This is a genomic window from Pseudomonas sp. BW16M2 (genome assembly GCF_014268865.1).
GTDB lineage: Bacteria > Pseudomonadota > Gammaproteobacteria > Pseudomonadales > Pseudomonadaceae > Aquipseudomonas > Aquipseudomonas peradeniyensis.
The window spans coordinates 57,312-114,982 of the sequence record NZ_JABWRI010000008.1 but is presented as its reverse complement, the minus strand read 5'-3'; the positions used below and the strand labels follow the sequence as shown (position 1 = coordinate 114,982).

The following is a 57,671-nucleotide window of genomic DNA, read 5'->3' as shown; positions in this document are numbered from 1 at the left end:
TCGAGAAGTCACAGCATCCCAAGACCTTCCTTGCGCATCATGGTATATCGGGCACCACCCCAATCCGTTGCATGACTATCACAGTCTACTGTATCGATAGGGCGCAACTGCGCGCATTGGACACAGTCCTTAGCGAGGCAGGTCAGCCTGACCCCGATTCATCCCTGCACAGTTTCAGGAAGCGCATCCTCGCGTTTTTCCGGATCATCCTTGCGCACATAATCCAACTTCAAGCCCGTGCTCTTCGGGCTGTACTCACTGTTCCTCTCTTCCTTGATGGCCCAGAGATGAGCGGTTTCAAGCATCGCCTCCGCTAAGCCCTTTCGAATATCTGCGAACAAAAAATTTTCGTCGAAACCACATCGAAAGGCATCAGTATGCCCATCAAAAAGCCCTGCACCTGCGGTGCGCGCTCGAATAAGCGCTGCCCTATACATCCGTCTCTACCTCGCCTACGCTTCTATCATCGCCTCGGACACCCCCTTCAACCGCTCAAGATCGAGAAATGGTGGGTGCGTCTAAAAACCATTCTAGGGATTCTGAATGTGGGAAGCAGGCTTCTTCAGATAGTACACTCCATCATTAGTTGGTGGGATTGAGCCCCCTCGACCTGTACCTGTTGCAGCGGTCTTCGCTGCAGCGGGTGCATCTGCCGGCGCGGCTTTACTGAAGTAGATCAAACCGTTTGAGCGCAGAGGGGCCAACTTGACCCCACTGAAAACACGCGCAAACCCGCTTCCTGACTGGGAGGGCCAATAGAGCCCAAATCCACCACATCCTTACTTAGGCAAACACGTCGCACAGTGATGGCGTTGAGCCGTTATTCATGCGAGACAGTGTCACGACTACCCGCTAGAATCACGCCAATCATGCTGATAGCGGCTGACACCATAAGCTGAGCAAAGCTAAGGGGAAATACATGGAGTTTGTGGTTCCACGTTCGCGGCACCTGCCGGATCTGTTGGCGAACGCCTCATCCGCTGACTTGAACGTCCTGGCTGATCTTATCACCGATAATGGGAACGGTAGGGTGGCTCTGGACAGTAAAGTCAAAACTACAATCCTCGCTCGCCAGGCAAAGGGAACGCTGCAGTCCATCCCTGATGTCCTAGACGCGGAGATCCGCGCATTCGGAAGCAACAGCATCGCGACTCTGTTCAGATCTGAGGGCGTGAGCTATCTCGAATTGGCGACTGATGCTGCCAAGAAGCTCGATGGTAAATTGTCCGAGAGCTTAGACATTTTCGAGATCGAGAAAGTAGTGGTCTGCCAGGCTGTAGAAAAATACGCAGGAGTGAAAGGAATCGGGGACTATGCCACTGCATTGGGTTATGTCGCGCAGGTGGTCAAAGGTTTGATTTCAGTCGCTGGTACCGCATCTGGCATTGCGGCTACAGGAGGCGCGGCAGGCATCGCAGGCGCTATTGGTGGTCGTTTGTTGTCGATGGCAGTACCACCGCTCGCTGTGGCTGCCGCTGGCGCAACGATCTTCCAGGCGGCATCTCCCGCGTTTCGCATCACCGTTCCGGCGGTTCTTCAGATCGCTAAAATTCGTCAGGCTAGGTACGAGTACGATTTCGCTATCTACACGGAGAAACTGCGCGCATGTATGTAAATACTGATGCACTGCTGCGTTCGCTACCCGATATCCCCGATGTCATGGAAAAGCTCCAAAGTGGAGCTTATCGGCTATGGGGTGGGGTTGTTCGGCACGCCGCAGGTACCGAGAAGGCTGGTCAAATTGTCGGGCACCTTCTGTTCCCTGGTGATAGCCAGCAAACTCAACAGCGCCTCCAGCAGCTGCAGTCCACCCTCGAAAAAGGGCTCGGCACGCTCCAGGACGGCATGGGGCAATTGCAGCAAAGCATGGGCGTTCTGCAGGGCCTGCAGTCGGCTAACCTTGTTATGTCAGGGCTTAATCTCGCGGTTACAGCCGCAGGATTCGTAATTGTCTGCAACAAGCTCAACAGGATCAGCGACCAGATACAGTCTCAATCTGAGAAGATCGAGCAGACCTATGCGCTGGCCAAAGAGGTGCACGATCACAACATTCTGAATGATGAGGCTCAGTTCCGTTCGCTCATCCTCGCTGCGAAGCAGTTCTGTGAGCAGGGGGATGTCCAACACCTCGGAGGACTCATCGCACCGTTCCATAAGGAGTATCAGCTCACCAAGCTGGTGCTTGAGAAACACGCGTCATTTGCTGCGAGCAGTGTGGTGCGCCTACCACAAATTTCGCTGCTACAAGATCGCCTGGTCAACTTGGGGCTAACCCTTTCGTACGTCCAGATGCGCACAGGTGCGGTCAAGTACAGCCGGGAATCTATGGTGCAGCTTGAGTCCGACATCAAGGGGCTGAATGCCCAGCGCATCGAGAACCTGACCAGCGACCGCAGTACCGCCTCGACGATCAAGCACGATCAGTTCACGCACATAACCAATTTTCTGCAGCAGGGGAAGCAGATGCTACCCGCGCTGAGTTATCAGGCTGATGTGATCGAACTTGAAGCTCGCCATCCAGGCCTGCTTCAGCAAGCGTCCGAGTCCAAGGAAATTCTGTTGCTGGCTGCTTGAGAACTCATCGTCCGGGATGCCATTTGTAGGTTCGCACGCTCAGCTCACACACTCGAATCGCCTCATGCTTGCCAGGCGATTCGAGGGTAGCGCTCCATCGAGCTTTATGCGCGCATCAGTCAGATGCTGTACAGACTTGGAACTGCGAGTACAGGAGAAAGACCAGCAGATTCGCTCACTGGAATAGAAGCACGCGCTCACTCGTGATGCCCTGGAGCATTACCGCGGCGCCATTAAGGAGCAGCGCGAGCAAGACCCGCTGCGCCACAAAACTCACCAGATTCAGAATACTTTGAAGCGGCTGCAAGGGGATCTGAGTCTGGCGAACATGACTGCCGCCAGGGCAGAGGGCGCGAAAGAGATGCTCCAGGAGCATCTGACACTATTTCGTGTACACATCAAGTTCTGAGCGCTACAGGTGATCGACTCAGGAGGTCACCTCCCATAATACTTAATTTAACAAGTGGGCGATGTCAAATGTTCATAAGCCACTCACGGGCCGGAGATTACTGACTCAAAGTCCTCGAAACGAATGCGGCCGTTCATCGATTGATGTTTATAAAAGTAGCTTTATTGGCCTCAGTGCAAGACAAAGAGGTGCCTACGAAGCTCAGGGCGATTCAGAACCTGTTCCGCAAGTATCTCGGTATCGCCGATTGATGCATTCAAATTGAAGGGCGAGTCCTTGATCAGCAACCTGGCTGATCGAGGAGATTTTGTCACCAGCACGATTTAACCAAGCCGCAGAGTGTGGCTATAAAATCGCTACTGAGCCTGATCGAACAGCGCCGCGGTGGCCTTGAGCACTAACGCTGTTGAGGCGATGAAGCGGTGCTACGAAGCGTAGGTCTTCCACAGGAGGTCATTTTTATGCTAATGATGGCACTGCGCCACTGTTCGATGTGCAAGCTGCGCCTCAAAATGTCTATTTGCAGCCAAGCTAGGCCAGCCTCCAACCACTTTGCGCAGAACTTACCAGACCGTTTCCTCTGCTTTGAAAAGGAGTTTTTATGAGTACTGAAAATATTGAGATGCTTCTGGAGCGACTTGTCGCTATCAATGAAGAGGTTTCACAAAAGCTAGATGATATAAAATATGATTTATCAGAAATAAAAAATGAGCTGAACTGGGTTGGTGAACATTCCTATGCAAAAGTTGTGTATGACGGCTTGAATAACATTGAGATGAGATTGATGGGTATTGAATCCAATACATCTAGCTAATAGTTCGCTGGAATGTTTTAGGTGGCTGGCCTTCCTTGAACTAGTCAGTCTTGATGTGGCTTTTTGCAGTTTTGTGCCACTTTTGAAAAACCTTTGATACTAATTTTTTACCCCCGATAGAGCTGATAGGTCTGTGGCAAGTCAGGATGCATCTGCGCTTTGCTGCAGATCGCTGCTTAGCTGAACAGATTAAGCATCAGCGAACGACCAAAGGATCATTACGTCTGAAGCAGGAAGCGCTATCATCCCGCCATCAGCTCAAGAGGATCCCTTCGCGGCCGGTCAGTCCGGCACTCCCTTGAGCATCACAACAAGGAAGGTTGCGCATGGACGACATCGTTCAGCCCCCCGCTGCTCAAGAAGAAATCCCACCTAAAGAAGTCAAGATCCTTGCCACTCTTGTGGCGAAGCTGAACCTTGCCGACTTCCAGAACGCCATTCCCGTAATTCGCGAACTTCGTATAGCGAACGAGACCGAAGACCGTTTCGTTAATGCGACCCTGACATTGACCTCAGAACCTGAGGTGTTCAAGGCCAAGGTGTGGCGGATCGACGAGATTGGGGCAGATAGCTTCCGGATCATTCCTGGTCTTGATCTGGTCTTGGACGGCCCGTTGCTTAGTCGTCTGACCGAAGCTGAGCTGTCGACATTCACCTTCGTGCTTGAGGCGGACGACAAGGAAGCCGAGAGCGGCAGAAAGGAGGTCTCCCGTTTTGAGCAAGTCGTAGACCTTCTGCCCCGAAATCAGTGGGGTGGGTTGCGGCATATTCCTGACATGACGGCTGCCTTCGTGCAGCCGAATGATCCGGCAGTTGAACGACTCTTGAAGCAGACGGCTGAGTTGCTTCGCCAAAGTGAACTGTGCTCATCGCTGGATGGTTACGAGGGTGGCGCGAAGCGAGCTTGGCAGCTGGCGTCTGCGGTCTGGAGCGCCGTCGCACGGATGAAGCTCGACTATGCATTGCCGCCGGCAAGTTTTGAACAGTCAGGTCAAAAGGTGCGAAGCCCAAGCCAGATTGCCGATACTGGTTTGGCAACCTGCATGGATCTTACCCTGCTATTCTGCGCTGCCCTGGAGCAAATCGGGCTGAACCCAGTCATCGTGTTCACCCGCGGTCACGCTTTCGCGGGGTTGTGGATGAAGCCTGAGGAGTTCACTACTGCCCTTGTCGATGATGTGACGGCGGTACGCAAGCGGGTGAAGCTGCGGGAACTGGTTCTATTTGAAACGACGCTCAGTACGCAGAATCCTGTCCCAACCTTCTCTTACGCAGTCGAGAGAGGTGAGAAGCAGATTGCCGAAGACGCGGACAGCGAATTTGAAATGCTGCTCGACATTCGCCGGGCTCGACTGCAACGGATCAAGCCACTCGCAAGTGCTGAGGCTCAGATCGCACGGATTGCTGATGAGGTTCCGGTGGGCTCTCCGACGCTCCTGGTCGAGGACGGGGCTGGAATCCCTGATGAGATCCACGAGGTAGTGGTCGAAGACCTTTCCAAGCTCGACCCAGCAGACCGACTTGGCCGGTGGCAGCGCAAACTCCTGGATCTCTCGCTTCGAAACAACCTCTTGAACTTCAAGACAGGCAAGCGGGCGCTGAAGCTGGAGTCCCTAGATCCAGGAGCCCTCGAGGACGTATTGGCCAGTGGTCAGTCGCTGAAGCTGCTCACCCGCCCAGACCTCATGGATGGTGCTGATCCGCGGGAGCGCGCTCTGTATGAGCAACGTGAGCGTGAGGATGTTCGTCGCCGGCATGCCGAGGATGCCCTCAATCGCAGAGAGGTCTTTGTTGCGCTGACATCCAACGAGATGGACGTTCGACTCACCGAACTGTACCGAGGTGCTCGCACAGCGCTGCAGGAAGGCGGCTCCAATACGCTCTTCTTGGCCATTGGCTTCCTGAGTTGGACACGCGAGGACAGAGCAGGGCAGAAGTACAAGGCGCCATTGGTTTTGATACCGGTTACGCTGGAGCGCAAGAGCGCTCGCTCCGGATTTACCATGGTGCTTCACGATGATGAGCCGCGCTTCAACCCCACCCTGATTGAGATGCTTCGACAGGATTTCGAATTGGGCTTGGGGTCGCTGGAGCACGAATTGCCTCGGGACGATTCTGGCCTTGATATCGCCGGTATTTGGAACAAGGTTGGCCATGCCATCAAGGACATCCCAGGTTGGGAGTTGAGCGAAGACGTCGTGCTGTCGATGTTCTCGTTTGCCAAATACCTCATGTGGAAGGATCTGGCCGAGAACGCTGAGCACCTGCGGCAGAGCCCAGTCGTTCAGCACCTTCTGGATACCCCACGCGATTCGTTCGTTTCGGATACACCGTTCCCAGAGGCGCAATCGCTGGATCGCGACTACGGCCCGACAGACGTTTTCTGCCCGCTGCCGTCTGACTCATCTCAGTTGGCTGCAGTGATGGCTGCAGCCAAGGGCAAAGACTTTGTGCTCATCGGCCCACCCGGTACTGGCAAGAGCCAGACGATTTCCAACATGATCGCCCAGTCGATTGCCCAAGGGCGTCGCGTGCTGTTCGTCTCGGAGAAGATCGCCGCGCTGGATGTCGTGTACCGTCGCTTGCGTGAGATTGGCTTGGGTGAGTTCTGCCTCGAGTTGCACTCAAGCAAGGCTCGGAAAACTGATGTGCTGGCCCAGCTGCAGTCCGCTTGGGAGGCAAAAGGGCAGGTCGATTCCGCTGCATGGGAGGTTGAGGCTCAGCGTCTCGCAACGCTGCGCGACAGCCTGAACATTTACGTCGAGCGACTGCACCGGCGCCATCGCAACGGTTACACCATCTACGATGCGATTGGCACGGTCACTTCGGGTGTCGATGAAGCTGTTGCCCCTGTTGGCTGGGCGTCACCTGACACGCATGACCACAAGGCCATGCTTGAGCTTCGTGAATTGGGCGATCGCCTCGAAGTGAACGCGCAGGCTGTGGGCTACAGCCTGCTTGCTGGTAATGCGTTGTCCGCAGTTGGTCAAGCGGAATGGTCACCTCATTGGCAACAACAGTTCGTGCAGGCGGCTCGTGATGTGTTGCCTGCCGTCTTGGATGTCCAGTGTGCGGCTGATCGGTTCGTTGAGTTGGCTGGGCTCCCAGTTTCGGAATACACCCCGGGTGCACTGGAGGGGCTGTCAGTCCTTTCCCAGGCACTACCCGCGGCAGCAGGACAGGATTGGCGCTTCGCGTTGCGGCCTGAAGCCCGCTCCATTTCTCAACGGCTGAGCGATGGCTGTGCGTGGGTTGAACAACATCGAGAGCTAAACGCTAAGCTTTCGCCGCTCTGGACCTCTCGCGTTGTGGCGGATGCTAAGCAGGGTATTGACCTGCTGCAGCAACGTCGCACCATATTCGGTGAGCTCAGCCCGGCCTGGCCGGAAAGTGTCACCGATGTGCTTGCTCAGGCGGTGGCACTGCTTAGCCAAATAGTAGAGCTCAAGCAGCAGCTCAGTGCGACCTATGGCGATACGATCGAATCGCTCGACATCGATCTGTTGCTGAGAGAGTGGAAGGAGGCTGAGGAATCGTTCTGGCCAAAGTCCTGGTTCGGTAAGCGTCGTATCGCAGGTTTGCTAGCCCCGACTCAAACCACTGCAGGCGAGGCCGATCACGGTAAGGATTTAGCCACCTGGGCAGAAATACGTGCCGTGCGCCGCGCTATTGGTGAGCTTGAGCCAGGGCACGAGTGCGTTGCCGTTTGGCAAGGTTCTAAGTCTGACGCTGAGAAGCTTTCGACGTCGATCAAACTTCAAGAGGCCATTCGGCTCCAGCAATCAGACTCGGACTGGATCGATGATGGGCTCCAGTTGGTCGAGCAAGGCCAGCTGGGTGATGCATTGAAGGAAGAACTGCGACGGCTTCGCACGCTGACTCGCCTTGATAGCGATATGGCTGCCTTGTCCGACCTTGGCTCGAGCACTCAGCAGCTTTGGTGCGGCAAGGACACTAACATTGAACTCCTTACTGCAGCGCTGCGCTTCCAGGCTGAGCGTCGGGATATCGAAGAACGTGGTCGCCTTGTTGATGATCACCCAGAAGTGCAGGAGGGCCGCTGTGGAGCCTTGCTGAAAGGTGACTTCGATCTGTTGAAGGAGCGGGCAGCGGTTGAACGTGATTTGTCCGACCTGGCTGACCTGCGAGAACTGGTAGCGGTCTGGAGTGACCTGAAGACCAAGCTTGAGATTGCACGTCAGGCTGTGGTGTTCCAAGGGCAGGTAGCAACTGCTGTTGCGAAGCTCGCGCTGAACCCGGAGCAGATTGCAGCTTACAAGGCTCCCCTTCAAACGCTCTTGGGCGATGGCAACGCTTTGCTAGAGCCTGAAGGTGCGATAGCTCTCGCAGGCGTTGGCCTGCGTGAAAAGCTTGCGTTGTTGCAGGAGCGTTCATCGCATCTGACTTCGATCGGTCACTTCACCGAGGCCGGTGCTGATGAGACCTCACACCTTTCGTTGAATGACCTCAAGAAAAATTGCGAAACCGTAGTTTCGTCCGAGGCGCGACTCAAGGCATGGTGTGCCTGGAGGAAGGTGCGCGATGAGGCCTTCGCCGTTGGCCTCGCCCCAATTGTCCAGACCATGGAAAGCGGAGCCATCACCTCCGGAAAAGTCCGCCGCGTCTTCGAGGTGAATTATGCTCGCTGGTGGCTGAATACCACTGTCGATAACGAGGAAGTGATCCGGACATTTGTCAGCGTTGAGCATGAACAGCGTATTCGCGATTTCCGAGCGCTGGATGACAAGTTCACCGAGCTGACGAAGGACTGGCTCCGTGCTCGGCTGTGTGCTGACCTGCCAAGTCAGGACAGCGTGAGCCGCTCTTCAGAGTGGGGCTTGCTGCGTCATGAGATGGGCAAGAAAACCAAGCATATTCCATTGCGTGAGTTGATGACCCGGGCACCAGAAGCCCTCACCAAGCTGACGCCTTGCTTGCTGATGAGCCCGCTCTCGATTGCCCAATACCTGCCGCCAGCCTCAACCCCGTTCGACCTCGTCATCTTCGATGAGGCCTCTCAGATTCCGGTCTGGGATGCAATTGGTGCGATGGCGCGAGGAAAGCAGGTCGTGATGGTAGGTGACCCGAAACAGCTGCCGCCGACCTCTTTCTTTGACCGGGCTGAGTCCACTGCTGATGATGAGGATGTCGAAGCGGATCTCGAGAGCATCCTGGATGAATGCATCAGCGCGAACCTGCCGATGCGCAACCTGAACTGGCATTATCGCAGCCGTCACGAGAGCCTGATCGCGTTCTCCAACCAGCGTTACTACGGCTCGAAGTTGGTGACGTTCCCTTCGCCATTCACGGCTGATAAGGCTGTGAGGCTGTGTCCAGTTGCTGGTGTTTACGACAAGGGCGGCTCACGTACCAACCTGATTGAAGCAAGAGCCCTAGTTGCTGACCTTGTTGCTCGCCTTCAGTCGCCGGCCTTCCGTGAGAGCCGTCATACTGTGGGAGTGGTCACGTTCAACGGTGAGCAGCAGAAGCTCATCATGGACATGCTCGATGAGGCATGCCGGAGGGATCCGTCGCTCGACTCTTACTTCGCTGAGTCTGAGCTCGAACCTGTGTTCGTGAAGAACCTGGAAAGTGTCCAGGGCGACGAGCGGGACATCATCTATTTCTCGACCACCTACGGAAAAGACGCTGCCGGCGTGATGTCTATGAACTTCGGCCCGATGAACCGTCCGGGTGGCGAGCGCCGACTGAACGTTGCAATTACGCGTGCTCGCCAAGAACTGGTGCTGTTCTCGACCCTCCGCCCAGAGCACATTGACCTTGCTCGGACGCAAGCCGTCGGGGTGCGTGACCTGAAGCATTTCCTCGAATTTGCTGAACGTGGGCCGCAGGCCTTGGCTGAAGCTAATTTCGGTAGTGTGGGTGGATTCGATAGCCCATTTGAAGAGGCAGTCGCTGCTGCCTTGGCCAAGAAGGGTTGGCAGATCCATGCCCAGATTGGTGTCTCTTCCTTCCGAGTAGACTTGGGGGTTGTGCACCCTGATGCTCCAGGGCGCTTCCTAGCCGGTGTCGAGTGCGATGGGGCTACCTATCACCGCAGTGCGACTGCGCGTGATCGCGACAAGCTGCGTGAGTTTGTGCTGCGTGGACTTGGCTGGGAGATCGTTAGGATCTGGTCGACCGACTGGTGGGTTGATGCCGTGGGAACCGCAGAAAAGGTGCATCAACGTCTCACCGAACTGCTTGCCGAATCGAGGGCCAAGCAGGCGGTCATCGATGCTGCCCATGAGGCTGAGCGCCTAAAAGTCGATGCTGCCATGGCTGAAGTCATTGAGGTTGTGGATCAGGTTGCTGTTGTAGCTTCGACTTCAGCTGCCGGAGCCAATGATCCGTCTGGCGCAATGCCAGAGTTGAAATACGCCAGAGCTGCCGCGGCTCAAACAGCAGAAGATACCGTGATTCCTTATGTGCCAGTAGAGCACCTGGTTTACAAGGAAGCAGACCCTGCCGAGGCTGTGAAGGCGGTTGATCCAGACAGATTCTTCGAAGCGAGCTACACGGCTACCTTGGAACAGATGATTGCCCATGTGGTGGCAGAGGAGGGGCCTGTGCTCGATATGGCGCTTGCGCGGCGTATCGCGCGTGCTCATGGCTGGGTCAGAACGGGCTCGCGCATTCGTGATCGCGTCGATCAAATAGCGCGGGCACGATTCCGATCTCATGAAGAGGAGCAGGCAGGAACATTCTTCTGGCCGACTCATCTCGAGTCGGATATGAACGTTGTCTTTCGTAGGCCGGGTGATGACGATGCCATTCGGCCACTTGCTGAAATCTGCTTGCCCGAACTAGGTGCCTTAGTAGATGAAATGACCAAGCATGGTCACGTAGGAGAGGGGCTGGTTTACGCAGTAGCCAAGGAAGCCGGGGTCGGTAAGCTTGCCCACGCGGGCCGTCAGCGTATCGAAAAAGCGATAAAGCGGATCGCAGAGTGATACTCGATAGGGCGCATACCAGCGCCCCTTATCGATTCAGGGTGTAGCACTGTTGCTTCGAATTGTGCCGCGCCTGTGTACACACGAAGGCTAATTTGCAGTGGCAGAACAGGTCAGCAGCGAGATCGTATGCTGCTGACCTGTAAACCGTCATTTGCCGCGCGGTTTGCCAGCATCGCTCCGTTTATCGCGGACTTGACCGTCCTTGTTGCGAGACCGTGGTTGTTCACCACCGCCAGGCTTTGGAACGTTCACGTTGGGGTTGAGAGGGCGACGATCTGTCATACGGAATCTCCTTCATCCAGCAATGTGAGATACAAGAGGTTTTCAGTAAATCGCGAGCCACGCAGAAAGGTTTTCACACATCATATGGTGGTTTTCCTTGCTGCAAGACACAACATAATGCGCTCAGCTGGTGTTCGCAAGTGTTTTGGATCCCTTTTAATGTCTAAATTTTTACGCCCGTGCAGTGTGCCGACTGTTCGACGGCATATGCTAATGTGCCATCACGCATTCGGTATGGAGCATCGTGATGGGTTGGAAAGGGACTGTAAGATCGCTGCAGGCATCAGCCAGACGAGCTGAGCGCAACGCTCATCGTCGGCAGCGTGTAGTGGTCAACTCATCCCGGACACGGTTTTGAGTTTTTCTTCAGCTTTCGCCGGAGCCAGTCCATCGTTGAACTGATGAGGTCGGATCCAGTTGTAGTGGCCCATCAGGTATTGGCCAATGTCTCGTTGAGCTTGCTGCCCGGTCAATATGCCTGGTGCCATCGCGCTGGTGGCCCAAGGGGCCAAGCAGATGTGGGCGGGCGGCGAGGGTTTCCCCTACGACACGGGGCGTTTTCTGGTGACGTCGCTGGACCTGCCGGCCAACGCCGAAGTCACCCTGTCCAGCCCGGAGCAGCCTTGCCTGGGCCTGCGCGCGACATCAGGGCCTTGCGGGAGCGGGCGCTGGCGTCCTGACGCCGGGCGAGGGCGCCGCTACCTCACTGAACACCACCCCCATCTCGGTCAGCAACTCGGCGCGGGTGGCGGCCGAAGAGTCGCGGTAACCGCTCAGGTCACGGTATGCCGTCAGCGCCTGGGTTGTGGCCAGGTCCCTTGTCCCTTGGCGCCATAGCCACGGCAGCAACTGCAACCGTGCCTTGATCCGGTCAGAGGGGCGGTCGGCCGGCAGATGGTCGATCATGGCCACCGCTTGGGGCAGCAGTGCTGGCTCGGGCTGTTTCAGGCCCGCTTGCTGGGCCAGGTCCAGAAGCTTGACCAGGGTGCTGATGTCTTCAAGGCTGCGCGGCGTGCCGGCGGCGGGCTCCAGGGCCTGGAATGCCTGCCGGTAGCTGGCGCTGAAGTCCTGGTGGGCTTGCCACTGCAGTTGAGCCACCTGCTGCCAGGCGCTGGCCTGTTCCAGCGCAGATTGCTTGATCGGGCGTTCGGCGAAATAGCGCGCGGTGGGCAGGTCATTACGCTCGCTGGCATCCTTGATGAGCTTTGGCCACAGGCGGGCGCCGTAATGGATGTTGCCGTCCTGGGGCGCGGCGGAGAGCAGCGCATAGGCTTGGTTCGGGGCGCCAGTGATAGCCAGGCGGGTCATGTTCAGATAGGGCGTCAAGGGCTCTGGCAGCGAGGCTCTGCCGGCCTTGAGCGCCAGCAGGTTGAGCTGGCTGAGGACGTAGCCTTTGCGCGAGTCGCGCAGTTGACCGGTGGCCTCGATCCCTTGGTCGACAAAACCCAAAGTCTGGGTCTTGTCGCCCATTTTCAAGGCCAGCTCGGCCAGGCCGAGCCAGTTGAAGGCGGCATTTTCCCGCTCGCGCGCAAGGGCCTGGGTCACCGGGCTGATCATCCAACTGCGGGTATGTTGCGGGCTGCGCTGCATCGCGTAGATCATCCGGTCGTAACTGTCGAGTTTGTGCGCATACTCCAGCGCCAAAGCAAGCAACGCACGGGCCTGAGTCTCGTCGCCCGCGCCGCAGTAGTGCAGTGCCAGCCACATGAAGGCCCCGGTGCTGGCAGTGTTGTCGCGCTCGGCCTGTTGCCGGGCAATGTCCAGCGCCTGACCCAGCAACGCTTCACGGCGCGCCGCGCTTACCTGTGGCAGCTCTGCCACTTCCACCAGCCGATAGGGCTGCGAGCCAGCATAAAGACCGGCGATGGTCTTGAGGGCGTCATCGACAAAACCGGCCCTGGCCTGGACCAGCGGTAGTGATGAATCGATATTTTTCTCCTGGCCGGCCTCAAGCAGGACGGCACGGGCCGCCTGATGCCAGTCGTGGCGGGCGATAAGGGTCTCGGCATTGCTGGCATGGGCAAGCAGTGGCAGGCAGGTGAGCAGCAGGGTGGTCAGCGTCCGTGCGAGGGTGTTCAACAGCGGGTCTCCGAAGGTTTAACGAGTAGGGTGGCAGGCTAGGTTTCGTACGTAAAGTGCCTGCGCTAGGCCATGCTGCGTTACATCACCAATACCCACGTAGTCGTACCAGGTGATCGTTCGGGGACGCGATCAGAGCATCCCTAAAAAATTATTCTTTTTAAGGTTTTACTTTTTTAGGGAGAGGCAATACGGCGTTTATGGCGCTGGAATGGCAGACGGCCTACAGCGCCTGGAAAGATCGTCCGGTGGGCGAGCTGATCGATTTCTTCGGGGTGCCCAGGCAGATCATGGTGGTGCCGGAAGAAGATCTGGTGGTGCTCAGATACGTGCGCGACAGCAGCTATGTCACGCGTGAAGCCGCGGGTACTTACAAAGGGCCGCAGAACGGGCAGATTGTGCACACGGAATACTGGGAAGATGTGCAGCACTCAGGCAGCTGTCAGATCGATGTGTTCATCAACAGAGCGCGGCTGGTGCAGAAGGTACGCACGAAAGGACGCTGTGCAGTTGTCGAGATGGCGCCGGCAGCTCGAGCGTGATGGCAGGCATGAACCACAGGTGATCGACTCAGCAGGCCACCTCCCGTAATACGCAATTTAACATAATATACATTATGCGTAGATTCGTATTGAGCCTCATGCCCAGAGGGAGGCCAGATTTCAGCCTCCATCAAAGCCTCGTCTCCAATCCAGCTCACTGGAACGTCAATTCCTTCGGCACCCCATAGCGACTGCCGTCGTAATCCAGGTTGAACGTCTTCGTCGTTGAACTGCTCTCGATCTCTTCACAGTCATCAACGCCTTTCACAACGCTCTGGCTTCCGGTCGTGATCTCGGTAACCCGCAACCTGCTGAAACCATCCTTGCCAGGTTTGCCAATCGCCAGTGTGCGTTTTGTCTCGCCGAACTCACCGGCGCAGGCACCATCCCATTCGCCGTTGCCTTTGCTTACAACCAGGTCTCCCATGACCTGGCGCAATTGCGAACCGTCGTTCACATAGAGACTCAGGGTCTCGCTGCTGAACGGATTGACCCGCGACGAGCCTGTGTGACGAATGCGCACGCCAAATGCCCGCACCCCAGGCGCAACCTGATAACGCGCCGTGTCCAGTGTCAGGCCTGAAAACTGCACCGCATCGGAGACGATCGCAGCCTCCTGGTAGCTGTGGGCAATGACCTTGCCGCTGGCGGCATCAGCCACCAAAACATCCAGGCCGTAATCGCCTTGCCCGTATTCATCGACGTTCACCATCAACGGCAAGGCTGCCAGGACCTGGCTGGCGTCTGCTGGATTGACCTTGCAGACGGCAAATTCGCTTGCGAGCTTCAATGCTGGGTGCAGGTCCTGCGCCCAGGTTTGCAGGTGCTGCGTGCAGTCGCCCCAGGCGATCAAGGGCGCAAACAACAGCGGTATTACAGTGAGTCCACGCATGGAGATGTCTCATTCCTTTGATGGTTTTTCAGAGTATGTGAACTGGGCGCAAACTTCACATGATCGGCAGGCTCCTGCAACACGTCTGTGTGCCCTGCCCGACTACTGATAACCAATAATTATAACTCAACTAAATATTCATTTAGTTGAGTTATATAAACAGCCCGCCCTCGGTACGCCTGCACTAGCAAGCTTCGCCAAGCTCTCCACTATTGGTTCTGCCTGCCCACACCTCCCCCAGTGCACTTCTGTCCTCTTGCAGGCGGGTCTCGGCTGAATTAGCACAACTACCGTTATAATAACAATACCGAGACCAAACCCATGAAAAGACTCCTCCCGGCATTCCTCCTCCTGGCGCTCGCTCCCCTCGGCCACGCCGCACAGGATCCCCAGGCGGTATTCGCGCGCAGTTGCCAGATGTGCCACAACGGACAGTTGCCGATGGCCCCCAAGAAAGGCGATCCGCAGGCGTGGAAGCCCCGCCTGGCCCAAGGCAAGGAGGTATTGGTCAAACATGTCACCGAGGGTTTCAACGCCATGCCGCCCCGCGGACTGTGCATGGATTGCAGCGCCGAAGACTACGCGGCGGTGATCGACTGGATGTCCAGGTAAACCGACTCGTCCATAACGCCAATCAACACCGGGCCTACCCGGTGCTGGAGCCTGCCATGCGTCAAATACTGCTCCTTGGCCTGGTCGCCTGCATGGTGGTCGGAATTGTCTGCGCGCTGGATGCAACCACGCTGATCGGGCCTCTGCATCCCTGGCCAGTTGGATTGATTTCCGGGGTCGGCGAGTTGTTTCAATCGCCTTGAGCTGGGCCTCATGACACGGTTTAAAATAATGATAACGGTAGTTGTGTTAAATTGGTTCACGCACTAGCCTTACCCAGACCTGCACACCCCACATCAGGAGCACACTGATGCAAGACTCGCTGAGCAAGGCGTTTCATCAAGATGGTGCGGTACTGGTCAAAGGCCTGCTGACCCCAGAGCAGCTGGCTCGCTGCCGCGAAGCCTTCGACTGGGCGGTGGCCAATCACGGCCCCCACGCCACCCGCATGTTCGCCGGCACCACCCAGCAATCCCATGTCGACAACGCCAACCCCAAGGCCAAGGACAAACTGGAAGCGCTGGTGGCCTCGCTGCCGTTCGGCGAGCTGTTCGCGCGAGTCTGGGGCTCGCGCCAGGTCTGGTACTTTGCCGAAGAAGTGTTCCTCAAGGCCGGTGGCCATGGCGCGCGCACGCTGTGGCACCAGGACACCTCCTACCTGCCCTGGGCTGGCAACCACTGGGGCAATGCCTGGGTGAGCTTCGACGCGGTGCCCAAGCAGAACGCGCTGGAAATCATCCGTGGCTCGCACCGTGGGCCACGTTATGACGGCACCACCTTCGCCGCCCCTGACGACCCTACCCAGCCGCTGCATGGCAACGGTGCCCTGCCCCGCCTACCGGATATCGAGGCCGAGCGCATGCGCAACCCACAGGCCTACGACATCCTGTCCTGGGCCACCGAACCCGGCGACGTGGTGCTGCTGCACCCCGGCTCCCTGCACGGTGGCGCAGCAGTGGATCCGGCGTTTCCCAGCCGGCGCACCTTCGTGTTCCGCTTTTTCGGCGACGACGCCACCTTCAGTCCACTGCCGGCAAAAAGCGCTGCGCGTTACCCCCGGCAAGGCGTGCTGTTCACCGAGGAGCTCGGGCACCTGGTGGCGGGCGATGCGTTTCGTCATCCGACCTTTCGCCAACTGATCTGAGAGGCAGCGCCCATGAATACGCATAATCTGAAGCGTCAGCCGATCAATCCGCCGCACACCCAGGTGTTCTACGACACCTTCCATTTTGCCCAGGCCACCCGCGTCGGTGACCTGATCTGGGTCTCCGGCCAGGTGGGCCTGGACAGCGACATGCAGCCTGCTAACGGCATCGAGGCCCAATCAAGGTCGGCGTTCCAGGCACTGGAGCGGGTGCTCGAGCATGCCGGGGCCCGGCTCTCGGACGTCGTCGAACTGACCACCTACCATACTCGGCTGCAGGCCGAAATCGCGGCGTTTGCACAGGTCAAGGACACCTACTTCCCCGCACCCTACCCTTCCTGGACTGCCGTCGGCGTGACCGAGCTGGCCCTCCCCGGGCTGTGTGTCGAGATCCGTGCGGTTGCCGTGGCGGGGTGCGGCGCAAGCTGACCAGCCCCTGCCCTTAGCGGTCAGGATGATGTATTTTCGCAACATGCCTCTGCCGCGCCGTTGACGCCGGCAGGGGCCGCCGAGCGACGATCCCGACCGAACCAGACAACTTCACGAGCGCCCATGCCTGACTCCCAGATCCGCACCGCCAATGCCTCGAACAGTTCGCCCGCCACTGCAGCCCGCCGTGGGCGACCAGTGGGTGACCGCGACGCGAAACGGGCCGAATTGCTGGCGGCGGCGATCTCGGTTATAGCCAAGGAGGGGTATTCGGGTGCCTCCATGCGCCGTGTCGCGCAGCAGGCCGGCTGCACCACCGGGGCCGTGACCTATTACTTCGCCAACAAGGAAGAAATGGTCTGCGCCGTGGCCCAGAGCCTGTTCGACCAGTTCGACGCCTTGCTGGAAAACCATCATGAAGTGGCGGATATCACCGCAGTCATCCAGCAATGGCTGCAGGGCTTCAGCAGTGACGAGTCGTATGGCTGGCTGGCCTGGCTGCAGCTGCTCAACCATGCCCAGCATGAGCCGGCCTTCGCCGGGATCATCAGGCACCGCTACGCCCGCTTCCGCCAGGTGTTCACCGCCGTGCTGGAAAACGGCCAGCGCCAGGGCAAGATCCGCGACGACATTGCCGCCGATCTGCTGGCTGACCAGATCAGCGCCATCAGCGACGGCTGGATGATGATGTGGCCCATCGAGCCTGAGCGCTTCAGCGGTGAGCGCATGCAGGCCCTGCTCGACGCGCTGATGGCCCTGATTTCGCCCCCTGCCGGCAAACGCAAGTAACCCCGCATTACTCCCGACCATGGCCCGCAATGGGTCATGGCGTGCCTTCACCGCGCCTCTTACCGCCCTTCTCCGATCGCCGTTCACCGGTGTACGGAAACTTCGCTTTGCATCGTGACGACGCTGGGTTAATTTACATAACTACGGTTATCTAAATTAAAACAACAGCGTTGACCGAGGCACTATGGACCCTGAAAACAAAGTGTTGTCGTCGCAACGGCGGCGCCTGCTGGTGCAGGCGCTCGCTGGCGCGACCCTGATGGGCGGTGTGGCACTCAGCGGGCGGGTGGTGGCGCAGGCCTTGCGCGGCGTGCCGGAAAACATCCTGGACGTGGCGATCATCGGCGCCGGGCTGGCCGGGCTCACTGCTGCCCGGGACCTTCAGCGCGCGGGCTGCGAAGCCTTCGTGGTGCTGGAGGCGCGGGACCGGGTGGGCGGTCGTACCTATAACCACGACCTGGGCAACGGCGTGGTCTCCGAGGCCGGCGGCCAATGGATCGGGCCCAGCCAGACGGCCATCTTCGACCTGCTGCGCGAGCTTGGCATCGATACCTTCCCCACCTATTACCAGGGCAGGACGGTCTACCAGGTTAAGGATGCCCTCTATGCGCAGGACCTGAGCAGCGGCCAAAATCCCGGTTCACCGATCGTACACAAACTCGACGCGCTGGCCCGCGCCGTGCCCAGCAAGGAGCCCTGGACCGCGGCGGACGCCGAGCGGCTCGACCAGCTCTCGGTCGGCCAGTGGCTGGCGCAGCAAGGCGTCGACAATGTGGAACGGCTCAGCTTCGACACCTCCATCGGCCTGACCACCGGTACACCGCCCGCCAACCTGTCACTGCTGCACTACCTGTCCATCGTCAACTCCGCCGACAGCAGCATGGAAAAGCTCGAGGGCTTCAAGGGCGGTGCCCAGGAAACCCGTATCGTCGGCGGTTCCCAGGTGGTCAGCCGGCAAATGGCCCAGGCCATGGGCGAGCGGGTGCGACTGGCCTGCCCAGTGCGCAGGATCGTCGGTTGGGATCGCGACATCGTTGAGTTGCATACCGACCAGGGTGTGTTCCGTGCGCGCCAGGTCATCGCCGCGCTGCACCCGGGCCTGTGTCAGCAGATCGAGTTCGACCCGCCGCTGCCCGAAGGCCGCGCCCAATTGCAACGGCTCTGGCCCTGCCACGCGCCGATGCGCAAGACCGTGCATGTGTACGAACGGCCGTTCTGGCGCGACAAGGGCCTCAATGGCCAAGTCTCCCAGGCCGATGGGCCGCTGATTCTGTCCTACGACAACTCGCCACCGGATGGCAGCGTCGGCGTGCTGGCGGCGTTCGTGCGTACCGCGCAGTTGCCCCAGGATGCGGACCGCGCGCGCGACACACTGTCGGCCATCTATGCCGAGGCCCTGGGCCGGGAGGGCCTGCACCCCACCCAGTTCCACGACCACGACTGGGGCAAGGTCGATGGCTGGAGCCTCACCTGCGTCGGTTCCATCCCGCCGGGCTTTCTCACCCGCTGGGGGCGTTACCTGAAGCCCGCAGTCGGCCGGCTGATCTGGTCCGGCACCGAAACCGCCGATATCTGGGCCAGCGGCATGGACGGCGCGGTGCGCTCCGGCCATCGCGCGGCACTGGAAGCGCTGCAGGCGCTCAGTCGGAGGCCGGCATGATGAAACGACTCCTGTTGGGTGGATCCGCACTGCTGGCGGCGGCCCTTGCCACTGCGGCCTTCACCCTTGGCCCAGAGCTGTGGGCCGGCTACCGCTTCATGACGGCGCTGGACCAGCACTATGCCGAGTCCACAGCCAAGGTCGGGCCGTGGCCGCAGATCCAGGAAGCCTGCACCGTCTGCCATGGCGTCGGCGGCCAGCCCCGGGACGGGCAGTACGCCGCCCTTGCCGGGTTGCCGGCCGCCTACATCAGCGCGCAGTTGCAGGCCTTCGCCAGCGGGCAGCGCACCAGCGCCCAGATGGGTCCCCTGGCCGCCAGCCTGAGTGCGGCGCAGATCGACATGCTGGCGAGGTACTTCGCCAGCCAGCCCGCGACCACCAGCGAAATGCCTAACCCGGACGAGGCACTGGCCAGGCGTGGACAAGCGGCGATTGCCGCCCACAGCTGTGCCAGTTGCCATGGTGAAGCCCTGGCCGGCGGCGCCCTCGGCCCGCGTATCGCCGGTCAGGGCAAGGCCTACCTGCTCGACCAACTGCAGGCCTTCCGCCAAGGCCATCGCCAGGATCCGACCCAAGGCATGAATGCCATTGCAGCAACGCTGGCGGACGATGACCTGCAGGCCATTGCCCACTACCTGGCCAGTCAGGCACCCGCCAGCCGCTAGGTTTCACAGGCTTTCCGATCAGGCAAGGAGGCCTGGTCGAAAGCCTGCGCGGCGTCGCGCCATTCACCGGATGCATATTACAATAACAACTGTTGTGTTTAATTGTCCGACGATCTACAGTCGAGCAAAACAACAACAGCTTCAGGAGATCAGCGCATGAAAGACTCCATGAGCCATCCTGCCTCGGACACGGTCGATGCGCCTGTCCCCGCTGCCCGGCTTGGCCACTCTCAACCCACCAGCCACCTGCATTTCGACACCCTGGTCATCGGCGCGGGGCTTTCCGGCATCGGCACTGCCTGCCATCTGACGGAAGCCTTCCCCCACCGCAGCCTGGCCATTCTCGAGCGCCGCGAGCGTATCGGCGGCACCTGGGACCTGTTCCGCTACCCGGGCATCCGCTCCGATTCCGACATGCTCAGTTACGGTTACCAGTTCCGCCTGTGGGACAGCCCGAAAGTGCTGGCCGATGGCGCTTCCATCCGCCGCTATATCCAGGACACCGCCAAGCAGTACGGGATCGCCGACAAGGTCCAGTACGGCCTCAAGGTCAGCAGCGCCAACTGGAACAGCCAGCAGCGCCTGTGGCACTTGACTGCAGTGCACGAGGCCAGTGGCGGCGTGCGTCATTTCAGCTGCAAGTTCCTGCTGTGCTGCACCGGGTTCTTCAACCATGACGAAGGCTTCCTGCCCAGCTTTCCCGGCGAGGAGGACTTCCAGGGCGTGCGCGTGCATCCACAGCACTGGCCCGAGGACCTGGACTACAAGGGCAAGCGCGTGGTCGTCATCGGCAGTGGCGCCACGGCCGCCACGCTGATCCCGGCCATGGCCGACGACACCCGGCACATCACCATGCTGCAGCGCTCGCCCTCGTACATCTACTCGATTCCCTCGGCCGACAAGATCACTCAGGTGTTGTCGCACTTGATGCCCCGGCGCTGGGCCAACCAGCTGGCACGCAAGCGCAACATCGTGCTCTATCGCGCCGTGTACCTGGCTTGCCGGCGCTGGCCGAAGCTGATGCGCCGGGTGATTCTTGGCCATGTACGCCGGCAGATCGGCCCGCAGGCCGACATGCGCCACTTCACCCCCAGCTACATGCCCTGGGACGAACGGCTGTGCGCGGTGCCCGACGGTGACCTGTTCAAAGCCATCCGCAGCGGCAAGGCCTCGGTCGAGACCGGGCATATCGAGCGCTTCATCCACAACGGCATCCTGTTGAAGTCCGGCCAGGTGCTGAGTGCCGACATCATCGTCACCGCCACTGGCTTGCGCCTGCAGACACTGGGCGGGATGAGCCTGTCGGTGGATGGCGTGCCCTACCAGCTCGGTGAACACCTGACCTACAAGGGCGTGCTGCTGGAAAACCTGCCCAACCTGGGCTGGATCTTCGGTTACACCAACATCTCCTGGACCTTGAAACTGCACCTCACCGGGCAGTACCTGTGCCGCCTGTTCAGGCACATGGAGCAGCACGGTTTCGATGTGGTGACGCCCAGCGACAGCGACGGCAACGCGCTGGATGCCAGCATCATGAACACGCTCAAGTCCGGCTACCTCACCCGCGACCAGCACTTCCTCCCGCGCCAGGGCAAGGCCTATCCCTGGCATGTGCCCATGCACTACGGCCGTGACCGCAAGATGCTGCTGGAAGACGCCGTCGAGGATGGCCGCCTGGAGTTCCTCCGTGCCCGCCAGGGCGGCGCCGAGGCGCAGGTTTCGCGAGCCGCCGGCTGAACCGCCGACGAACAACAACACAGATCAAAGGCGAGACACACGATGCAAGGTCAAATGATGACACTGCCGCTGACCATTCCGTCATTGCTCGAGCATGCGACCCGCTATCACGGCGACACCGAGATCGTTTCCTGCACCCATGACGTTCCCGTGCACCGCTACACCTACGCCGATGCGCACCGGCGCGTCGGACAGGCCGCTGGCGCCCTGGCGCGCCTCGGGGTGCGACCGGGCGACCGGGTGGGCACCCTGGCGTGGAACGACCATCGGCATTTCGAACTCTACTACGCGGTCTCGGGCATGGGGGCCGTGCTGCATACCGTCAATCCACGCCTGTTCCAGGAGCAGGTCGCCTGGATCATCAGGGATGCCGAGGATGCCGTGGTGTGCTTCGACCCGGGCTTTGCCCCGCTGGTCGAGGCGCTCGCCCTGGAGTGCCCCGGGGTCCGCTACTGGGTGGCGCTGACCGATCGCGCACACCTGCCGACACGACGCATTCCCAACCTGCTGTGCTACGAGGACCTGCTGGCCGCGCAGCGCGAGGATTTCGCCTGGCCGGCGCTGGACGAAGGCTCTGCGGCTACCCTGTGCTACACCTCCGGAACCACCGGCAATCCCAAAGGGGTGTTGTATTCGCACCGTTCGACCCTGGTGCACGCGCTGTGCTGCGCCTTGCCGGACGCCCTGGCGCTGTCCTGCCGCGACGTCGTCGCGCCGGTGGTGCCGATGTTTCATGTCAACGCGTGGGGTCTGCCCTACTCGTCGACACTGGTGGGCGCCAAGTTGGTGTTGCCCGGTTCCGCGCTGGACGGCAAGAGCCTGCATGAGCTGTTCGAACGAGAGCAGGTGACCTTCTGCGCGGGCGTGCCGACCGTGTGGTCGAGCCTGCTGCAGCACATGCGCCAGGTTGGTCGCAGCCTGCCGAGCATACAGCGCATGGTGGTCGGGGGCGCCGCCTGCCCGCCAGCGCTGATGCGCAGCTACGAGGAGGAATTCGGTATCCATGTCGTGCACGCCTGGGGCATGACCGAGCTGTCCTCGATGGGCACCGCCAACACGCCGAAAGCCGCGCACCAGGCGCTTGACGACGAGGCCCGCTTCGCCCTCGCCGCCAAGCAGGGGCGGCCACCGTTCGGCATCGAGCTCAAGACCGTCGACGACCAGGGCAACACCCTGCCCCGAGACGGACGCAGCACCGGTGCGCTGCTGGCCAGGGGGCACTGGGTGCTCGAGCGCTACTACCGTGGCAACGCCAGCCCGCTGCAGGATGGTTGGTTCCCCACTGGCGACGTGGCCACCCTCGACGCCGATGGCTTCATGCAGATCACCGACCGGGCCAAGGATGTGATCAAGTCCGGCGGCGAATGGATCAGCTCAATCGAACTGGAGAACCTCGCCATGGGCCACCCCGCCGTGGCCGAAGCCGCCGCCCTGGGCATCGCCCACCCGAAGTGGGATGAGCGCCCGTTGCTGGTAGTGGTCGCCCGGCCCGGTCACAGCACCAGCCGCGAGGAGCTGCTGGCCTGCTACACCGGCAAGGTGGCGCGCTTCTGCATCCCCGATGACGTGGTGTTCCTCGACGCCCTGCCCTACACCGCCACTGGCAAGGTCAGCAAGGTGCAGTTGCGTGAACAGCTGCGCGACTACCGTTGGCCGGGCGTGCCCGCCGAAGCGCAGGTGGCGCCATGACCGCCTTCGACCGCGTCGAGGCGGCCCGCCAGATGATCGACCCACGCCAGGGCCGTTGGCGTAATCGCCTGCTGACCCTGCTGCTGCGCCTGACAGTGAAGTCGCGTCACGGCCTGCACATCGAGATCGAGGAACTGCGCAGGAAATTCGCCCTGCTCGATCGCCCGGCCGCCAAGGACATCCCCGCCGATGTCCAGCGCCAGGCCGTGTCGTGCAACGGCGTCGCCGCGCAATGGCTGATCCCCAGGCACCACCGCCAGGAGCGCGTGCTGCTGTACCTCCATGGCGGCGCCTTCGTCGCCTATACGCCGGACGCCTATGCCGCCATGGTCGCCAGCTGGTGTCGCCCGCTGAAGGCCCGGGCGCTGATGGTCGACTATCCACTGGCACCGGAGCATCCCTTCCCCGCCGCCCTGGACCAATGCCTGGAGGCCTATCGCTGGCTGCTCGAACAGGGTGTCCGGGCCCAGGATATCGTACTCGTCGGCGATTCCGCCGGGGGCAACCTGGCCATGGCCCTGTTGCAACGGTTGCGGGACGCCGAGGAGCCCCTGCCGGCCTGTGCGGCACTGCTCTCGCCGTTCCTGGACCTGACCCTCAGTGGCGCCAGCGCCCTGGGCAATGCCCGCCACGACCCGATCTTCACCCTGCCCTTCGCCGTTGGCATCCGCCGCTTCTATGCAGCCCCCGAGCAGTTTGCGGATGCCTCGGTATCACCGCTGTTCGGCCGTTTCGAAGGCCTGCCGCCATTGCTGCTGCAGGTGGGCAGCAGCGAGATGCTGCTGGACGACGCGGTGCGTGCCGCGGACAAGGCCGTGGCCGCCGGCGTGCCGGTGCGCCTGGAGGTCTGGCGCAACCTGCCCCACGTGTTCCAGCTGATCCTCGCCCTGCCCCAGGCCCGCGCGGCGGCCGGCAACCTCCAGCGCTTCATCATCGAGCACACCACCTGGGGCGGCTGAGCCCGCCCCAGGCCCGTCTGTCTCCTTCTCTACAGCCTCTTCGAGAACACTACGATGGAATTCGACTACCTGATCGTCGGCGCCGGCTCGGCCGGCTGCGTGCTTGCCAACCGCCTGAGCGCCGATCCGAACACCCGCGTCTGCCTGCTGGAAGCCGGGCCCGAAGATACCTCGCCGTTGATCCACACCCCGGTGGGCGTGGCGGCGATCCTGCCGACCCGGCATGTCAACTGGGCGTTCAACACCGTCGCCCAGCCCGGCCTCGGCGGGCGCGTGGGCTACCAGCCACGGGGCAAGGTGCTCGGTGGCAGCAGCTCGATCAATGGCATGGTCTACATCCGTGGCCACCACGACGACTACAACGACTGGCAGGCGCTGGGCAACGATGGCTGGTCGTTCGCCGATGTGCTGCCGTACTTTCGCAAGAGCGAGATGCACCACCGTGGCACTGGCGACTATCACGGCGGCGACGGTGAACTGTACGTTGGCCAGGGTCATCGCCACGCGGCCACCAAGGCCTTCGTCGAGGCGGCTGTCCGCGCCGGCCATGCCTACAACGCGGACTTCAATGGCGAGCGCCAGGAAGGCGTGGGCTATTACGATGTGACCATCCGCGACGGCCGCCGCTGGAGCACCGCCACCGCGTTTCTCAAGCCCGTGCGCCAGCGCGACAACCTCAAGGTGGTGACCAGGGCCCATGCCGAGCGGATCCTGTTCGAAGGCAAGCGGGCTGTCGGGGTGCAAGCCCTGGTGGCGGGGCACCGAGTGACGTTCAAGGCGCGCAAGGAAGTGCTGCTGGCCGCCGGGGCCTTCGGCAGCCCGCAACTGCTGATGCTCTCCGGTATCGGCCCGGAAGCCGAGCTGCGGCCACAGGGCATCGCCGTGCGCCATGAGCTGCCGGGCGTCGGTCGCAACCTGCAGGATCATCCTGACGTGGTGGCGTGCTACCGGAGCAGCGATACTTCGCTGCTGGGCGTGTCGCTCGGTGGCAGTGTGAAAATGGGCAGGTCCCTGGTCGACTACCTGCGCCATCGCCGTGGCCTGTTGTCCAGCAACGGCGCCGAGGCTGGTGGTTTCCTCAGGACCGATCCTCACCTGGCGCGCCCCGATATCCAGCTGCACGCGGTGGTCGGCACGGTCGACGACCACAACCGCAAGCTGCACTGGGGCCATGGCTACAGCTGCCACGTGTGCGTGCTGCGGCCCAAGAGCGTCGGCAGTGTCGGCCTGGCCTCGGCGGACCCGAGCGCCGCGCCGCGCATCGATCCGAACTTCCTGAGCCACGAGGACGATGTGCGCACCTTGCTCAAGGGCTACCGCATGACCCGCGAGATCCTCGGCCAGTCGCCCATGGCGCGCTATGAGCTGGAAGACCTGTACAGCAAGGGCCTGGAGAGCGACGAGCAACTGATCGAGCTGCTGCGCCAGCGCACCGACACCATCTACCACCCCGTGGGCACCTGCAAGATGGGCCGCGATGAGCTGGCGGTGGTCGACAACCAATTGCGCGTACAGGGTATCGAAGGCCTGCGGGTAATCGATGCCTCGGTAATGCCCACCCTGGTCGGCGGCAACACCAACGCGGCCTCGATCATGATTGCCGAGCGTGGCGCCGAGTGGGTGGCGTCAGCTTGAAGCCGAGCCTTTGCAATTGACCCAGGGGCGCTCAGCGCCCCTTTTTCTTTCCCGCACCTACAACGGTACGCGTAGATCCCAGAAGCAAAAAAAAGCGCCCCGCAGGGCGCAAAGGGCGTCGATTCTGTTGCCGCTTCAGCGCGCCAGCGCCCTCCTGGCCTTGGCGCGCTCCAAGGCGAAGTAGGCGTAGTACATCTGCGCCATCATGTACGACCAGGTGGCCAGGGCCAGGGTCAGGAACACCACCTTGGTCTCGTCACCCGGGATCGGGAAGAAGTCGTAGATGACCGCCACCGCCATCCCCAGCACCCCGGCCAGTGCCATGCCCAAGGCGTGGCCGTGCTCGCCCAGGCCCACCAGGCGGGCGATGAAGTAGACGACATACACCGTGTACCCGGCCCACATAACCACGTAGAAGTACGGTAACGGCGCGATCATGAAGTCGGCCTTGATCAGCACGAAGGTCGCCGCGAAGGTGACCGCGAAGATCAGCGCGTCCTTCAACGCCGAAGGCTTGTAATCGTGGGTTACCGCCATCAGCCCGAGCACCGCGACGATGGGGATGCCAAAGCCGCGGGAGAAGGCGTCGCAGAAGAACGAGATGCTGTACGGGACTTTCCACTGCGTCAGCAGGTAAAGCAGGAAGTTGCTGGCCGAGAAGGCCACGATCAGGCACTCCAGGCCCAGCAGGTAGTTGCCTCGGCGCAGGAACTTCACGCCATAAATGCCACCCGAGGCGATCAGCAGGACGCACGACAGCAGCGCAAGGACATCTGTGATTTCCATGACTAGGGTCTCTCTGGTTGTTGTTGGAAAGCGCGCCGGCTCACTTGGCCGGCGGCGCGAGTGTCGCGAGGTAATGGGACAGTGCCTGGCGGTCCTGCGTCGTGAGGTTGGCGACGATGGCGGTCATCGCGCCGCTCGGGTCCACCCGCCGCCCTTCGGCGAAGGCATCGAGCTGCGCCTGCAGGTAGTCGACCCCCTGCCCGGCCAGGCGCGGGAAGTTGCCCTGCCCCATCAGCTGCGCGCCATGGCAGGCCGTGCAGGCACCGCCCGTTGCCAACTGCTCGCCCCGCGCACGCAAGGCGGGATCGGGCTTGACCCCGAGGTTGACCACGACGGGTTGCCGGGCGTAGTAATCCGCGAGGAGCGTGATCTCGTCCGCGCTCAGGATCTGCGCCATGGGCTGCATGTTCGGGTAGGCACGCTGGCCGTTGGCAAAGCTGTGCAGCTGGGCCGTGACATAGGCCGCCGGCTGTCCCGCCAGGCTCGGGTAGCGCTGGTGCAGCGAGCTGCCGTTGGCGCCATGGCAGCCGTTGCAGCCGTCGAACACCTGGGGCCATGGCCCGTTCGCATCGTGGGCCTCGGTGACCGAGTCGACATAGCTGACCAACTGGTACAGGCCGACCAACTCGCGTCCGTAAAAGCCAAGCCCAGTGACGATCAACAGGGAGAACAGCAGCAGTAGTTTCTTCTTCATGGCCATTCCCCTAAACCTTGCGCAACGCGTTGAGCGCCTGCAACGCGCCCTGGTGGCCCGAGCGCACCGCGCCATCCATGTAGCCGGCCCAGATCTCGGCGGTTTCGGTGCCCGACCAGATAAGGCTGCCGCACGGCGGACGCAGGGATTCGCCGTGGGTGGTCCAGAACCCCGGCGGGATCGCCGAGACGCAGGTAAGGCTCCAGGGGTCGGCCAATCCCCAGTCATGGTCGTAATAGGCCACCGGGGTCAGCGCCTCGTCACCCAGCGACCTGGCGTAGATGCGGGCCAACGCGCGCTGGGCATCATCGTGCCCGGAGGGCAACTGGGCGTTGAGGACGAAAGCGTTGATGACCCCGATCTCCCCCCCAGGCGGCGAGTTGTCCCAAGCCCAGAGCACCGGGCCGTTGACTTCATGGGTGTGCCCGTTCAAGCCCTTTTCCCGCCAGAACGGCTTCGGGTAGACCATGGCCGTCTTGCGCGCCGGGCTGTGGGCTGGCCAGGCCCGTTGCAGGGCCGCACGACCCTCCGGCAGCGGCGGATCGAAGCTGACCTGGTTGCACAGCGCCGGGTGGATGGCGACGATCACCCGCCGGGCGCGGATCGGCCCCTGCTCGGTGTGCAGCGTGGTGACCTCGCTGTTCCAGCCGGATATCCGCTGCACCGGACACCCCAGGCGCACCTTGTCGCCCAGCTGCTGCGCCATGCGTGTCGAAAGGATCTGCGAACCGCCCACCAGGCGCGTGCCCTGGGCGCTGTCCTTGATCGAATCGAGCTGCTGGTAGTCGCAGTTCGCCGAGTTGACCATGGACAGGAAATGCAAGAAGCCCATTTTCGAAGGTGTCACCCCACAGGTGAGGGCGAAGCTGGTGTCCCAGCCCTGGCGATCCTCCGGCTTGATGCCCTGTTGCGAAAGCCAGTCGCCCGCCGAAAGCTTGTCCAGCTCCGCAGCCCTGGCGGACGTCCAGGGGGCGCCGGACGGCACCTCGCGGGACAGTTCGCTGATCCGCGCGCCGATTTCTTCATTAGTACCGAACGTGCCCTTGAGGTCGATGGCCAGGCGGCCCTGATCGCCCCCCAGGATCACGGTCTTGCCTTCGTGGTAGGTGGGAAAGGTGCCGACCTCCAGCTCGCGGCACAGGTCGGCCACCGCCGTCTGGCCGGGGCCGATCCACTGACCGCCGACTTCCGAAATGAAGCCGGAACCCAGGTCATGGTTGAGCGTTCGGCCGCCAACTCGGTCCCGCGCCTCCAGGACCACGAAGGAATTGCAGCCGGCATGCTGCAGATCGCGAGCGGCTGTAAGCCCAGCGATACCCGCGCCTATGATGGCGATATCGAGGATGCCGTCGTTGCCGGACACTGCCTTGTCCGCGCTTTCATCGGCGCCCGCCAGCCCGACATGCAGGCCTAGGCCGCCGACAGCCGCCGAGGCCCCGGCGAACTTCAGGAGTTGCCGCCGTTTCAGTTCGAACGGCGACGCAGAGGGGGGCTTTTCAGCCATACAGGTAGCCTCACAGTGTTGTTTTTGTAGGTATCACTCAGGCCCGGGCGCCCATCGCCAGGGTCTTCATACGGCGACGCAGCTGCAGGCCGAACATCAGCATCCACAAGGGGAAGACCACCACCGCCAGCACCAGGCACAGATAGGTGACCGGCTCCAGGGCCGCGAAGAAGCCGCTCAGGAAGAACAGGCCGAAGCACCAGCCCACCAGCGCCAGCGGCCAGCGGATCGAAGGCCCCCAACCGGCCTGCTTGAGGTGTTTTCCGACGACCATCCCCCAGAACAGCACCACGGGCCCTTCACACCACCACAGGCCGCGCTGGCTGCCGACTGCGATGGTGGTCCAGGCGGTTTCGGCAGCCGCCTTGGCGGCCTCGCCGCCGGCGCCGTGAAGCTGCGCCAGCGGGTTGAGTACCGCCAGTTGCAGGCCGGCGCCGATCACGCCGAGCGCCACGTACAAGGTGATGGCCAGCACCGCGATGTCGCCCAGGGCACCGGCTTCGTCGCGAAAGCGCCGCCACAGGTAACCGCCGATCGCCAGCAACGGCAGGTAGAAGCCGAGGATGTCGGCGAACATCGACAGCCTGAACAGCTCCCGTTGTTCGTCCGCCAGGGTCAGCATCGTCGCGCCGCGCAAGGTCACCGCCATGTCGGCGTCGGTGAGCAGGACCATGCTGGCCACGTTGAGGTAGGCGAACAGCCCGCCCAGGATTGCCGCCCAGGCGGTCAACCGGGCGGCTTCGTTGCAATCGCTCTTCATGTTTTCTCCGTCAGTGAGGTGCAGGCGGCCGACGCCAGGCCACAGGGCCTGACGGCAAACCACGGTGTTCGAGTCAGTTCGTCGCGTGGGCGCGGACCTTGCGGTTCAGGTGGCGGTCAAGCCCGTTGGCGCCACACAGCGCCGCCTTGACCGCGCACCATTGCAGGGGCTCGGGCAGCGTGGTCGGCGTCTTGTGGCGCAGCGCGGTCAACAAAGGGTGCTCGATGCCGGCGATCCGTTCGGCCAGCAGATGGCCGATCAGCGACTGGGTGCCGACGCCATGCCCCGAGCAGCCGGCGGTGTAGTGAATGTTGCGTTGGGCACCGGTCTCGCCCACCACCGGCAAGGCGTCGTAGGCCAGGCTGATGTAGCCGCTCCAGCAGGCGCGAATGGCCGTGCCGCGCAAGGTCGGGAAGCGCTCGTCCAGCGCCTGGGCCAGGGCGGCATAGGCTGCGGCGTCCGGGACGTTGGGAGTGCGCGAGCCATAGGCGTAGCCCAGCTGCTTGGTGGTGATCAGCAGCGAGTTGCGGGCTGTCAGGCGGTGGCTCTCCATGGTCCAGTGCGGCGTGACCAGGCCCTCGCGGTGCGGCCAGCCGAGGGACGCCAGCTGCGCCGCGGACAACGGCATGGTTTCGAGGGCCGAGACCCGCATCGGCACCACCTTGTCGCGCAACAGGCCGAGCTGCGGGGTGTAGGCGTTGGTGGCAAAGACCAGGGTGGGCGCACGGGCGCTGCCGCGCTCGCTGCGGCAGGTGATGGTCGTGCCCTCGCTGTACGACAGCAGCGCGGTCTGCTCGAACAGCTTGACGCCGCTGCGCAAGGCGGCGCGGCGCAGGCCCAGCACGTACTTGCCCGGATCCAGGGTGCCGCCGTGCTGGGTACAACCGAACAGGAACGCCGCCGGGATACCCCGTGCGCGCATCTCGTCGGCGTCGACCAGGCGCGTGACCGAGCCCAGTTTCAGACCGAGCTCCATGCTCTTGCGCAGCCTGCCGGCCTGGGACGGGTGCACGGCGGCGCGGATGATCCCGGAGGGGGTGTAGTCGCAGTCGATGGCCAGTTCGCCCAGGCGCCTTTCCACATAGGCGACGCCCTCGTCGTAGAACGCCACGACCTTGCGCGCCTGCTCCAGTCCCAGCCGTTTGTGGAACAGCTCGAACTCCACGCCCATGCTGCCGGCCAGGTAACCGGCGTTGCGCCCGCTGGCGCCGAAACCTGCGAACTCGCGCTCCAGCACCACGACGTTTGCCCCCAGCGCCCGCAGCTCCAGCGCGGTGGAGAGACCGGCGAAGCCGGCGCCGATGACGATCACGTCGGCGCTGACATCGCCCTCCAAGGGCGGCTGCAGGTCGTCCGGTTGCTCCACCCAGCTACCGAGCAGGCGAAAGCCTTCGCTGGTTGTTGGGTGACGGTCGATTAGCTTGGAGACTTGCATGGCTACCTCCGCAATTCTGTTGTTGTTTTTCTCGACTTTACTGCTGGCAAAAATTAAACACAACAATTGTTATGTTTATATTTTGAATTTAGCGCGTCCCCCTGTAGAAGCGTGTAAACTCAGGGCTTCGGCGGCACCACACCCCGCCGCGAAAACAACACCGGTTCACCCTGCTCGCCGATCAACGCCGTCGTCAGCGACACACCATCGGCACCGCGCTGTTCCTCGAATGTGTCGCCCCCGTCCTGGCTTTCGACCCGCAAACCATCCAGCCCCACCACCAGCACCTGCTGCCCCTGCACCTGGATACCGGTCACCGAACTGCGACTGCGCAGCGGTATGCGCTCCCAGGCCGTGCCATCCGCCGCCCCCCGCAGCAAGGTGCCGCGCTGCCCGCCCACCAGCAGACGGCCATCGGGCAGCACCGCGCCGGCCCACAGCGAGCCCTCGTAGCCGGAGTCCAGGTAACGCCAGGTCAGCCCCTGGTCGTCGGAGCGCAGCAGCTGGCCACGCTCGGCAGTGGCATAGAGGCGGCCATGACCGTCGGCGAACAGCCCGATCAGGTTGAGGTCGGCACGCTTTGCCCCTGGCGGCGCCGGCAGCGTCTGTTCGGTCCAGGTCGCCCCGCCGTCAGCGGTGGTCAGCACCAGCGACCAGAGCCCGACGGCAACGCCGTGCCGCGCATCGAAAAAGTGCACGGCAAATAACGGTCGGTCCTGTTCGCTGGCCAGGCGCTGCAGCGACCAGTGCTCACCGCCATCGGTCGTCGCCAGGATCGCGCCCCACTGCCCCACCGCCCAGCCATGCCGGGCATCGACAAAGCTCACCCCGGTCAGCGCGGTGGACAGCGGCACCGCGCTGGCCTGGCGAAAGCTGCGGCCCTGGTCGTCCGACAGCAGCACCATGCCGTGGTCACCCACGGCGACCAGCCGGGCCTGGGCCCGGGTCGCAGCAAGCATCATCGCCTGGGGCGCATTGGCAGCCACAGCGGCGGGTTCGGCCTGCAAGGTGCCGCCCTGCGCCAGGCACAGCGGCAGCCAGGCGAGCAGCGCGGCGCTCAGGCATGTCTTCAGGTAGTCCATCTCGATCTCCTCAATGCGCCAGGGCGCCGATGATGCGCGCCGGGCGCTTACGCGGGAACATGCGCTCCAGCCACACGGCGAACGCCGGCAGCACGGTCATGGCCATGACCATGTTGACCATGAACATGAAGGCCAGCAGCTTGCCCATGTCGGCCTGGAACTTGAGCGCGGAAAACGCCCAGGTAGCCACGCCCACCGCCAGGGTGATGGCGGTGAAGATCGTTGCCATGCCCACCTCCTGCAGCGCCTGCTGCACGGCGGTCTCGATGTCCCGGCCATGGGCCAGGTGCAGCTGGATGCGGTTGTAGATGTAGAAGGCGTAATCGACGCCGATGCCCACCGCCAGCACCATCACCGGCAAGGTGGCGATGGTCAGGCCGATCTGCAGTTCCTTCATGAACCCATAGCCGATGAAGGTGCCGATGGTCAGCGGCAGGCAGCACACCAGCACCGCCCGCATGTCGCGATAGACCGCCAGCACCAGCAAGGCGATGGCCGCGTAGACGTAGAGCAGCATCGGCGTCTCGCTGCGCTCCACCTCCTCGTTGATCGCCGCCAGCACCCCGGCGTTGCCCGAGGCCAGGCGCACCGTGATGCCCGCCTGCGGGTAGCTGGCACGGAACGCCTTGGCCGCCGCGATCACCTGGTGCAAGGTGGTGGCCTTGTGGTCGGCCAGGTACAGGTGCACCGCGGTCATGCTGCAGTCGGAACGCATCAGTCCCGGGGTGCGTGCCACCTCGGCGGCCAGCGAGGCGTAGTTGACCGGATCGATCGGCACCGCGCTCATCTTCGGATTGCCTTCGTTGTAGCCCTCGTTGAACTGGCGCATGGCCGTGGAGAACGCGGCCACCGACAACACCCCGGGTACTGCCTCCATGGCCCAGACGAAGCGGTCCTGGTACTGGCCGAGGGCGACATCCTCGCAAGCGTTGCCGGCTGCCTGGGTCGGGTCGACCTCGAAGACCACGCTGAGCCAGTCCAGGCCGATGTCGTAGTTGCCGGCGATGGCCACCGCGTCGCGGTTGAAGCGCGAGTCCTCGCGCAATTCCGGCGCGCCGGCCTGCAGCGAGCCGACCACGCGGTCGCGGCTTTGCCAGGCGGCCGTGGCGAACACCAGCAGCGCGAGCCCCAGCACCCAGCGTGCGTTGCGCCATTGCGCCAGCCGGGCCAGGCCCTGCAGCCAGCGGGCGCGGCGCCGGCGTGATGCCTCCTCGGCAACCGCGTAGCGTGCATCGACTTTCAGCATCGAGGCGACCAGGGGCAGCATCACCAGGTTGGTGACGATCTTGAAGGCCACGCCCAGGGACGCGGTGATCGCCAGTTCGCGGACCATGGGAATCGGGATCAGCAGCAGCGTGACGAAGGAGACGAAGGCCGTCACCAGCGCCAGTGTCCCCGGTACCAGCAGGCCGCTGAAGCTGGCCCGCGCGGCCTGTTCGACGCTGCGCCCGTCGGCGATCTCGCGCACGATGTAGTTGATCTGCTGCACGCCATGGGACACGCCGATGGCGAACACCAGGAACGGCACCAGCACCGCCAGCGGATCGAGGCCATAGCCCAGCAGGCGCAGGCTGCCGAACTGCCAGGCCAGCGAGGTCAGCGAGCAGCCCAAGGCCAGCAAGGTGAAGCGCAGCGAATGGCAGTACCAGTACACCGCGATCGCCGTCAGCAGCAGCGCCAGCAGGCAGAACTCCAGCACCGCCGCCGCGCCGTCGGCGATATCGCCGATCTGCTTGGCGAAGCCGATGATCTGGATCTCGAAATCCTGGTCCTCAAAACGCTGGCGGACCTGCTGCTCCAGTACCTGGTTGTAGGCCACGTAGTCCAGGCGCTGGCCCTGGGCGTCGAACTCGTCGAGCTCGGCGGTGACCATCGCGCTGCCCTGGTCGCGGGAAACCAGGGTGCCGATGAAGCCGCCCTGGGCGGTGGAGTCGGCGATGCGGGCGATGGCCTGGGCATCGAGGCGTTCGGGGGTCACCGTCCCCGGCACCAGCGGATCGGCGCGAAAGCCCTCTTCGGTGATTTCGTTGACGAAAGCGTTGGGCGTCCACAGCGACCGCACGCTGCTGCGCGACACATTGGGCAGGAAGGTGACCGCCTGGGTGACATCGGCCAGCCGGCGCAGGCCGGCCTCGGTCCAGATGCCGCCCTGGCGGGCCTTGACCACGATCGTCAGGCGGTTGGCTCCCAGCAGGTCCTTGCGGTACTGCTCGAAGGTGCGCACGTATTCATGGCCGATGGGCAGCTGCTTCTCGAACCCGGCCTCCATGCGCAGCTGCACGGCGAACCAGGCCATGCCCAGGGTGAACAACGCCAGCAGCGTCAGGATCAGGCGTCGATGGTCGAACAGCCGGCCCTCGATGCGTGCCAGCAGACCGCGCAGCGGTGTTTGCGAAAAGTGTACAGGACTATTCACGGCAGGCCTCACAAGGTGCGCGACAGCACGAAACCGACGTAGTCGCGGTCACGCAGCAACTGGTCATAGGGCGTGTCGCCGCCCATGAACTTCGCGTAGTTGACCGAGATCTGCCAGCTGGCCGGGTTGCGTACGAAATTCAGGTACAGGTTCATGCTGCTGGCGTCCTCGGTGAAGGTCGCCGCCAGGTTCGGCGTGCGCCCGCCCAGCGAGCGGGAGTAGAAGATCCCCGGGGTGACCTGCCAGCCCGGCAGCAGGGTGCCGTCGTAGGTCAGGCTGAAGTCCAGGTTGATTCCCGAGGAGGTCTTGTCGCCCCGCGCCCTGGGCGCGCTCGCCGGGTCCAGCTGCCAGGTGTTGGCCCCGGCGGCGATGACCTCGCCGTCGTAGCTGTCGTGCAGCCCCGGGTACTTGATGACCACCAGCTCGGTCAGCAGGCTCCCGGTGCTGGCCCCGGTGAGTTCGAGCAGCCCGGGTGAGTTGGACGGCGTCATGCTGTACAGCCCGGTCAGGTGCCACTGGAACTTCTTCTCGTCCTTCCAGCATTTGCCGCGGTTGTTGCCGCACAGGTCGAGCACCGGGTTGAGCGGTACCGCGTCCCGCGGACGGTAGGACAGCTCGGTGCCCACCGCCCAGTCGCCGATCGGCAGGTTGGCGCTGATGCCGTAGAGCATGCGGTCTTCGGGGTATTCCCATTGCTGCGCCACGGCAAAGGTGTCCGGATCGAGCAGCCGCGTGGTCAGCGAAGGCAGCTTGTCGTGGTAGCGCATCACGTAGAGGCCGAGGTTGAGGTCGGTGTCCTGCGGCTGCCAGCGCAGCGACACACCCCATTGACCGCTGTCGCGGGCATCCTTGTCGTCGAAACCGTAGGTCTTCATGCCGCTGCCCAAGGCTGAGCTGGTGGACCAGTAGCTGCCCACGGGCGGGATCTCGCTCTTGTTCCAGGCGAACTGGTAGTAGGCCTCGATGTTGAAGCCGCTGCCCAGGCCTGAGGCGAGGCTGAGCATGGGCGCCGGCAGCACCGCTTCCTTGAGCTGCACGCCGGGGCGGGCCAGGGCCTGGAGGTCGTAGGCGTTGGTGTTGTTGATGCCGCCCTGCACGAACAGGCTCTCGCCCCAGTTGATGACCTGGTTGCCCAGGCGCGCCCGCACCCGCTGGTCGCCGAGATCGAAGCCCTTGCTCACCCACAGGTCGAGCAGGCGGGCGCGGAAATCCAGGTCGTCACGGGCCGAGCGGGTCAGACCGTCGTTGCCCACCTCGGCCGGGGTATTGAAGGACAGCGCGCCGCTGGTGTCGCTGGCGGCGAAGTCGCGGATCCAGCTGCCGCGGGCCATGAAGGTGAAGTCCTCGGGCAGTTTCAGCAGCAGCTCGTGGGTGCCCTTGAGGTAGTGGGTGAACAGGTCGCCCTTGTCGTAGTTGAGGTCGCCCTGGTCACCGATGCCTGAGGTCTGCGCCAGGCAGCCGGCGGGCGGATGGTGGCCAGCGGTGCCCTGGTTGATCAGGTTGCAGCCCTGAGACTCGGTACGCAGGCCCAGGCCATAGGAAATGGTCGAGTCGAACGAGCCGCGGATCGACTCGGTTTCGAAGGTGAAGCCCATTGCCAGAGGGGTCATGCACGCAACAGCAAGGCCAGAAACTTTTGTGATTGTTCTTTTCATGTCGGCGCTCGTGGTCGGAGGTGGGTCAACGTTCGCTGATGGCTCGCAGGTTGTCGGAGGTATAGAAATCACGCTTCAGACGCGGGTTTCCGGCGTCCTCGGCGAGCCAGCGGTGGTCCTTCTTGCCCGCCCCGATCGAGGTCATGTCGTAGAGGTAGCGGCCATCGACCAGGTTGTACTGGACCTGGGCTTCCATATCGCAGGCGCCGGTTTCGTACACGGGGATGGTGAAGCCCTCGCGGACCTTCCAGATCTGCCCCTGCCTGTCGTAGTCCACCGCCATCAGGCCGTTCCAGCTGTCCTCGTCGATGTAGAACACCCGCTTGGGCGCCTGGTGGCGCATGCCCTGGCGCACGTTGGCCTCGACCACCCAGACCCGGTGCAGCTCGTAGCGGCGGGACTCGGGGGCGATGAAGTCCTGCTTGGCGACGTCCTCTATCCGCGCCGAGCCGTCGTAGGCGCCGAAAGCGTTGTAGGGCACCAGCAGTTCCTGCTTGCCGACCAGCTTCCAGTCGAAGCGGTCCATGGGGCCGAAGAACACATTCGATTCGTCGATGGTGTACTGGTTGTCCAGGCCGATCTGCGGCGCGTCGTAGGAATACGACGGCATGCGCCGTACTCGGCGCTGGCCGGGGAAGTAGTAGAAGGTGGTGGCCTGTTCACCGGCCTTGGTGGTGACCACGCCGGCCTGCCCGGCCAGGGCGGCGGGCTCGTTGTAGGAGAAGTAGGTGGCCATCTCCAGGTGGTCGAAGGATGAGAACAGCGCACTGCCCTTCGCGCCCCAGGGGGTGTAGGCGAACCAGTCGGTGGAGGTGCGCAGCCATTCGCCGCCGCCCTTGCGCGGCGAGATACCGGAGATGGTCTTGGCCATATCGAAGCCCACGCCGCGATAGCGCATCTTCATGTTCCACATGACCTCGGCACCGCTCTTGGGCATGGGGAACGGAATACCGGGGACATGGGCCTCCTGCAGGGCCAGGCCATCGCCGTCGAGCTGGGCGAAGCCGACGTTGCTGCGGGTGTTGGTGGCGACGAAGTCCGGCACGCCACAACTGCGCCGGGTCGGGTAGACATCCATCCGGTAGCCCGGGATCTTCTTGAACAGTTCCAGCTGGCCGGGCGAGAGCTTGCTCGCATACTGGGCGACATTGGCCGCGCTGATGCTGTACAGCGGTTTGTCATCCTTGAACTTCCAGCGCTGGCCACGTACCTCGCCATAGCTCCAGCCCGCGTCCTGCCGACCCGGCGGCGTCCAGGCCGGGATCGCGCCATCCGCGCTGGCGGCAACCTCCCCACCCAGCGGCGTCAGCGTGGTACCGAGTTGCGCGGCGTCCTGCTGCGCCGCCTGGGCCGAACACAAAGCCAGCGATGCGGCCAGTGCCGTCAACCACTGCCTGACTTCGCCAACCGCCGGGCGGCTGGCATCGGGGCGCGCAAACACGTGTTTCATTGCAAGGTCCTCATGGGCTCTGACCGCTCGCCACCGCCTGGCCACACCAGGTGGATCGGACAGCGTCGGTCACGGTTCGACGAACTTGGTCAACTGACCAAGTCAATCGACCAGAGCAAGCCACATGCCAACCTGGACTTGATGAATATTTACTTTGTATATCATTCTCTTACATATTTCATAACAATTGATACGTGATACCTGGCGACACGCTCGCACCAGCTTGTGCCAGGGCGCGCACCAATATTGTGAATTTACGAAACGACTGTTACCTATTTGTTTCCGGCACGCCTGCCTGCCCCCTGACGTTGCGCTGGCACCTGCGCTAGTATTCGCCGCGTGATGACAGCAAGGAGAAGGTTCATGGCCAGACTGGGCGCAGAATTGCGCAGGCAGGAGTTCGTCAAGGCGGCGGTCAAGGTGATCGCCGAACATGGCGCGGCCAACGCCACCACGCGGCGGATCGCGGCGGCCGCCGGGTATCCGCTCGCCTCGCTGCACTATGTGTTCAAGACCAAGGACGAGCTGTTCTACGCGGTCTATGACTCGCTGTTCCAGCTGCCTCAACAGTCGCTGGACCTGGTGCCTTCAGATAGCGACCCGGCGCAGACCGTCGCCGGCATGCTGCGCCAGGTGGTGGCCTGGATCACCGGCAACCCGGACCTGGCCCGGGCGCAATCGGAATTGTTTTTCTGGACCATCCGCAATCAGCCGCAGATGGCCACGCGGATCTACGGCGTGGGTGTCGAGGCCACCGAGCAGGCCCTCGCCCAGGTAGTCGGCGAACGCCTCGACAGCGACGCCTTGAAGGCCGCCAGCCGCATGCTCATCCTGCTGTTCGACGGCCTGCTGGTGGCCTGGTGCGCCCACGGTGACCTGGAGCGCCTGCAGGCGGAGACCGAAACGGCCTGCAAGGCGCTGACACTGATGGTGGCTAACGCCTAGTGCCAGGGATAGAACGCCGGCAACCGTGACGCCCGCCCGGTAAAGTCCGGCTCGCGCTTTTCTAGAAAGGCCCGTACACCTTCCTTGCCATCGGCCTGGCTGGTGTGGAACATCGCCAGTGACTCGATATCGTTGGCGGCCATTGGATCGTCCAGGGCACTGTTGCGGTAAAGCATCTGCCGAATCAGCGCGATCGACACCGCCGAGCGCCCGGCCACCAGGGACAGGGCGAAAGCCCGCGCCTGTTCCACCAGGGTCTCGGCCGGCAGCAGTTCACGGACCAGCCCTTTGTCGAGGGCCTCTTCGGCGTCGAAGATCTCGGCCCGGTACAACCACTCCAGCGCCTGTGGCAGGCCGACGATGCGCGGCAGGAACCAGGTGGAGCAGCCCTCCGGGGTAACCCCCAGCTTGCCGAACACGAAACCGAACCGGGCCTGGACGCAGGCCAGGCGCACATCCATGGGCAGCAGCATGGTCGAGCCCACACCGATCGCCGGGCCATTGATCGCGCCGACAATTGGCTTGAGGCAGGCCAGCATCGCCTGCGCCACGCGTCCGGCGGTATCCCGCACGCCGCGCAGGATATGCGGCAGGTGCCCGCGCTCGCGCAGGTCTTCGAGGGTTGGCGCCTGGCTCTCGTCCAGGCCGAAGACATTCCCCTCCACCGCCAGGTCCATGCCGGCGCAAAAGCTGCGTCCCTCCCCGGTCACCACGATGGCCCTGACCGCATCGTCCCGGCTGGCACGGCCATAGGCATCGACCAGTTCGTCGCACATCTCGACGGTAAAGGCGTTCAGCCGCTCGGGCCGGGCCAGGGTCAGCAGCAGGATGCCGTCTTCGCCCAGTTGGTAACGGATGCTGTGGTACATCAGTTGCCCTCCCCGACCAGGCCTGCGCCCCGGCGGATCGCCTGGCGACAGTCCGCGACGATCCGCTCGAGCAGTTCGGCGCAGCTGGGAATATCGTCGATCAGGCCGATCGCCTGGCCCGCCCAGAGGATCCCGCCGTCCACCTCGCCGCTTTCCAGTGCGGCGCGGCCCCGCGCACCGGCCACCAGTGGACGGATATCCTCGAACTGGGTGCCTGGCTGGCCCTCGATCTCCACCACCTCCCTGGAGATGGCATTGCTGAACACCCGCCCGGTATTGCGCAGGGAACGGAAGATCAACCGGGTGTCGCGCTCGCTGCCGGCGGCGATGGCCGCCTTGATCGTCGGGTGGATAGGCGCCTCGCGGGTGAGCATGAAGCGCGTGCCCATGTTGATACCTTCGGCGCCCAACATCAGCGCCGCGGCCATGCCGGCACCGTTGGCGATGCCGCCCGAGGCCAGGATGGGGATGCGCAGGGCCGCCGCCGCCGCCGGGATCAGCACCAGGCCCGGCACGTCGTCCTCGCCCGGGTGGCCGGCGGCCTCGAAGCCGTCGATGCTGACCGCGTCGACCCCGGCCCGCTCGGCGGACAGTGCGTGGCGTACCGAGGTGCACTTGTGGATGATGCGGATGCCCGCCGACTTGAACCGTTCGACCAGCTCCGCAGGGCTGCGGCCGGCGGTCTCGACGACCTTGACGCCGCTTTCGATGATCGCCGTCGCGTAGTCCGCATAGGGCGGCGGCGTGGTTGTCGGCAGGATCGTCAGGTTCACCCCGAACGGCTGCCCGGTCAGGGTCCGGCAGCGGGCGATCTCCGCCGCCAGGGCGTCGGGGGTCGGCTGGGTCAGCGCAGTCAGGATGCCCAGGCCGCCGGCATTGGAGACCGCGCTGGCCAGTTCGGCGCGCCCGACCCACTGCATGCCGCCCTGGACGATCGGGTAGCGGGTGCCTGTGAGCGCTGTAATTCTTGTTTGCATGGAGCTTCCTCACGCTTGCTGGGAGTGACAACAGTTAAGATAACCATTGTTATGTTAATCATACCCGCTCCCCGACCGCAATGCCCCGTGCATCGTCCGGCCAGCCATCTATGCTCAGCAGACCCACCCCACGGAGCCTGTTCGAAATGGACATTCGCCAGAAAACCATCGGGTTCGGTCTGGTCAGCATCCTCGCCGCGCTGTTGCTCGGCGGCAGCGGCCTGCTCGCCGAGCATGACCAGAACCAGGCACTCAAGCGCAGCGAGGACAGCATGGCCGCCCTGCGCAATCACATGGAAGGCGACATGATGCACGACGCGCTGCGCGCCGACGTGCTGGCCGCCCTGCTGGTCAAGCCGGGCGACACGGACACCGCCAACCAGGTGCTGGCCGACCTCGACGAGCACGCCAAGTGGTTCCGCAGTGTCATGCAAAGCAACCTCGAACTGCCTCTGGATAGCGACCTGCACCAGGCTATCAGCGAGCTGGGCCCCCTCCTCGACCACTACATCGCCAGCGCCACCTCGATCATCCAGTTGGCCTTGAAGTCGCCCGAGCAGGCCCAGGCGCAGTTGCCGGCCTTCGTCGCGGCGTTCAAGGAGCTGGAGCAGCGCAACAGCACCCTCAGCGATCTGATCGCCGGCAACGCCGACAAGAGCCGCGAGCAGAGCACCGCCACCCTGCACCAGGGCATCGCCGTGCTGGTGGGCGGGATGATCCTGGCCACCCTGGTCCTGGCGCTGTGCACCGTCCTGCTGCTGCGCTCGATCCTGCGTCCCTTGAGCCAGACCATGGCGGTGGCCGAACGCATCGCCCAGGGAGACCTGACTACCCAGATCCAGGTCCATGACCGCGACGAGACCGGGCACCTGCTGCGCTCGCTGGCCGACATGCGCGACAGCCTGGGCAACATGATCAAGGCCATCCACGAGGAAAACCTGCTGCTTCGTGAGGTGGCCGACGAACTGGGCCAGGCCTCCAGCAGCCTGGTGGAACGCACCAGCCAGCAGTCCGACAGTGCCGTGAGCATGGCCTCGGCCACCGAGCAGATGATCGCCAACCTGGCGCAGATCGCCGAGCACGCCCGGGATGCGCAGTCCATTTCCGGCCAGTCCGAGCGCCTGGCCAGCGACGGCGGCGAGGTCATTCTTAGCGTGGTCGGCGGCATGCAGGGGATCGACGAGGCGGTCAACCGCTCCTCCGAAACCATCACCGTGCTGGGCCAGAGTTCCGAGGAGATCTATTCGATCATCCAGGTGATCAACACCATCGCCGAGCAGACCAATCTGCTGGCCCTCAATGCGGCCATCGAAGCGGCCCGCGCCGGCGACGCCGGACGCGGCTTCGCCGTGGTGGCCGACGAGGTGCGCGGCCTGGCCGGGCGCACGGCGCAGTCGACCCGGGAAATCGCCGACATGATCGAGCGCATCCGCCACAGCACCGGCAATGCCGTGGACAGCATGCAGACTGGCGTCACCCGGGTACGCGCCGGGGTGGAGCTGGCTACCCAGGCCGGGGCGTCGATCCAGCAGATTCGTGAAGGGGCACGGCGCGCCGCCTCGGTGGTCGAGGAGATCTCACAGACCATCGGCGAACAGACCAAGGCCAGCCAGGAGGTGGCGCAGCAGGTCGAGCTGATTGCCCGCATGTCGCGGGACAGTACCGACACCACCCGGCAACTGGCCTCGGCGGCGCAGCGGCTTGGGGAGATTGCCCAGGGCATGCAGGCGAGTGTGTCGCGGTTTCGGGTGTGAGGGGGTGTCCGACGAGGGAGTTGCAGCGCTCTTGAGATCGAGCGCCGCCCGCGCGGCGCATCGCGACGCAAGGCCGCTCCTACATCTATTTCGGGCCAGTCAATCCTGTGCCATTACCGGGTCCGCCTTGTGGGTACGACGCGGTTTCAGTGTGGGCACCACTGGCGCCTTACCTGTCTAAAGACATGCACCAAGGCGGGCAACCATGGCCTGACAGGTTCGGCACGTTGCAACAAATGTAGGAGCGGCCTTGCGTCGCGATGCGCCGCGCGGGCGGCGCTCGATCTTGTAGGCGCTGCAAGACTATCGCCAAACACTTGGAGCCAACACTTCACTCTCTGCCTGGCACCGGCTGTGCCGGTGATCGCGGGCCAAGCCCGCTCCCACGCTGCAGCCAGCGCTGGTCTGGCTAGAAATCCACCGAGGTAGAGAACAACAACGACCGCGGCGTCCCCAGCCCACCGGACAGGCCACTGCCATCGCCGCCATTCCACGAACCGATCCAGTAGGCCTTGTTGGCCACGTTCTGCACGGTGGCGCGGAAGGTCACCGGCTTGTCCGAGATCTTCAGGCTGTAGCGGGCGCCCAGGTCGAAGATCGTGTAGGACGGCAGCGACAGGTTGTTGGCATCGGTGGCGTAGCGCCGGCCGGCATAGTTGGCGTTGCCGGTCAGGGTCAAGCCCGGAAGTTCACGCAGGTCATACTCGACGCCGAGCTTGGCCAGCACCTTGGGCACGCCGGTGGCCTGGTTGCCTTCGTTCTCCTTGCGTATCGATTTCGTCAGCTCGGCCTTGGTGTAGGACGCACCGCCCAGCAGACGCAGGCCCGGCTCGAGCTCACCGAAGAACGACCATTCCAGGCCACGGTTGCGCTGCTCGCCGTACACGCCGTAGACCTGCGTGACCGGGTCGGTATAGGCGCTGGGCTTCTTCACCTGGTAGACACTGACCGTGTGGGCGAACGTCCCAAGGTCGAGCTTGGCGCCCAGTTCGTACTGCTTGGTCTGGTACGGCGCCATGATCGCGCCCGCGTTGCGCGCGTTGTCCGGTGCGATGCCGCCCTGGCTCAGGCCTTCAATGTAATTACCGTACAGCGACAGCTCGTCGGTGACCTTGACCAGCAAGGCCGTGGCCGGCGATACCCGGCTTTCATCGTAGGCCTTGGAGGTGCGCTGGTGGTTGCCGTTATAGTTCGACGCACGCACGTTTTGGTGACGTGCACCGACGGTCCATTGCACCTTGTCATCGAGAAACGACATCGTGTCGAGCAAGGCTTCGCTGCTCAGCCGGGCACGCATGCGCGAGGTGACGTTGCCGTACTCGCCGATCTCCGGGCGCGGGCCGTAGTCCAGGTTGTAGTAGTTGGTGCGGATGGTCGACGACAGGCGCTTGTCCTTGAAGCTGTTCTCGGAGTCGTAGCGGGTGGCCGCCAGCGACCAGGCGTGATCCACGGGCCCGGTGGCGAAACGCCCGCGCAGGCCGACTTCGCCGGACTTCTGCTCGCCATCGCGGGCCGAGCGAATCGGCGTGGCGGAGATGTCGCCGGCATCGTTGAGCAGCATGCCGCTGGTCATCAGGGCGTTGTAGCCCCCTTCCCTGTGGCCCCAGCCGGCGAATGCGGTGAGCGAGTCGTTGAGGTCGTACTCGCCGCGCAGCACCACGGTGTCGGTGTCGTTGACGGTGTAGCCCCACTCCGGGGCCAGCGAGTGGTCGCCCTTCTTGGCCTTGGGCAGGTGAGTCACCCCGGGGCTGATCGAGGAGATGCCGAAGTAGTTGACCCCGTCCATGCGCTCGCGCTGGTGGTAGTAGTCCAGCGATGCCCTCGCCCGCTCGCCGCGCCAGTCCAGGGCCAGCGACGACAGCTGCATGCGGTGCTGCTGGTCGTCCACGGGGGTGTCGCCGTCGCGGTAGACGCCGTTGAAGCGCACGCCGAACTGCTTCTGGTCGCCAAAGCGGCGGCCGATATCGGCATGCATGCCGGCCAGGCCGTCGGACTCGTACGAGGCGGTCAGCCGGGCCAGGGGCTCGTCGCCGGCACGCTTGGGCACGATGTTGATGCTGCCGCCGACGCTGCCGTCAGGCGGCATGCCGTTGAGCAGCGCCGACGGGCCCTTGAGCACTTCGATGCGCTCGGCAAGCTCGGTGGAGCCGCGCATGTTCGGCGCCATGCTCGGCAGGCCATTGAAGGTGATGTCGTTACCGGTGCTGTAGAGGCCACGAATGAAGAAAGTCTCGAAGATGCCACGCTTGCTCGGCACATAGACCGACGGATCGGTGGCGCCGATCACCGAGCCGATGTCCTGGGCCTGGCGGTTCTCGATGTATTCCTTGGTGTAGCTGATGGCGTTGAACGGTGTTTCGCTGAAGTCCTTGTTGCCCATCAGCCCGAGCCGGCTGCCCGAGCCGACCTGGCCACCGGCATATTCCGCTGGCGGAGCGCCGAGCGAGTCTCGTGTGTCCTGTACCAGGGTTTCCGGCAGGGTCAGGCCCTCTTCCTTCACATCAGGGGTCTGTTGCTGCGCCGAGGTGGTGGAACGTGGCGGTTGCGCGAAGGCGTTGCCGGCGATGGCGGCCATGCCCAGCAGCACGGCCATGCGCAAGGCCCTGCGGGGCAGGTTCGGGGCCAAGGGATGTTGCAGTGGAGACATGTGGGATTCCTTTCGGGACGAAATGGTAATGTTTCTCATTAGTCATTCCGTACGAGTCGGCGAATCCCTCAACAGAAATTACAGTCATTTGGCCACTATCGGTTTCCCCGCACATAGAACGGAGTTCTAGCGTGGGAGCGGGCTTGCCCCGCGATGGGTCTGAGGCACCGGCTTCGCCGGTGATCGCGGGGCAAGCCCGCTCCCACGCTGTCCCAGTCAAATCAAAGAATCATGTTTTGGTCCATGAGAACGGGTTTGCCGTATCGCATGCAGGATTAGCCCTGATACCCCTTCACCACCTCGTCCGCCACTCGCTCCAGGCAGGTCACGCTGGCCGTGCACAGGTACCAGGTCTGCGGGTCGACGAACACCATATGGCCGTTCTTCCACGCCTTGGTCTGGCGCAGCAGCGGGTTGTCCAGGGTTTCGCGGTCCAGCGCGGCCCTGCGCTCCATCACCGCGGTGCGGTCGATCACGTAGAGGATGTCCGGGTCGGCCTGGTGAATGAACTCGTTGGAAATCGGCTGCCCGTGCAGGCCGGCCTGCATGTCGTCACTGGCCGGCTTGACCCCGAGGGTGTCGAAGATGAAGCCGTAGCGCGAGCGCACGCCGTAGGCGGTGAACGCGCCGTTGTTGTGCAGCACCACCAGCGCTTTCTCCGGGCGCCCGTCGGTCACCTGGCGCACCTGGGCCACCTTGGCGTCGATGCGCGCGGCGGTTTCCCGGGCCCGGTCTTCCTTGCCGAGGATCCGTCCGACGGTCAGCAGGTGCTGCTTGGCGGTCTCGATGACGTTGCCCTGACGGTTGTCCATGTCGATGTCGTAATGCACCGTCGGGGCGATCTGGCTCAGCTCCTGGTAGCTCTGCGCCTGCAGCGGCGAGATCAGGATCAGGTCGGGCTTGAGCGCATGCAGGCGCTCGAGGTTGGGCTGGATGGTGGTGCCGACATCGGCCACCTTGGGGTCGTCGCGGTACTTGGCCAGGAAGCCCGCCACATAGTCCTTGGCGATGCCGACCACCGGCGCGCCGAGCTGGTCGAGGGTGTCCAGCTCGCTCATGTCGAAGGCCACCACGCGCTGCGGCTGGTGTTCGACCAGCGTGGTGCCCAGGGCGTGCTCGACCTTCACCGGGGCGTAGTCGGCACTGGCGGCGCGCGCCTGTGCCGGCGGGGCCTGGTCGCAGCCGGGCAGCGCGGCCGCCACGGCGGCGGCCAGCAGTATCTTGCAGATTCCGTTCATACCAGCTCTCTCGATAGTGATGGGTTGAAGTAGTTGCAGACGAAACCGTGTGCGCTGGGCAGGATCTCGAAGGCCAGGCCGAACAGCGCACGCAGGTTGGCCTGGGTGACCACCTCGGCGACCGGCCCGTGGCTGTGCACGGCGCCGCCCTTCATCGCGACAATGTGGTCGGAATAGTTGGCGGCGAAGTTGATGTCGTGCACCACCAGGATCACCGTGCGCCCCTGCTCGTCGCAGAGCCTGCGGATCGCCTGCATGATCTGCACCGCGTGCTTCATGTCGAGGTTGTTCAGCGGCTCGTCGAGCAGCAGCAGGTCGGTGCGCTGGGCGATGGTCATGGCCAGGAAGGCCATTTGCCGCTGGCCGCCGCTGAGCTCGTCGAGGTAAGCCCCGCGCAGAGGCTGCAGCCCGAGGAAATCCAGCGACTCGTCGATCACCTGCTGGTCGTCGGCGGTCAGCAGGCCGCGGCTGTAGGGAAAGCGGCCGAAGGCGACCAGTTCCTCGACGGTCAGGCGCAGGTTGAAGTCCAGCACCTGGCGCAGGGTGGCCACGCGGCGGGCGTAGTCGGCGATGGCGATGCGGCCGATGTCCTGGCCGTCGAGCAGGATCCGCCCGCGATTGGCCGGCAACAGCCGGGCGATGCACATCAGCAACGTGCTCTTGCCGGCGCCGTTGGGGCCGATCAACGAGGTGACCTGGCCTGCGGGAAACGCCAGGCTCACGTCGTCGAGCACGGTCTTGTCGCCATAGGCCTTGTGCAGGTGTTCGAGGGTGATCATGGGGTGCCTCGGGTTCGGACCATCAGCGCGAGGAAGTAGGCGCCGCACACCAGATTGACGAGGATGCTGACGCTGGTCCGGTAGTTGAACAGGTGCTCGACCAGCAGCTGGGCGAGCAGGAATATGCCGATGGCCACGGCGCAGGCCAGTGGCAGGGTGACCTGGTGCCGGGCGCTGCGCGCCAGGGCGTAGGCGATGTTGGCGACGAACACGCCCATGAACGCGGTCGGTCCCACCAGGCTGGTGGAGACCGCCACCAGCACCGCGATCAGCGCCATCTGCAGGCGCAGGCAGCGGCCATGGTCCAGGCCCAGGGCGATGGCCTGGTCGCGCCCCAGCGCCAGCACGTCGAGCACCCGCGTGCCGCGCGCCACCAGCAGCGCCACCGCCGCCACCAGCAGGCCCGAGTACAGCACCTGGGTCGGCTGGGCGCGGTTGAAGCTGGTGTAGCCCAGGCTCTGCAGGATGGAGAACTCTCCCGGGCTGGTCTTGAGCTGGATGAACTGGGTGAAGGTGCCCAGCACCATGGTCAGCACCAGGCCCAGCAGCAACAGACGATAGACATCACCGCGCCCCTCGCGCAGCAGCCAGCGCTGCAGCAGCCACGAGTAGCCGAGCATCAGCGCGATCGACAGCAGCGCGTTGCCCTGGGCGCCCAGCAGCGCCACGCTGGCGGTGCCCAGCCACAGCACCAGCAGGGCCTGGAACAGCAGGTAGATGCCTTCGTAGCCCATGATCGCCGGGGTCAGCACGCGGTTGCCGGCCAGGGTCTGGAAGATCACCGAGGACAAGGCGATGCACACCCCGGCCACGACGATCGCGCCCAGGCGCACCAGGCGCTTGGGGATCACGTAGCTGAAGTCCAGGCCCGAGCCCATCAACAGGAACGCCAGCGCCAGGGCCGGCAGCAACAACCAGGCGGCGCGACGCATCATCTGCACTTCCACAGGATCAGCAACAGGAACAGCACGCCGCCGACACTGCCAGCGGTCAGGCCAATGGGCACCTCGTAGGGATGGATCAGCAGCCGGCCGAGGATGTCGCAGGCCAGCAGCAGCGCCGCGCCGCACATGGCGACGATGGGCAGGGTGCGCTTGAGGTTCTCGCCGTAGCGCAGCGCCACCAGGTTCGGCACCACCAGGCCAACGAAGGGGATCGCGCCCACGGTGATCACCGTGGCCGACACGGTCACCGCCACCAGCACCAGGCCGAGGATGGCGGTGGCCGCGTAGTTGAGCCCGAGGCTGGTGGCCATGCCCTCGCCCATGCCGAGCACGGTGAAGCGCTGGGCGTACAGGTAGGTGAGCACGACGATCGGCAGGATCAGGTAGATGATCTCGTAGTTGCCCTCGATCACCCGCGAGAAGTCGCCCAGCAGCCAACCCTGCATGCTCTGCAGGATGTTGTGGCGGTAGGCGTAGAATTCGGCGATGGCGCTGAGCAGGCTGCCGTACATCAGTCCGATCACTGGCACCAGCACCAGGTTGGTAAAGCGGATGCGGCGGATGATCGCCACATACACCAGGCTTGCCAGCAGGCAGAACACCAGGGCGAACAGCATGCGTCCGCTGGCCCCGGCTCCGGGCAGCACGGTCAGGGCCACCAGGATGCCCAGCTTGGCCGCGTCGAGTCCGCCGCAGGTGGCCGGCTCGACGAAGCGGTTGCGCACGATCTGCTGCAGGATCACCCCGCAGATCGACAGGCCGATACCGGTCAGCACCAGCGCCGCCAGGCGTGGCAGGCGGCTGGCGGTGAGGGTCAGCCAGGCATCGTCGCTGGCCGACAGCAAGGCCGACCAGGACATCTGGCTGGCCCCGACCATCAATGAAGCGCCACACAGCAGCAACAACAGCGTTGGCAGCAGCACCCGAGTCAAGCGGTCACTCCATCACCCGCCGCCTCGCCGATACGCCAGCCCTTGGCGGCCCGGCGCTGCTCGAGGAAGTGCGCGTACAGCCCGCCCTCGGCGGCCAACTGGGCATGGGCGCCCTGCTCGCGGATGCGCCCTTGGTCCAGCACCACGATCTGGTCGGCCATGGCCACCGTCGACAGCTGGTGGGCGATGACGATCAGCGTGCGCTTGCCGCGCAGCCGTGCCAGCGCCTCGGCGATGGCCGCTTGGTTCTCGGCGTCCAGCGCCGCGGTGGCCTCGTCGATCAGCAGGATCGGCGCGTCCTTGATCAGCGCCCGGGCAATCGAGATACGCTGGCGTTCGCCGCCGGACAGCCGTGCACCGCCCTCGCCCACCGGCGTGTGCAAGCCTTCGGGCAGGCGTTCGAGGATCTCCTGCACCCCGGCCAGCCGCGCCGCCTCGAGCACCTCGGCCTCGCTGGCATCGGGTTTGCCGAGGCGGATGTTGTCGGCGATGGTGCCCTGGAACAGGTAGGCGTCCTGGAAGATCTGGCTGATCTGCCCGGCCAGCTGTTCGGCGGACATCTGCCGCACATCCACCCCACCGACCTTGACCCGGCCCTGGGTGACATCGAAGAAGCGGGCGATCAGGCGTACCAGGGTGGTCTTGCCCGACCCCGACGCGCCGACCAACGCGGTCATGCTGCCGGGCGCGATATCCAGGCTGACCTCGCGCAGCACTTCGGGTTGGTCATCGCCGTAGCGGAAACCGACCTGCTCCAGTTGCACCGAACCATCGGCCGGCGCCTGCGGCGCGGCGGGTTCGGGCAGCGGCTCGACGGCCAGCAGCTCGGCCACCGCCTGCAACTGGCCACGGGTGCCGCGCAGCACCTCGCTGTAGCCGGCCACATCCAGCAACGGGTCGATGAAACGGGTCGCCAGCACCAGCGCGACCAGGGTGGCGATCACCGCCGCGCTGTCGAAGGCGGCACCGGCCTGCTCGCCGAGCCACAGCGTGGCGGTCACCAGCAAGGCGGCGAAGCTGGCCTGCACCGCCCAGACATTGAGCACCGACGACAGCGCCGAAAGCTGGATCAGCTTGCGCGCCGCCTGCTGTTGCTGGGCCACGGCCTGCTCCAGGAAGCGCGTGCCGCCCTGCTCGCCATTGAAGGCGCGCAGCACCGACTGCGCCTGGGCGAACTCGACCATGCGCTGGCTGGTCTGCGCGGTGTCGCGCTGGTAGCGCTGGTCGGCGCGCTGGCCCAGGCGCATCGTCGCCAGCATCACCAGGGCCAGCAGCGGCAGGCTGACCAGGGCCACCAGGCCCAGGCGCAGGTCGACCAGCAACAGCGCGACGAGGATCACCAGCGGCGTCACCACCCCGGTGAACAGCGGCGTGAACACGTGGGCCGGCAGTTGCGCGATTTCCATCATGCCCTGGGTGGTGACGTGGCTCAGGCGCGCGGTGTTGGCAGCGCTGAACCAGCCAACCGGCAGCGTGCCGACGTGCTCGCCCAGGCGCTGGCGGCCACCGCGCAGCACCGCGATACCGACGGCGATTCCGGCCTTCTCCACCCGCCGGCGCAGGTACCAGCACACCACCACGCCCAGGGCCAATAGCGCCAGCCACTGTCCGGCGGCTTCCAGCTGGTTGCCCAGCAGGTGGAGCAGGATCGGCACCAGGGTGACGATGGTCAGCCCGCAGAGCACGCCATACACCAGTGCCAGGCGCAGGTAACGGCGCAGGAACACGGCGTCGGCGCCGAGCAGTCGAACGAAAATCCCCAGCATGATCAGTGTTCCTCCACCTGCGCGGTCGTCCGCGCCTTGGCATAACCCCCGGCAGCCCACAAGCGGGCGTACAGACCGCGACGGGCCAGCAGTTCGTCGTGATTGCCGCGCTCGGCGACCGTGCCCTGGTCCAGCACCAGGATCTGGTCGGCGTGCATGACCGTGTCCAGGCGGTGGGCGATCACCAGCAGCGTGCGGCCCTGGGCGAAGCGCGACAGCGCCTGTTGCAGCTTGACTTCGTTCTCGGCGTCGGCCGCCGCGGTGGCTTCGTCGAGCACCAGCACCGGCGGGTCGAGCAGCACCGCGCGGGCGATGCTCAGCCGTTGCAGCTCGCCGCCGGAGAACTGCACGTCCTCGCCGATCACCGCGTCGTAGCCGCGCGGCTGGGCAAGGATGCGCTCGTGGATATTGGCGATCCGCGCCGCCGCCTCGATCTGTTCCTGGCTCGCCGAAGGCCGGCCCAGGGCGATGTTTTCGCGCACGCTGGCATGGATCAGGCGCACGTCCTGCAGGACGAAACCGATGCGTCGGTACAGCTGGGCGCTGTCAATCTGGCGCAGGTCGACGCCGCCCAGGGTGATGCGCCCGGCGCTGGGGTCGAAGAAGCGCAGCAGCAGGCGCGCCAGGGTCGACTTGCCGGCACCCGAGGCGCCCACCACTGCGGTCACCGTGCCGGGCTCGAGGGTGAACGACACCTCGCTCAGTACCGGATTGCGCGGATCATAGTGATAGCCCAGGCCCTGCACTTCGATCCGCGCATCGGCCGGCAGCTTGCCGGCGCCCTGGCCGTCGGTCTCCAGTACCGGTGTGTGCAGCAGCGTCTGCACACGCTGGGCGGCGCCGGTGGCGTTGTTCAGGTCGTGGGTGATGTAGGCCAGCAACAGCAGCGGCGCGCAGATGCCCGGTGCCACCAGAGCGAACGGCAGCACCTGCACCGGGGTGATCCAGCCCAGGCCGACGAACAGCGTGCCGAACGCCAGGACCACGCCGAGCACCGACACCGGGGCGATCATCGCGTTGGCGTTGGCCATGGCGCTGACCAGCGGTCGGGTGAAGTCGGTGAAGGCCGCGGCGAAGGCTTCCACCGCCGCGCGGTAGCTGCCATGGGCCTTGCGCTGGCCACCGAAGGCCTTGACCACCGGGATGCCGTTGACGAACTCGACCACCGCCTGGTTGATCCGCCCCATGCCGGCGCCGAAGGCCTGCATATTGCGGGCGCTGGCCTGGTGGGCGCGGGCGAAGAACAGGAAGAACAGCGGGAACGGCAGCATCGACACGATCGCCATGCGCCAGTCCATGGCGAACAGGTAGACGATCGAGGCCAGCACCGCCCCGGCGCTGCGCCCCAGGGTGGTATAGAAGTGCGCGGTGAGGCCGTGCAGGATGCCGATGTCGTCCTGCATGGCCTGCTTGACCTCGCCCGAGGCGCGGCTGGTGAACCAGCCCAGCGGCACCCGCGCCAGGCGGCGGATGATCGCCAGGCGCAGCGTGCCGGTGATGTGGTTGTCGGCCAGGTGCGCCACCAGGTCGCCCAGCGAGATCAGCGCCATGCCGGCGAACAGGCAACCCAGCCCCACGACGATGACCGGCCAGGCCTGCTCGAGGCCCTGCCCGCCGGCCAGGGCCAGCCGAGCGACTTCGGCGATGGCCGCCAGCGGCGCCAGGGTCAGCATGGCACCCAGGGCGGCGAGCAACCCGGCGACGATCAATCGGCCGCGTATCGGCGCAAGCACCGCGGCGACCGGTCCACGGGCGGACGGGTCCGCCACCCCTTGTTCAACACTCATGAATGCTCCTTTTCAGCACGAGGCGCGGGCCGGGCCGTCCCTGGGGCGCCCTGCCCGCATGTCCTTCTCAACCTGTATTCCGCACGAGGCGGGCAAACCCGCAAGAAAATCTGCGCGCCCTCAGGCGCCGCCCAGCCGGTAGCGCCTGCAAGTGCGCAGGCCGGCGGCGATGTACTTTTCCACCGAGGACACCGAGACCCGCAGCTCGTCGGCGATGGCGCGGTGGGCCATGCCGTCGAGGCGGCACAGCAACAGGGCCTGGCGCGCCTTGGGCGAGTGCCGCTGCAGGGCGCTGTCGATCGCAGCCAACGCTTCGACCACCAGCGCCCGCGCCTCCTCCGACGGCACCCGTGGCTCGGGCAGCAGGCCGTGGTCCTCGAGGTAGCGGGTTTCGCGCTGACGGCGGCGGTACAGGTCGATGACCTTGCCGTTGGCGATCTGCGTGAGGTGGCAGCGCGACTGCTCGGCGCTGGGCACCTGGCCCTTGTTCATCAGGTGCAGGTAGATGTCGTGGGCCAGGTCCGCCGCATCCACCGAGTTGCCGAGCTTGCGCCGCAGCAGGTCGCACAACCAGCCGTGATGATCCTGATACAGCTGGTGCAGCTGCTGACGAAGCGCGAACGTTCCGTTGTCCACGGTACCTCTCCCTGAGCGTGGTGCATTCCAGACGGCTTGCTTTGACGTGCGCCAATCTAGATGATAATTATTTGCATCTTTCACACCATAACGAATCCCCGGGATTCACGCAATGCACCCCGGTGGTGCAACCCCTCTGCGCGGCCACTCACCGCGATCCATGGATGGCAGTGAAGGCCGACGCGGGCCTTGAACGATCGAACAGCAGGAAGCTAGCTATGTTGGAACGCAACACCACCCCACCCTCGCCCCAGGCCCTGGACGAACACGAGGAACTCGCCTGGTTCGCCCAGCAGCAGCAACCCGAGCAGCTGCACCGGCAACTGGGTGCCTGGCGCCTTGGCCCCCAGGCCGACCTGTCGTTGCTGGCCCTGGCCGTGCAGGCGGTGGTCGAGGCCACGCCGGGCCTGAACAGCCGCTACCACTTCAGCGATGACGGCGACCTGTACAAGACCCAGGAGCCCGGCTGGTACCCGTGCCTGCGCATCGAGCGCAGCGCCGCCCAGGGCATGGACGCCCTGCTGCGAGCGCGCCAGGCGGCGCCCTGGGATTCCACCACGCAGCCGCCGTTCGAGGCCCTGCTGCTGGCCGGCGACCAGCAGGCCGCGCTCGGCCTGCTCTGCCATGCGGTGCTGCGCCAGTCGCCGCAAGCCCTGCTCGAACGCATCCGCGCTGAATACGACGCCCTGGCCGGCGACCAGCCACTGCAGCTCGAGCCGCTGTCCCAGGCGCCCTCGACGGACATCGCGCAACGCATTCTCGATGCGTTCCGCCAGGCACTGGCGGAGCCTGGCATGACCCTGGAAGATGACTTCTTCGACATGGGCGGCCACTCACTGCTGGCCACCCGGATCATCGGGCGCCTGCAAGGCGAGCACGGTATCGAACTGCGTTTCAGCGATTTCTTCGCCTCGCCCAGCGCGTCGGCGCTGGCCACCCGCGCCAAGCTGAGTCAAGGGCAAGCCGGCCAGGCCAGCGACCAGGCCGGGGATATCCAGCAGGCGCCGATGGCCCTGGCCCAGGCGTCGTTGTGGCGCGCCTGCGCGGCGTTCGACTACGGCACCATTTTCAACCTGCCCTTTGCCCTGGACTTCCACGACCCGGTGGACGAAGCGCTGCTGCAGCAAGCTTTCAGCGACCTGCTGGAGCGCCACGCCAGCCTGCGCACCACCTACCATGGCGAAGGCGACAGCGCCTGCCAGCGCATCGTGCCGTTGGCCGAGCTGGGCCGCTACAAGTGGTTCTGGAACAGCGCCGAGAGCACCGGAGCGAGCCTTGCCAGCGAGGCGAAGCACCGCTTCGACCTGGCCCGCGAACTGCCACTGAGGCTGCGCCTGCTGCGTGACCCGCACAGCGGCCACCAGGTGCTGTCGTTCCTGGTCCACCACATGGCCATCGACGAGTGGTCGCTGAACGTGATCATGGCCGAACTGGCCGAGGCCTACCTGGCCCGCGCCCAGGATCGAGCGCCACAATGGCCGGCGGCGGCGCGGACCTTCCACGAATTCGCCCTCGCCCAGAGTGCCCAGGGCCCGAACCCGCGCCACCTGGCGTACTGGACCGAACTGCTGCGCGACGCCACCCGCGGCCTTGCCCTGCCCGCCTGGGATGATGCCACGCTGCTGCCCGCCGACCAGGCGACCACCCGCGCCCGCTGGCTGGAGCTGCGTCCCGCACCCGGCGTGCTGGAGCAACTCGGCGCCAGTGCCCGGCAGCACCAGTCATCGCTGTTCAGTGTGATCTACACCGCCATCGCCCTGTCGCTGCACAAGCTCGGCAACCTCTCGGACCTGGTGATCGGCACCTCGGCCTCGGGGCGTACGGATCCGGCGTTCTTCGACACCGTCGGCTACTTCACCACCATGGTCGCCCACCGTGTACAGTTCGCCCCGGAGCAGTCGCTGGGCGACCTGCTGGGCGATGTGACGCGAATGATCAACGACTCGATGGCCTATGCCGACGTGCCCATGGAGACCATCCAGCAGGCGCTGGGCATGACGCCCGCCGAGGGGCTGATGTTCGATGTGTACGTGCAGATCCACGCCAACAACGCCCTCAATGGCGCCCTGCGCACGCCCGCAGGCCAGGCGATCCGCTACAAGCAGATCGACCCGGACAAGAGCGAGTCGATGTTCGGCCTGCAGTTCGAGATCATGGAGGATGTGTTCGACGGCCAGCGCTCGCTGCGCCTGGTGATCACCTACCGCAGCGATCGCTACAGCGCCGCCCAGGTCGAGCGCCTGTGCGCGATGATTTCGGCGGCGTTTGGGGTATTTGCCGAGGTGGATGCTGGCCAGCGGGCGTTGGGCGACGTGGCGTTGTAAGCATCACCAGCGTGGGAGCGGGCTTACCCAGCGATGCAGTACAGCACCGGCTTCGCCGGTGATCGCGGGGCAAGCCCGCTCCCACGCAGTCCGATTTAAATCAGGGCTGCGAAGCAGCCCCATCGTTCAGTCCTGCGGCAACCCATAGCGCTGGAACGACGACCGCTGCGGCACCCGGTACTGCGCCCGGCCCAGCAACTGGTTGAGGATCACCGCATTGCGCACCGGCCCCAGCCCCAGGTCCGGCGAGCCGACGCCATGCTGGAAGATCTCCGCGTTCTGCACGAACACCCGGCCACTGCCGCCATCGCAGCGCTGCGCGGTGAAATCCTCGCCGACGATGCAGTCACCATGCGCGTCGGTGGCCAGCACCGTGCCCTTGAGCTGCTCGAACCACTGCGGCCAGGCATGGGCATAGCCGGTCGCCGCGACGATCGCATCGGTTTCCAGGGTCGCCCGCTGGTCCAGCTGGCGGTGGCGGAAGGTCATGCGCAGGCCCGCCGAGGCCAGGTCCTCGACCGTCTCCACGTCGCAGCTGGACAGCAACGTCAGCCCCGGTTCGCGCCCGCCGATGGAGCGCTCGTAGATCAGGTCGTAGATCGCGCCGATGGTGGAAAAACTGATGCCCTTGTACAACAGGCCCTGCTCGGCGACGATCTCGCGGCGCTTGTCGCGGTCCAGGGTGTGGAAGTAGTTCATGTAGGCCGGGGTGAAGCACTCCTGGCCAAGCTTGGAGTATTCCATGGGATGGAAGCCCCCTGAACGGGTGATCCAGTGGATCGACGCCCCCGCCTCCACCTGCTCCGGCGTCAGCGCATTGAACAGGGCCAGCACGCACTCCGCCGCGCTCTGCCCGGAGCCGACCACCACCACGCGCCGGCACTGCTCCAGTTCGCCCTGGCGCTTGCCGAACTCCGCCGAGTGCAGCATCGGCGCCTGGCTGCGCGCGCGCGCCCAGGCCGGCAGCCACGGCCGGGTGCCGACGCCGATGGCCAGGTCACGGCTGCTGTAGCGCCGCTCCAGGCCCGACACCGACACGCTGTCGATGACGAAGCGCTCGCTGTCGCCATCGTAACGCACCCCGGTGACCTCCTCGCCGAAGTGGCAGGCCGGCAGCTGGCGCGCGGCCCAGCGGCAATAGTGATCGTATTCGCGCCGGGGCACCTGGAAGTGATCGTAGTAGTAGAACTGGAACAAGCGGTCGTGCTGGTGCAGGTAGTTGAGGTAGCTCAACGGGTGGCACGGGTCGGCCAGGGTCACAAGATCCGCGAGGAACGGCACCTGCAAGGTGGTGCCCGGTAGCAGCAGGCCCTCGTGCCAGCGAAATTCCGCCTTGCGCTCGAGGAACGCGCAGCGCAGGTCCGGGTGGCGCGACAGCAGCGCGGCCAGGCCCAGGTTGAACGGTCCGACGCCGATGCCGGCGATGTCTAGGGTTGCGATGTCCATATGCTCGATGATTTCCCAAAAACTACGGATGGCGCCCTGGGTGCGGCCCAGGGCGGTTGATTCAGGCAGGCGTGGCGGCGAGCAGGCGCTCGACGTCTTCGACCGTGCGGCACGCCAGCAACTGTGCGGGCGACAAGCGCACCGCGAAGGCCTCGCCCAGGCGTGCGGCCAGGGGTTTGAGGTGCTGCGGGCGCAGGCCCATGGCGAGGAAGTCCAGGGCCGGCTGCGTGACGCCGAGCACCTGCTGATAGATCGCCAGCACCTGGGCGCAACGCTGCGGGTCACTGGGCGTCGGTGCCGGCGCCGGCGCCTGCTCGGTTTGGCCTTCCAGCAACGTGCGGGCGCGGCGGCGGTCCGGCTTGCCGTTGGCCGTCAACGGTAACTCGGCTACCTCGATGAAGCGCGTGGGCACGTGGGACTGCGCCAGCAACGCCCGGGCATGCTCGCGCAACGCCACGGCGCCGGGTGGCGCGCCGTGGCGCCGCACATAGAGCGCGCCGATGCAGGCCTCGCCCTGTTGCGTGTCGCCGTAGTCCACCACCAGCACCTGCTGCACCGCCGGATGGCGGATCAGCTCGATCTCGATGTCCGGCAGCGACACGCGCACGCCGCGCACCTTCACGTAGCCATTGACCCGGCTGTCGAACAGCAGCACGCCGTCCTCGCGGTAGCGACCTCGATCGCCGGTACGGAAGGCCCGTACCAGCGCGCCGTGCTCGTCGAGCACGTTGACGAAGTCGTTCTGCACCAGTTCGCCGTCCTGCAGGTAGCCCAGGGCCAGGCCCACCCCACTGGTGTGGATACGCCCGGCGACGCCCTGCGGGCAATGCTCGCCGTGCTCGTCCAGCAGCCAGTAGCGGTTGCCCGGCAATGGGCGTCCATAGGGCACCCTGGCGCGGTCCTGGTCGCCGATCTCGTGCCAGATGCTCCAGATGGTGGTCTCGGTCGGCCCGCCCAGGGACACCAGGCGTGCCGCCG

At 64.1% G+C, this 57,671-nt stretch carries 44 protein-coding genes and 2 pseudogenes (1 of these 46 only partly in view); 20 read left to right on the top strand and 26 right to left on the bottom strand.

Features of this window, described 5'->3' with window-relative positions:
* Positions 1 to 158 precede the first annotated feature (158 nt).
* Positions 159 to 437 carry a hypothetical protein gene (locus HU735_RS10020; protein WP_186713350.1) on the bottom strand — a complete coding sequence of 93 codons (279 nt, stop codon included), beginning with the start codon at positions 435 to 437 and terminating at the stop codon, positions 159 to 161.
* A gap of 482 nt (positions 438 to 919) precedes the next feature.
* Between HU735_RS10020 and HU735_RS10015 the strand changes: the two genes are divergently transcribed.
* Positions 920 to 1,615, top strand: coding sequence for a hypothetical protein (locus HU735_RS10015; protein WP_186713349.1), 696 nt, complete (start codon positions 920 to 922; stop codon positions 1,613 to 1,615).
* On the top strand, positions 1,606 to 2,574 hold the full coding sequence (locus tag HU735_RS10010) for a hypothetical protein (RefSeq protein ID WP_186713348.1): 969 nt from the start codon (positions 1,606 to 1,608) through the stop codon (positions 2,572 to 2,574). The genes HU735_RS10015 and HU735_RS10010 overlap by 10 nt, the downstream gene beginning before the upstream one ends.
* 175 nt (positions 2,575 to 2,749) lie before the next feature.
* Here HU735_RS10010 and HU735_RS27055 read toward each other — a convergent pair whose 3' ends face one another.
* Positions 2,750 to 2,950 (bottom strand): hypothetical protein, encoded by a 201-nt coding sequence (locus HU735_RS27055; protein WP_238349784.1) that lies wholly within the window; start codon positions 2,948 to 2,950, stop codon positions 2,750 to 2,752.
* 634 nt (positions 2,951 to 3,584) lie between these two features.
* Here HU735_RS27055 and HU735_RS10005 point away from each other — a divergent pair.
* Together HU735_RS10005 and HU735_RS10000 are read left to right on the top strand one after the other, a co-directional pair.
* Positions 3,585 to 3,797 carry a hypothetical protein gene (locus HU735_RS10005; RefSeq protein ID WP_186713347.1) on the top strand — a complete coding sequence of 71 codons (213 nt, stop codon included), beginning with the start codon at positions 3,585 to 3,587 and terminating at the stop codon, positions 3,795 to 3,797.
* Between the two features lie 326 nt (positions 3,798 to 4,123).
* Positions 4,124 to 10,750 carry a DUF3320 domain-containing protein gene (locus HU735_RS10000; RefSeq protein WP_186713346.1) on the top strand — a complete coding sequence of 2,209 codons (6,627 nt, stop codon included), beginning with the start codon at positions 4,124 to 4,126 and terminating at the stop codon, positions 10,748 to 10,750.
* 617 nt (positions 10,751 to 11,367) lie between these two features.
* Here HU735_RS10000 and HU735_RS09995 read toward each other — a convergent pair.
* Positions 11,368 to 11,514: pseudogene (locus HU735_RS09995) on the bottom strand (IS3 family transposase); the annotation flags it as partial.
* 7 nt (positions 11,515 to 11,521) lie between these two features.
* On the opposite strand from HU735_RS09995, the pseudogene HU735_RS09990 reads away from it, so the two are divergent.
* Positions 11,522 to 11,671 (top strand): annotated as a pseudogene (locus HU735_RS09990) (AraC family transcriptional regulator); the annotation flags it as partial.
* A gap of 9 nt (positions 11,672 to 11,680) precedes the next feature.
* On the opposite strand, the gene HU735_RS09985 reads toward HU735_RS09990, so the two are convergent.
* Positions 11,681 to 13,114, bottom strand: coding sequence for a hypothetical protein (locus tag HU735_RS09985; protein WP_186713345.1), 1,434 nt, complete (start codon positions 13,112 to 13,114; stop codon positions 11,681 to 11,683).
* Between the two features lie 200 nt (positions 13,115 to 13,314).
* Between HU735_RS09985 and HU735_RS09980 the strand changes: the two genes are divergently transcribed.
* Positions 13,315 to 13,656 (top strand): hypothetical protein, encoded by a 342-nt coding sequence (locus tag HU735_RS09980; RefSeq protein WP_186713344.1) that lies wholly within the window; start codon positions 13,315 to 13,317, stop codon positions 13,654 to 13,656.
* A gap of 154 nt (positions 13,657 to 13,810) precedes the next feature.
* Here HU735_RS09980 and HU735_RS09975 read toward each other — a convergent pair whose 3' ends face one another.
* Positions 13,811 to 14,548: a hypothetical protein gene (locus HU735_RS09975; RefSeq protein WP_186713343.1), complete on the bottom strand. Its 738-nt coding sequence runs from the start codon at positions 14,546 to 14,548 to the stop codon at positions 13,811 to 13,813.
* A 321-nt stretch (positions 14,549 to 14,869) separates the two neighbouring features.
* On the opposite strand from HU735_RS09975, the gene HU735_RS09970 reads away from it, so the two are divergent.
* The 11 genes from HU735_RS09970 (at position 14,870) to HU735_RS09920 (ending at position 25,867) form a co-directional block, all read left to right on the top strand.
* A complete protein-coding gene (locus HU735_RS09970; protein ID WP_186713342.1) occupies positions 14,870 to 15,160 on the top strand; it encodes a c-type cytochrome in 291 nt (96 codons plus the stop codon).
* Between the two features lie 56 nt (positions 15,161 to 15,216).
* Positions 15,217 to 15,363: a hypothetical protein gene (locus HU735_RS09965; RefSeq protein WP_186713341.1), complete on the top strand. Its 147-nt coding sequence runs from the start codon at positions 15,217 to 15,219 to the stop codon at positions 15,361 to 15,363.
* A gap of 107 nt (positions 15,364 to 15,470) precedes the next feature.
* A complete protein-coding gene (locus tag HU735_RS09960; protein WP_186713340.1) occupies positions 15,471 to 16,304 on the top strand; it encodes a phytanoyl-CoA dioxygenase family protein in 834 nt (277 codons plus the stop codon).
* 12 nt (positions 16,305 to 16,316) lie between these two features.
* Positions 16,317 to 16,733: a RidA family protein gene (locus HU735_RS09955; protein ID WP_186713339.1), complete on the top strand. Its 417-nt coding sequence runs from the start codon at positions 16,317 to 16,319 to the stop codon at positions 16,731 to 16,733.
* A 123-nt stretch (positions 16,734 to 16,856) separates the two neighbouring features.
* Positions 16,857 to 17,522, top strand: coding sequence for a TetR/AcrR family transcriptional regulator (locus HU735_RS09950; protein ID WP_186713338.1), 666 nt, complete (start codon positions 16,857 to 16,859; stop codon positions 17,520 to 17,522).
* Positions 17,523 to 17,706: 184 nt separating this feature from the next.
* Entirely contained in the window at positions 17,707 to 19,182 is a 1,476-nt protein-coding gene (locus tag HU735_RS09945; protein ID WP_186713337.1) for an FAD-dependent oxidoreductase, read from the top strand.
* Positions 19,179 to 19,847 (top strand): c-type cytochrome, encoded by a 669-nt coding sequence (locus HU735_RS09940; protein WP_346655355.1) that lies wholly within the window; start codon positions 19,179 to 19,181, stop codon positions 19,845 to 19,847. The genes HU735_RS09945 and HU735_RS09940 overlap by 4 nt, the downstream gene beginning before the upstream one ends.
* A 156-nt stretch (positions 19,848 to 20,003) precedes the next feature.
* A complete protein-coding gene (locus HU735_RS09935; protein ID WP_238349783.1) occupies positions 20,004 to 21,584 on the top strand; it encodes an NAD(P)/FAD-dependent oxidoreductase in 1,581 nt (526 codons plus the stop codon).
* A 42-nt stretch (positions 21,585 to 21,626) separates the two neighbouring features.
* A complete protein-coding gene (locus tag HU735_RS09930) occupies positions 21,627 to 23,273 on the top strand; it encodes a 3-(methylthio)propionyl-CoA ligase (RefSeq protein WP_186713336.1) in 1,647 nt (548 codons plus the stop codon).
* Positions 23,270 to 24,232 (top strand): alpha/beta hydrolase, encoded by a 963-nt coding sequence (locus HU735_RS09925; protein WP_186713335.1) that lies wholly within the window; start codon positions 23,270 to 23,272, stop codon positions 24,230 to 24,232. Before HU735_RS09930 ends, HU735_RS09925 begins: the two co-directional genes overlap by 4 nt.
* 54 nt (positions 24,233 to 24,286) lie before the next feature.
* Positions 24,287 to 25,867 (top strand): choline dehydrogenase, encoded by a 1,581-nt coding sequence (locus tag HU735_RS09920; protein ID WP_186713334.1) that lies wholly within the window; start codon positions 24,287 to 24,289, stop codon positions 25,865 to 25,867.
* A 135-nt stretch (positions 25,868 to 26,002) separates the two neighbouring features.
* Here the strand turns inward: HU735_RS09920 and HU735_RS09915 are convergent, their stop codons facing one another.
* The 9 genes from HU735_RS09915 to HU735_RS09875 form a co-directional block, all read right to left on the bottom strand.
* Positions 26,003 to 26,653, bottom strand: coding sequence for a hypothetical protein (locus tag HU735_RS09915; protein ID WP_186713333.1), 651 nt, complete (start codon positions 26,651 to 26,653; stop codon positions 26,003 to 26,005).
* Between the two features lie 40 nt (positions 26,654 to 26,693).
* Positions 26,694 to 27,347, bottom strand: coding sequence for a c-type cytochrome (locus HU735_RS09910; RefSeq protein WP_186713332.1), 654 nt, complete (start codon positions 27,345 to 27,347; stop codon positions 26,694 to 26,696).
* A gap of 10 nt (positions 27,348 to 27,357) precedes the next feature.
* Positions 27,358 to 28,851 carry an FAD-dependent oxidoreductase gene (locus tag HU735_RS09905; RefSeq protein ID WP_186713331.1) on the bottom strand — a complete coding sequence of 498 codons (1,494 nt, stop codon included), beginning with the start codon at positions 28,849 to 28,851 and terminating at the stop codon, positions 27,358 to 27,360.
* Positions 28,852 to 28,888: 37 nt separating this feature from the next.
* Entirely contained in the window at positions 28,889 to 29,611 is a 723-nt protein-coding gene (locus tag HU735_RS09900) for a hypothetical protein (protein WP_186713330.1), read from the bottom strand.
* Between the two features lie 73 nt (positions 29,612 to 29,684).
* Positions 29,685 to 31,046 carry an FAD-dependent oxidoreductase gene (locus tag HU735_RS09895; RefSeq protein ID WP_186713329.1) on the bottom strand — a complete coding sequence of 454 codons (1,362 nt, stop codon included), beginning with the start codon at positions 31,044 to 31,046 and terminating at the stop codon, positions 29,685 to 29,687.
* Between the two features lie 119 nt (positions 31,047 to 31,165).
* Entirely contained in the window at positions 31,166 to 32,128 is a 963-nt protein-coding gene (locus tag HU735_RS09890; protein ID WP_186713328.1) for a YCF48-related protein, read from the bottom strand.
* Between the two features lie 10 nt (positions 32,129 to 32,138).
* Positions 32,139 to 34,544 (bottom strand): efflux RND transporter permease subunit, encoded by a 2,406-nt coding sequence (locus HU735_RS09885; protein WP_186713327.1) that lies wholly within the window; start codon positions 34,542 to 34,544, stop codon positions 32,139 to 32,141.
* A gap of 8 nt (positions 34,545 to 34,552) precedes the next feature.
* Positions 34,553 to 36,199, bottom strand: a complete 1,647-nt coding sequence (locus tag HU735_RS09880) for a DUF1302 domain-containing protein (RefSeq protein ID WP_346655354.1) — start codon at positions 36,197 to 36,199, stop codon at positions 34,553 to 34,555.
* 25 nt (positions 36,200 to 36,224) lie between these two features.
* Positions 36,225 to 37,649: a DUF1329 domain-containing protein gene (locus HU735_RS09875; protein WP_186713326.1), complete on the bottom strand. Its 1,425-nt coding sequence runs from the start codon at positions 37,647 to 37,649 to the stop codon at positions 36,225 to 36,227.
* A gap of 363 nt (positions 37,650 to 38,012) precedes the next feature.
* Between HU735_RS09875 and HU735_RS09870 the strand changes: the two genes are divergently transcribed.
* Complete coding sequence (locus HU735_RS09870; protein ID WP_186713325.1) at positions 38,013 to 38,594, top strand: TetR/AcrR family transcriptional regulator; 582 nt, start codon at positions 38,013 to 38,015, stop codon at positions 38,592 to 38,594.
* On the opposite strand, the gene HU735_RS09865 is transcribed toward HU735_RS09870, so the two are convergent.
* Both HU735_RS09865 and HU735_RS09860 read right to left on the bottom strand, forming a co-directional pair.
* On the bottom strand, positions 38,591 to 39,463 hold the full coding sequence (locus HU735_RS09865; RefSeq protein WP_202888860.1) for a crotonase/enoyl-CoA hydratase family protein: 873 nt from the start codon (positions 39,461 to 39,463) through the stop codon (positions 38,591 to 38,593). The two genes, HU735_RS09870 and HU735_RS09865, sit on opposite strands and share 4 nt — an antisense overlap.
* A complete protein-coding gene (locus HU735_RS09860) occupies positions 39,463 to 40,440 on the bottom strand; it encodes a nitronate monooxygenase family protein (protein ID WP_186713324.1) in 978 nt (325 codons plus the stop codon). Before HU735_RS09860 ends, HU735_RS09865 begins: the two co-directional genes overlap by 1 nt.
* 146 nt (positions 40,441 to 40,586) lie before the next feature.
* Here HU735_RS09860 and HU735_RS09855 point away from each other — a divergent pair, with 146 nt between their 5' ends.
* Positions 40,587 to 42,194: a methyl-accepting chemotaxis protein gene (locus HU735_RS09855; RefSeq protein WP_186713323.1), complete on the top strand. Its 1,608-nt coding sequence runs from the start codon at positions 40,587 to 40,589 to the stop codon at positions 42,192 to 42,194.
* Between the two features lie 409 nt (positions 42,195 to 42,603).
* Here the strand turns inward: HU735_RS09855 and HU735_RS09850 are convergent, their stop codons facing one another.
* The 8 genes from HU735_RS09850 to HU735_RS09815 all read right to left on the bottom strand — a co-directional run bounded on the left by HU735_RS09850 (position 42,604) and on the right by HU735_RS09815 (position 52,923).
* Positions 42,604 to 44,841: a TonB-dependent receptor gene (locus tag HU735_RS09850; protein WP_238349782.1), complete on the bottom strand. Its 2,238-nt coding sequence runs from the start codon at positions 44,839 to 44,841 to the stop codon at positions 42,604 to 42,606.
* 275 nt (positions 44,842 to 45,116) lie between these two features.
* Entirely contained in the window at positions 45,117 to 46,079 is a 963-nt protein-coding gene (locus HU735_RS09845) for a siderophore ABC transporter substrate-binding protein (RefSeq protein ID WP_186713322.1), read from the bottom strand.
* Positions 46,076 to 46,858, bottom strand: coding sequence for an ATP-binding cassette domain-containing protein (locus tag HU735_RS09840; protein WP_186713321.1), 783 nt, complete (start codon positions 46,856 to 46,858; stop codon positions 46,076 to 46,078). Before HU735_RS09840 ends, HU735_RS09845 begins: the two co-directional genes overlap by 4 nt.
* Entirely contained in the window at positions 46,855 to 47,790 is a 936-nt protein-coding gene (locus tag HU735_RS09835) for an iron chelate uptake ABC transporter family permease subunit (protein WP_186713424.1), read from the bottom strand. Before HU735_RS09835 ends, HU735_RS09840 begins: the two co-directional genes overlap by 4 nt.
* Complete coding sequence (locus HU735_RS09830) at positions 47,790 to 48,680, bottom strand: iron chelate uptake ABC transporter family permease subunit (RefSeq protein WP_238349790.1); 891 nt, start codon at positions 48,678 to 48,680, stop codon at positions 47,790 to 47,792. The genes HU735_RS09835 and HU735_RS09830 overlap by 1 nt, the downstream gene beginning before the upstream one ends.
* Before the next feature lie 50 nt (positions 48,681 to 48,730).
* Complete coding sequence (locus tag HU735_RS09825; RefSeq protein WP_186713319.1) at positions 48,731 to 50,500, bottom strand: ABC transporter ATP-binding protein; 1,770 nt, start codon at positions 50,498 to 50,500, stop codon at positions 48,731 to 48,733.
* A 2-nt stretch (positions 50,501 to 50,502) separates the two neighbouring features.
* A complete protein-coding gene (locus tag HU735_RS09820) occupies positions 50,503 to 52,287 on the bottom strand; it encodes an ABC transporter ATP-binding protein (protein WP_186713318.1) in 1,785 nt (594 codons plus the stop codon).
* Positions 52,288 to 52,407: 120 nt separating this feature from the next.
* The gene (locus HU735_RS09815) at positions 52,408 to 52,923 is read right to left on the bottom strand and encodes a sigma-70 family RNA polymerase sigma factor (protein ID WP_186713317.1); all 516 of its coding nucleotides are present in this window, start codon (positions 52,921 to 52,923) and stop codon (positions 52,408 to 52,410) included.
* 218 nt (positions 52,924 to 53,141) lie between these two features.
* On the opposite strand from HU735_RS09815, the gene HU735_RS09810 reads away from it, so the two are divergent.
* Positions 53,142 to 55,247 carry a condensation domain-containing protein gene (locus HU735_RS09810; RefSeq protein ID WP_186713316.1) on the top strand — a complete coding sequence of 702 codons (2,106 nt, stop codon included), beginning with the start codon at positions 53,142 to 53,144 and terminating at the stop codon, positions 55,245 to 55,247.
* Between the two features lie 126 nt (positions 55,248 to 55,373).
* Here the strand turns inward: HU735_RS09810 and basC are convergent, their stop codons facing one another.
* Both basC and HU735_RS09800 read right to left on the bottom strand, forming a co-directional pair.
* Positions 55,374 to 56,693: a putative histamine N-monooxygenase gene (gene basC / locus HU735_RS09805; protein ID WP_186713315.1), complete on the bottom strand. Its 1,320-nt coding sequence runs from the start codon at positions 56,691 to 56,693 to the stop codon at positions 55,374 to 55,376.
* A gap of 61 nt (positions 56,694 to 56,754) precedes the next feature.
* Positions 56,755 to 57,671 carry the 3' end of an amino acid adenylation domain-containing protein gene (locus HU735_RS09800; protein ID WP_238349781.1) on the bottom strand. 3,376 nt of this gene lie beyond the right edge of the window, so 917 of the gene's 4,293 nt are visible here — the last part of the coding sequence; its start codon lies beyond the right edge, outside the window; it ends in the stop codon at positions 56,755 to 56,757.

What these genes read in the sequence shown, in the direction of transcription:
- HU735_RS09950 (WP_186713338.1), top strand. Translation starts at nt 16,857, where the DNA reads ATGCCTGACTCCCAGATCCGCACCGCCAATGCCTCGAACAGTTCGCCC.
- HU735_RS09910 (WP_186713332.1), bottom strand. Translation starts at nt 27,347, where the DNA reads ATGAAGAAGAAACTACTGCTGCTGTTCTCCCTGTTGATCGTCACTGGG.
- HU735_RS09850 (WP_238349782.1), bottom strand. Translation starts at nt 44,841, where the DNA reads ATGTCTCCACTGCAACATCCCTTGGCCCCGAACCTGCCCCGCAGGGCC.
- HU735_RS09880 (WP_346655354.1), bottom strand. Translation starts at nt 36,199, where the DNA reads ATGAAAAGAACAATCACAAAAGTTTCTGGCCTTGCTGTTGCGTGCATG.
- HU735_RS09935 (WP_238349783.1), top strand. Translation starts at nt 20,004, where the DNA reads ATGAAAGACTCCATGAGCCATCCTGCCTCGGACACGGTCGATGCGCCT.
- HU735_RS09920 (WP_186713334.1), top strand. Translation starts at nt 24,287, where the DNA reads ATGGAATTCGACTACCTGATCGTCGGCGCCGGCTCGGCCGGCTGCGTG.
- basC (WP_186713315.1), bottom strand. Translation starts at nt 56,693, where the DNA reads ATGGACATCGCAACCCTAGACATCGCCGGCATCGGCGTCGGACCGTTC.
- HU735_RS10010 (WP_186713348.1), top strand. Translation starts at nt 1,606, where the DNA reads ATGTATGTAAATACTGATGCACTGCTGCGTTCGCTACCCGATATCCCC.
- HU735_RS09835 (WP_186713424.1), bottom strand. Translation starts at nt 47,790, where the DNA reads ATGCGTCGCGCCGCCTGGTTGTTGCTGCCGGCCCTGGCGCTGGCGTTC.
- HU735_RS09925 (WP_186713335.1), top strand. Translation starts at nt 23,270, where the DNA reads ATGACCGCCTTCGACCGCGTCGAGGCGGCCCGCCAGATGATCGACCCA.
- HU735_RS27055 (WP_238349784.1), bottom strand. Translation starts at nt 2,950, where the DNA reads ATGCTCCTGGAGCATCTCTTTCGCGCCCTCTGCCCTGGCGGCAGTCAT.
- HU735_RS09940 (WP_346655355.1), top strand. Translation starts at nt 19,179, where the DNA reads ATGATGAAACGACTCCTGTTGGGTGGATCCGCACTGCTGGCGGCGGCC.
- HU735_RS09970 (WP_186713342.1), top strand. Translation starts at nt 14,870, where the DNA reads ATGAAAAGACTCCTCCCGGCATTCCTCCTCCTGGCGCTCGCTCCCCTC.
- HU735_RS09905 (WP_186713331.1), bottom strand. Translation starts at nt 28,851, where the DNA reads ATGGCTGAAAAGCCCCCCTCTGCGTCGCCGTTCGAACTGAAACGGCGG.
- HU735_RS09860 (WP_186713324.1), bottom strand. Translation starts at nt 40,440, where the DNA reads ATGCAAACAAGAATTACAGCGCTCACAGGCACCCGCTACCCGATCGTC.
- HU735_RS09980 (WP_186713344.1), top strand. Translation starts at nt 13,315, where the DNA reads ATGGCGCTGGAATGGCAGACGGCCTACAGCGCCTGGAAAGATCGTCCG.
- HU735_RS09975 (WP_186713343.1), bottom strand. Translation starts at nt 14,548, where the DNA reads ATGCGTGGACTCACTGTAATACCGCTGTTGTTTGCGCCCTTGATCGCC.
- HU735_RS09900 (WP_186713330.1), bottom strand. Translation starts at nt 29,611, where the DNA reads ATGAAGAGCGATTGCAACGAAGCCGCCCGGTTGACCGCCTGGGCGGCA.
- HU735_RS09825 (WP_186713319.1), bottom strand. Translation starts at nt 50,500, where the DNA reads ATGCTGGGGATTTTCGTTCGACTGCTCGGCGCCGACGCCGTGTTCCTG.
- HU735_RS10020 (WP_186713350.1), bottom strand. Translation starts at nt 437, where the DNA reads ATGTATAGGGCAGCGCTTATTCGAGCGCGCACCGCAGGTGCAGGGCTT.
- HU735_RS09810 (WP_186713316.1), top strand. Translation starts at nt 53,142, where the DNA reads ATGTTGGAACGCAACACCACCCCACCCTCGCCCCAGGCCCTGGACGAA.
- HU735_RS09955 (WP_186713339.1), top strand. Translation starts at nt 16,317, where the DNA reads ATGAATACGCATAATCTGAAGCGTCAGCCGATCAATCCGCCGCACACC.
- HU735_RS09915 (WP_186713333.1), bottom strand. Translation starts at nt 26,653, where the DNA reads ATGGAAATCACAGATGTCCTTGCGCTGCTGTCGTGCGTCCTGCTGATC.
- HU735_RS10005 (WP_186713347.1), top strand. Translation starts at nt 3,585, where the DNA reads ATGAGTACTGAAAATATTGAGATGCTTCTGGAGCGACTTGTCGCTATC.
- HU735_RS09830 (WP_238349790.1), bottom strand. Translation starts at nt 48,680, where the DNA reads ATGGTCGGGGCCAGCCAGATGTCCTGGTCGGCCTTGCTGTCGGCCAGC.
- HU735_RS09840 (WP_186713321.1), bottom strand. Translation starts at nt 46,858, where the DNA reads ATGATCACCCTCGAACACCTGCACAAGGCCTATGGCGACAAGACCGTG.
- HU735_RS10000 (WP_186713346.1), top strand. Translation starts at nt 4,124, where the DNA reads ATGGACGACATCGTTCAGCCCCCCGCTGCTCAAGAAGAAATCCCACCT.
- HU735_RS09895 (WP_186713329.1), bottom strand. Translation starts at nt 31,046, where the DNA reads ATGCAAGTCTCCAAGCTAATCGACCGTCACCCAACAACCAGCGAAGGC.
- HU735_RS09855 (WP_186713323.1), top strand. Translation starts at nt 40,587, where the DNA reads ATGGACATTCGCCAGAAAACCATCGGGTTCGGTCTGGTCAGCATCCTC.
- HU735_RS09945 (WP_186713337.1), top strand. Translation starts at nt 17,707, where the DNA reads ATGGACCCTGAAAACAAAGTGTTGTCGTCGCAACGGCGGCGCCTGCTG.
- HU735_RS09875 (WP_186713326.1), bottom strand. Translation starts at nt 37,649, where the DNA reads ATGAAACACGTGTTTGCGCGCCCCGATGCCAGCCGCCCGGCGGTTGGC.
- HU735_RS09965 (WP_186713341.1), top strand. Translation starts at nt 15,217, where the DNA reads ATGCGTCAAATACTGCTCCTTGGCCTGGTCGCCTGCATGGTGGTCGGA.
- HU735_RS09930 (WP_186713336.1), top strand. Translation starts at nt 21,627, where the DNA reads ATGCAAGGTCAAATGATGACACTGCCGCTGACCATTCCGTCATTGCTC.
- HU735_RS09870 (WP_186713325.1), top strand. Translation starts at nt 38,013, where the DNA reads ATGGCCAGACTGGGCGCAGAATTGCGCAGGCAGGAGTTCGTCAAGGCG.
- HU735_RS09865 (WP_202888860.1), bottom strand. Translation starts at nt 39,463, where the DNA reads ATGTACCACAGCATCCGTTACCAACTGGGCGAAGACGGCATCCTGCTG.
- HU735_RS09890 (WP_186713328.1), bottom strand. Translation starts at nt 32,128, where the DNA reads ATGGACTACCTGAAGACATGCCTGAGCGCCGCGCTGCTCGCCTGGCTG.
- HU735_RS09960 (WP_186713340.1), top strand. Translation starts at nt 15,471, where the DNA reads ATGCAAGACTCGCTGAGCAAGGCGTTTCATCAAGATGGTGCGGTACTG.
- HU735_RS10015 (WP_186713349.1), top strand. Translation starts at nt 920, where the DNA reads ATGGAGTTTGTGGTTCCACGTTCGCGGCACCTGCCGGATCTGTTGGCG.
- HU735_RS09820 (WP_186713318.1), bottom strand. Translation starts at nt 52,287, where the DNA reads ATGAGTGTTGAACAAGGGGTGGCGGACCCGTCCGCCCGTGGACCGGTC.
- HU735_RS09845 (WP_186713322.1), bottom strand. Translation starts at nt 46,079, where the DNA reads ATGAACGGAATCTGCAAGATACTGCTGGCCGCCGCCGTGGCGGCCGCG.